The following is a 55,429-nucleotide window of genomic DNA, read 5'->3' on the forward strand; positions in this document are numbered from 1 at the left end:
TTTATTGGCATTTTGATTACCGCCTGCAAGAAGGAGGAAGTAGATGCGCTGCCGGAAGCCACACGTACGGGCCAGAACACAGGCGGCTGCCTCATCGATGGCAAAGCCTTCGTGGCTAAAGGCTGGCCCAGTGGCGGCCTGCTCGGCCCCAGGGCCATTCCGCCATTAACCGGCGGCTTTGCCTTCGACAGCGTGTACTACGTTGAACTGAATGGGCAGCATAACGGTCAGAATGTGAGCATCCTTTTATTTCTTCGCAAGCCCGTTGTGGGAAACCACTTGCTGAACCAAAACACGCAATACTATCCGCAGGGAAGCCCTCGATATATTCTTGACCACGCAACCTATTCTACCAGCAACAATACAGGCGAAGTGTATGTGACGGACGCGCGGCACACCGGGCAGGTGCAATTGACCTACATGAACGAACCTATTTCTGCTGGCACGTTCGAGTTTACGGCAGCCAGCACCTTCGACCGCACCAGGACAGTCACAATCACCAACGGCCGCTTCGACCGTAAGCAGTAACTGCTGTATTGCTGTTTTGCCCCACGCAGTAAGGGCTTTTTCGTGCCCGCCCCGGCTTTGCGTAGCTTTGCACCTACTGGAGTGATTGAAAATGGCTGGTGAAGCTACTTCCACTCATTTTCAATTCTCAATTCTTCATTTTTAATTGACCGCCCCATGCTCGCGCTCGGTGATTACAACGACCTGGAAGTGGCCCGCGCCGTCGACTTCGGCCTCTACCTTTCTTCCGACGACGGCGACCTGCTCATCCCGCGCAAATACGTGCCCGAAGGCACCGAAATTGGCGACGTGCTGCGCGTGTTCGTCTACCGCGACTCCGAGGACCGGCTGATTGCCACCACGCTGGAGCCGCTGGCCACCGTAGGCCAGTTTGCAGCCCTCACCGTGCGCGACGTGACGCCCAACGGCGCTTTCCTGGAATGGGGCCTGGAAAAAGACCTGTTCCTGCCCTACCGCAACCAGCGCCACGACCTGCGCGTCGGCCAGCGCGAAACCGTGTTCGTTTACCTCGACGAAACCACCGACCGGATTGTGGCCTCGGCCAAATGGGAGTGGTTCCTCAGCGACCAGCCCTACCCCGGCAAAGTCGGCGACACGGCCGAGCTGTTTGTGGCCGCCGAAACCGATATGGGCTTCAAGGTGATTGTGGATGGCACCCACCAGGGCCTGCTTTACCACAACGAGGTGTTCAAGCCCCTGCGCCTCGGCGACGTGCACACCGGCTACGTGCGCACCATCCGCCCCGATGGCAAGCTCGACCTCAGCCTGCAGCGCCTCGGCTACGACGAAGCCCTGGCCGCCGCCGACACCCTGCTGGAAGCCCTGCGCAAAGCCCCCGCCGGCCTGCTCCCGCTCGGCGACAAAAGTGAGCCCGACGACATCTACCGCCGCCTGGGCATGAGCAAGAAAGTATTCAAAAAGGCTCTGGGCACGCTCTACAAGCGCGGCCAAGTGCAGCTCCAGCCCGAAAGCACCCAGCTGCGGCCCGGCAAATAGCCCGGGCGTAGCCGCTGACGCTTTTCATCGAAACGGAAATCAGCCCAAGAGGAGGCTGGGAACAGGCAGGCCCCACAGGTACCGCCCGCTCCCGGTCTCCTTTTTTTGTTTTCAGCTGCCGTGCCGCGCATCCTGCGTCATTTCACGCTGATATAACTATACCAATAAACAATACCCTAATAGCAACTTCCCGGCCTGGCAGCGGCGCTCCGGTCGAATAGGAATTGCCTGATAACAACCACCGGCCGACAGCTGGCCGCCACTCCCAGACAACCCCTGGCCGCTGGCCGTCGTCTTACGTACTGGCGCGGCCCCGGAAGCGGGCCGGCCGGTGTTGCCTTTTCCTCTCCTCATGCAGAAAACCGCCCTTATTGCCGGAGCCAGCGGCCTGATCGGCAGCCAGCTGCTGCCGCTGCTGCTAGCCTCCGACCGCTACGCCAAAGTCATTGCGGTGGGGCGGCGGCCGCTGCCCATCGTGCACCCCAAGCTGGAGCAGCGCCTCCTCGATTTCGACCACCTGGAAGAGCACCGCTTCGCGTTGATTGCCGACGACGTGTATTGCTGCCTGGGCACCACCATGCGCCAGGCCGGCTCCAAAAAGGCGTTTTATACCGTCGATTATCTGTATGTGGTGAAGCTGGCGGCCCTCACGGCCGGCAACTTCGCCGCCCAGCTGCTGGTGGTGTCGGCCATGGGCGCCGATGAGAAGTCGCGGGTGTACTACAACCGCGTGAAGGGCGAAATGGAGCAGGCTGTGCGCCAAACGCCGTTTCGGGCAGTGCACCTGTTCCGCCCCTCGCTGCTGCTGGGCGAGCGGAGCGAGCAGCGCACCGGCGAGCGGCTGGGGGCCGTGTTGCTGCGCGTGCTGCGGCCGGTGCTGCGCGGCCCGCTCCGCCGCTACCGGGCCATCGACGCCGCCACCGTGGCCCGCGCCATGCTGCGCGCCGCCGAGCAGAACGGCACCGGCATCCAGGTGCATCCCTCCGACGCCATCGAGGCGCTGGGCCGGGCCGCCGGGTAGCGTTTCGGGCCCGCCGGTCCGCCGCGGGCGTGGGCCGGGTGGGCAGGCGCTGCCTCCTTTATGCCGATTGTCGTGAATGGCGCAGAAATGATTTGTACTTTTGCCGGAAAATCACCTTAGTACATTTTCATTTTTCACGTATGAAGCGTTTGTCTTTTAGTGTGTTGCTGGTGCTGCTGGCCGGGGTTCTGAACCTGGCGGCGGCGCAAAGCAAGAAGGGTAGCAGTGGCGGCAGCGGCTATAAAAACGGCCTGGGGCTGCGCGCCGGCGGCTATTCGTCGGGTGGTACGTTCAAGCATTTCATCAGCGGCAAAAACAACGTGGCGCTGGAAGCGCTGCTCACCACCGAGTACCGTGCCAAAGGCGCCCGCCTCACGGGTGCTCCTGGAAAAGCACCTGCAGGTGGCCGACCTTAAAGGCCTGCAGTTCTACTACGGCGCCGGCGCCCACGCGGGCTCCTACAAAGGCCGTTATTATTACGTGGAGCGCCTTTACTACTACAAGAAAGACAAGTACCGCTCCAACTACGTGGTGTACGTCAACGACGACCGTAACTACGTGGTGTTCGGTGCCGACCTGATTCTGGGCCTGGAATACAAAATGCCCGACCTGCCCTTCGTGGTCGGCGTCGATTACAAGCCCTACTTCGAGGTATTCGACGGCTACACCGGCTTCTACAACGACGCGGCCGTAAGCCTGCGCTTCACGTTCTAGAGAGTTACGCCGATAGCCTGCCCATAAAAAACGCCCGCTCATCATCTGATGAGCGGGCGTTTTTTATGGCTAAGCCGCTAGTAGCGGATATGGCCGCGGTAAGGCCGGGCGTGGTAGTAACGCGGGGCTGGCCGCACTATCACGGGGCGGGGCCGCACAATTACAGGGGCCGGGCGCACCACCACCCGCGCCGGGCGGTAGTAAGGCCGGGGCGCAACCCGGTAATATGAGTCGTAGTAGGGGCGCGGAGGGCCGGCCACCACGGCCGGGGCAGAGGCCACGCAGCTGGTAAGCAGGCTGACAGCCATCAGCAGAATCAACAACGCAGGAATTCTCAGAAGCTTTTTCATAAGAGGTCAATACCAGCCGTTTAGCGGCGTGGCTTCTCTATAGACGCGAAACCTTGTATCAGGTTTAATTCCGGCTGGCGGAAGGGCAGCAGTGCCAGCCTTTGTGGCCCAATGCCAACACCACAAAGGCGTGGGCGTCGGTGGCGGCGTCCCTCAACGTCAGGGTATCAGCGGCCCAGCGCCAGCCCGATGCGCAGGTTGAGCACCAGGCCGATGTTTATTCCCGGCACCACCTCGCGGCCGCGGTCCGGCGTCAGGGCCATCGGGAGGGCCATGTTGAAATCCACGAAGCCATAACGGCCCAGGCGGCGCTGCAGGCCATACACGGCCGCAAGACTCAGGCGCACAGCCTGGCCGGAACGGGCGAAATCGTAGAAAGGCGTTTCGTCGGAGTGCCTGCCGAAGCCGCTGCCCAGAGCCAGCGACAGGTAGTTGGCGGAGAAGTTGCTGGCGCTTTTGCCCTTGCGAATGCGCTTGTTGAGGTTGTAGTAGTAGCGGCCGGCTACCTGCGAGCGAACGGCGAAGCCATGGCGCAGGGCCCTGGTTTCGGCGTCGCGGTACCGCAGAAAATCGGGGCTCACCTCCCCCAGCACCGACCAGGCCGGGCTCAGCTTGTGCTCGTAGGCCAGATGCACACCCACGCGGGAAAACAGCAGCGAATCAGCCTTATCGGCGCGGCCAAGATAAGTCGCGCCGAAGTTGTTGAGGCCCAGCTTCCAGAGGTGCTGCTCCTCAATCTGCAGCCGCGTGAGCTTGCTGTACTGCTGGACGAAGCGGCTGTTTTCGCCGGATGGCAGAGTGGGCAGTGGCGACGGAGCTACTGTTTCCTCGCTGTAGCTGATGCGCGAAGAGTCTGGAGCCGTTTGGGCCAGCACGGCAGCAGGTAGCAACGCCAGCAACAACGTGTGGCGCAAAAACCGGAACATAGAAGTCGGACGCATATCTCGGAAGTAAAAAGCTAGTGCTTGATGATAAGCGGCACCACGTGCAGGGTGATGGGCGCATACGACGTGAGTACCCGGATGAGCGGAGCCCGGCCGGGCGTAATCAGGCGCAACGACTGCTGGCCGGGGGTTTTGCGCACGGCTTCGGCATAGGAGGCGGGCACCACCAGCGTGCTGTGGGCGGTGCTCAGGTTGTAGCTGAATTGCTCGGGCTGCAGCACGTCCAGCTTCACTTCGGTGCGCTGGGCGTCAATGAAGATGCTTTTCACGTCGGAGCCGGGCTGCAGCTGTACGCTGCCGTAGCGGTTGCGGATGGTGTAGCTGCCACTGGCCGCCGTGAGCCGCAGCGCCGATTTATCGGCCTCACAAACGAAGGTTAGGTTGAGGTTGGCGGCGTTCAGGTCGGTGTAGCGGGCGGTGGCCGAAAGGCTGCCGCGCAGGTCCTGCAGCGTAATCTGGCCGAAATCCTGCTCCAGCGTTTGCTTGCCGGTGAGGCCCGTGAACGAAGTCTGGCCGTAGGCATTGACCACCTGTAGCGGATTGCCGGCCGGCATCTGCACCGTATACTCGGCCCGCAGGTCGCTGCGCACGGCCGCCGCCCCCGGTGCCTGGGCAAAGTAGTTGACCAAGTCAATGACGCTGCCGCTCTTTTCAATCAGGTAGCGGGCCACGGGCAGCTCCTGTTCAGCTATTTCCCGTTCGGGGTGCCGTGCTATCAGCCGAAGCACCACCCGCACGGTAGGCTTGTCCCAGCCCTGCACCCTTAGCGTGGCTTTTTCGGCCCGCACCCGCACTAAGGTGCCTTCGGGGCACGGCAGGGTTTGCTCGAGGGTGCGCGTCACCACCTGCACTTTGGTTTGGGCCGGCGCGGCCACTGCCCCCAGCATCAGCAGTAGGCTGGTGGCCAGGGTGGGCCAGATACGGAGGTTTTGAGGGGATATATTCATGAGATAAGCAGTTGAACCAGCTCCCGCGTGACAGTGGCTTTGAGCGTGGTAATCTGAACCTGGTGCTGCAGCAGCTCCGGCGTGGCCCCAAACCGCCGCACGTCGCGCTGGAGGCCCTGTTCCTGGGTTTCCAGCTCCGAGAGCTGCGTACGCAACTGCCGGAACTCGTCGGACTGACACACGGTGGGCAGTGAAGTACAATGCGCATCAATAAAGCTGACGCCCTGCTCGCCCAGCGGATCGAAGGCAGCCGGCGCGGCGGGGCTGGCCGCCGGAGCCGGCACCACTTCCTCGCTATAGGCAATGGTTTCGCGCGGGGCGGAAGTGGCGGCAGGCTGGGTGGCCGTTTGGGCGACACGTGGGGCCAGGGGCTGGGCGGACCGCTGCCACCACACGCCCACCAGTACCAGCACGGCGGCAGCTACTCCGGCCACCAGCCGCCACGTAGCGGCCGGCCAGAGGCGGCGCACTGGCACAGCCTGCGGTACGGGTTGCAAAACGGCGTCAGAGGAATTGGTTTCGACAGGTTCATCCAGGCGGCTGGCAATGGCCTGCCACAGGTCGTCGTCGGGCTCGTGGGTGGGGAGCCGGGGCAGGGCGCGGGCCACAGCGTCGGCGGCGGTTAGCTGGGCTCGCAGGCGGGCCCAGGTGTCGGGCGCGGGCTCGTGGGTGGGCAACTGGTGCAGGGCCCGCCGCAGATGCTGCCGCCCGGGTTCGGGGTTTCGGGGGTCTGGCTCATGCGTGGTATAAATGATGCAGTTTCACTTGCAGCAGCTTCTTGGCGTGGTAGAGCTGCGACTTGCTGGTTCCTTCCGTGACGCCCAGTAACTCGGCAACTTCGCGGTGCTGGTAGCCTTCCACTTCCACCAAGCAAAACACAGCCCGGTAGCCGGCCGGCAGCTCGCTAATGGCCTTGTCCAAGGCCTCGCCGGTGAGGCCGTCGTGCCAGCCCACCATCGGCTCGGGGTGGCGCTGGTCGTCGTAGATTTCCATGCGCTGCTCCCGGCGCAGCACTCGCAGCGCCCGGCGCACCATGATGGCCTTGATCCAGGCGCCCAGCGTCGACTGCTGCCGGAAGGTGCCCAGGTGCCGGAACACGTCCACGAAGCCTTCCTGCAACGCGTCCTGGGCCATTTCCCGGTCGTTGCCGAGGATGCGCATCGCGCACGAGAACATAGCCGACTTGTAGCGCTGGTAGAGCTGGTGCTGGGCCGTGCGGTCCTGGGCCAGGCAGCCGGCCAGCAGCAAGGTTTCGTCAGAAGGGTCGGGAGAGAGAGGCAGCGCAGTCACTGTCGTCGCAGAAGGTGGAGTTGGCAGAAAGGGCCGGCTGCCTCCGCAATAGTTGGTTGATGGCTAAAAGAATTATGCGGCAGCGGCATACCAGGTGCTGCGGCATACAAAAGCGCCTGCCCTTCCAATGGAAAGGCAGGCGCAGACCGGCAGCCGGGAGGGCAGGCTATTTCTTAGCCGTATACTCCTGGTTGAGGTATTTGAGCACCGGCTGGGTGATGTCGAGGTCTTTGCGGCCGTAGGCCAGCGAGCCGCTCAGGATCAGGCGGTAGCCGTTGGCTTTGCCGTATTTTTCAATCTGCTTATTGACGCGCTCCAGCACGGCCTGGGTCATCTTGGCTTCTTCTTCCTGCGCCTGCTGCTGCAGCTTCTGCTGGCTAAGGCCAACCTGCTGCTGCTGGGCGCCCAGCTTCTGCTCGGTGGCGGCGCGCTGCTCCGGGGTCATGCTCTCGCCCTGCTTCTGGTATTGCTGCACCGCCGCCTGAAAGCTCTGCACCATGGTCTGGTTCTGAGCTTCCCAGCGCTTGGCTTTGGCCTCGAAGGCTTTGCGGGCATCCTGCATGCCTTTGTAGCCGTCGAGCAGCTTGCCCGATTCTACGTAGGCCACTTTGTTGGTGTCGGCGAGGGCCACGGCGGGGTCCTCGGCAGCCACGGTGGTTTCGGTGGTTGCGCCCGTCGAATCGGTCGTCTGCACCACTACGGGCGCTTTGCGGACTGCCGTGGCAGACGGCTTATCGGAGAAATGCAGGTAGAACAGCACCGCCACTGCAATAACCAGGACGGCATTGATGGCTAGTTGAAGAGAGTTTTTCATTCGAACAATAAGGAGGGAAGTCGACAGCCGCCCGGCACGGGCAATCTGCGTCCCAAAGAAACGAAGGTCTGCCGATACTATTGATGCCCGGCCCTTCCGGCGGCCCGCACTTCCGCCCGCAGGCAGCCGGCAGAGCGGTTGGCGCACCTAACGCACCGCCTTTACACCACTAAAAATCAGCAGCTCGCATAGCTAACCGAGGCCGTACAGGGTGACGAACCGAAGTCCGGGCCACGACTTTACGGGGCTTCGGGCTCGTCGTCATCGTGGTCTTCGGGCTCGTGTTCGAGGGGCTTCATGGGCTTTTCCTCGTAGGGCGGGGCCAGGTCGATGCGGCTGGGGGCGGCATCGAGGCGGCCGACGTGCACCAGCGCATCACCCTGGTTGACAACGGGCATGTGGTTGAGGCCGATGATGTAGCCCGCCACCGGCGCCTCCAGGCGCACGGCATGCTCGCCGTAGGGGTCGGCCACGGAGCCGTAAATCTGGCCTTTCTCGATGTAGTCGCCATTGCGGACGTGGCTGCGGAACAGGCCCGCGAACTTGGCCCGCAGCCACGTATGGCGCAAGCACACGATGGCCGGGTGCTCGGGCCGCGAGGCATCAGCCACCATGCCCAGATAGTGCAGCACCCGAAACGTGCCCGCAATGGCCAAGTCAATGCCCGGCTCGTCGAGGCGCAAGGATTCGCCGGTTTCGTACACAATGATGCGCTTGCCCAACTGCATGGCCGTTTCGCGCAGCGAGCCGGCCCGCAGCGCCGAGTGCAGCGTGAAGGGCGCGGCAAAGGCGGCGGCAATGGCGTCTGTTTCGGGGTCTTCGTGCAGCAGGCACCGGATCTGGGGCATGTTGGAGCGCGCCGCACCGCCCGTGTGAAAATCGATGCCGTAATCAATCAGAGGCATGATTTCGCGCATGAAGCGGTGCGCCACGCGGCTGGCCAGCGAGCCGCGCGGGTTGCCAGGGAAACTGCGGTTCACGTCCTTGCCATCAGGCACATCGCGCGAGAAATTTAGAAACCCGTAGATGTTGAGGATGGGAATGGCAATGATGGTACCCCGCAACGGCCGCAGCAAGTCGCGCCGGATCAGGCGTCGGATGATTTCAATGCCGTTCACCTCGTCGCCGTGCATGCCAGCCATCAGCAGCACCGTGGGGCCGGGCACCGTCGAGCGAAACACGTGCACCGGAATGTCGATGACCGTGCCCGAGGGCAGCCGCGAAATCACCAGCCGTGTCAGGACCCGCTCACCGGGCAGAATGGTGAGGCCGTTGAGGCAGATGGCAGCAGGATTGGGGGCTGGGGTCAAGGCAGGTCAGAAACAGAAATACAGGCGCACTGCCTGCGCCAGACGCCACCCCGGCTTCAGCCACAACCCGGCCGGAGCGCCAATCAGGTATGGCGAAGGAAGATAAGAAACTGCCCGCTTATTCCGTCTCAACGTGGGAACAAACCAGCCCAGACAAGCAGCGGCTACAGCATTGGCTGGCGAGCTACTGCGGCATATCGGGCTGGGTATCGGGCTGGGCTACGGCCGCTTTGGGAGCAGCTTTGGCTTTCTTCTTCTGCGCTATTTCCGCGGTGTATTCAATGATTTTGCCGGCAATATCGAGGCCAGTGGCTTTCTCAATGCCCTCCAGGCCCGGCGACGAATTCACTTCCAGCACCAAAGGACCACGCTTGCTTTGCAGCATGTCTACGCCCGCAATGCCCAGGCCCAGCGACTTGGCCGCCAGCAGGGCGGCGGCTTTTTCGGCGCGGCTCAGCTTCACGAGCGTGCCCGAGCCGCCCCGGTGCAGGTTGGAACGGAACTCGCCGTCTTTGCCCTGGCGCTTCATGGCGCCCACCACCTCGCCGTTCACCACAAAGGCCCGCAGGTCGGCGCCCTTGCTTTCGGCAATGAACTCCTGCACGATGATGCGGGCCTTGAGGTTGTGGAAGGCCTCAATCACCGACTGCGCGGCCTTAGCCGACTCGGCCAGCACCACGCCCAGGCCCTGGGTGCCTTCCAGCAGCTTGATGATGACCGGCGCGCCGCCTACCTGCTCAATCATGGCCGGCACCTCGTCGGAATAGTTGGTGAAGGCGGTTTTGGGCATGCCCACGCCGGCGCGGGCCAGAATCTGCATAGAGCGGAGCTTGTCGCGGCTGCGCACAATGGCCTGGCTTTCCACGGCCGTGCGCACTTTCATCATCTCAAACTGCCGCACCACGGCGCAGCCATAAAACGTGACCGAAGCCCCAATGCGCGGAATGATGGCGTCGATGCCTTCCAGCTTCTGGCCATGATAGATGATACCAGGCTTGCCCTTTTCAAGTACCAGGTTGCAGTGCAGATGGTCGAGCACCACAGCTTCGTGGCCCCGCGCAACGGCGGCCTCCACGAGACGTGTGGTAGAATATAGCTTCGGCTCACGCGACAGAATCGCCAGTTTCATCAGTCAAAAATATAGGGTGGATTGAGCAGAAGCTTCAGGAGAGGAGGCGCCGCACAGCTCAGGACGGCGACGATTGCGCGGCCTGCTGGGCGCGGTAGGATACATTGCGCCGCGTCACATCGACCACAAAGCGGCCGTGGCGTAGCAGCAAACGGCCCAACAGCACGGGATACTTCATATCGGACCGGTCGGACAACGAGAATTCGGTGTCGAAATCCTCGCCAAATATCCGCATAACTGCCCGGATAACGTAGCGTTCCTGCACGTCGCCGTTGGAGCTTTTGATGTCGCGCAGACTGAAGTCGGTGAATTCCATGGGCGTACCGTCGAAATTCGGGTGCGACGGATCCAGCAATTGCACGTGCAGGCACTGGCGGCCGTCGGGCCGGGTAGCCAGATGAATGTTGGAACAGTGGATGGCGCTGGTGTAGGCGCCGGTGTCCACCTTGGCCTCCACGCCCCACAACTGAAACTGCGGAAAATCCACCAGCTCGCGCCGGCCCACTACCCGCTTTGGTACACGCAGCTTTTTCATGGCTTTAAATGTACTACCAACATTCAATAGCCCGTCATGCAGAGCGGAGCGAAGCATCTCGCCAGCGCAGTAATTCTACCACACTGGCGAGATGCTTCGCTCCGCTCTGCATGACGGACGGGCTATTATAATCACCCTTTGTAGCTGATGCGGTACACGGCGTCGTTCTGGTCGTCGCTGACGAGCAGGGAGCCGTCGGGCAGCACCAGCAAACACACGGGGCGGCCCCAGGCTTTCTGGCCCTGCAGCCAGCCTTCGGCGAAGGTTTCGTAGCCGGTGGCCTGCTTGCCGCTGGCGTCCAGCTTCACCATCGTGATGCGGTAGCCGAGCTTGCTGGTGCGGTTCCAGGAGCCGTGCTCCGGAATCAGAATCTGGTTGCGGTACTGTGTCGGGAACTGCTTGCCGGTGTAGAACTTCATGCCCAGCGCCGCCACGTGCGGCCCCAGCTTGCGGGCCGGCTTCTGGTAGGTGTCGGCGGAGCGGCCTTTGCTGAGCTGCGGGTCGGGCACGTCGCCGGCGAAGAAGTAGGGGAAGCCGAAGTGCAGGCCGGCGCTGGCGGCGCGGTTCAGCTCGTCGGCGGGCAGGTTGTCGCCGAGCATGTCGCGGCCGTTATCTGTAAACCAGAGGGCTTTGTCCTGGGGGCTCCAGTCGAACCCGACCGTGTTGCGCACGCCCTGGGCAAACACTTCCAAGCCGCTGCCGTCGGGGTTGAGGCGGTTGATGGTGCCGTAGATGGGCTCCTCGGGCAGGCAGGAATTGCAGGGCGCGCCCACCGGCACGTACAGCTTGCCATCGGGACCGAAGGCAATGTAGCGGTAGCCGTGCCAGTCTTTGTTGGGCAGCTGGCCATACACCACGGCTGGCTTGGGCTTCTGCCGGAGCGTGCCCGCAATGTTGTCGTAGCGCAGAATCCGGTTGATTTCGGCCACGTAGAGGGCGCCGTTGCGCACGGCCACGCCGTTGGGGGCGTTCAGGCCGGTGGCAATGGTCACTACCTCATCGGCGCGGCCGTCTTTGTTGCGGTCGGGCAGTGCGTACACCTTGTCGTCCTTGGTGCCCACGTACACGGTGCCATCGGGGCCCACGGCCAGCTCCCGGGCGCTTTTCACGCCCTGGGCAAAATAGCTGATGGTGAAGCCGGCCGGGAGCTTGATCTTGTTCAGGTTGGCATCGGCGGCGGCCGGGGCTACGGGGCGGCCGGGCGCGGAAGCCGCCAGCACCAGCGGGGCGAGCAGCAGCAAAGAAAGGAAGGGGCGCGTTGTCATATACTGCCTACAACCCCCAGGCCGCCGCGAAGGTTGCCTAGCAGAGTAGCTGAGTAGCTGAGTAATTGAGCAACTGAGTATGTGTGCACTCAGCGTGTCTACTCAGTTACTCAGCTACTCTACAACCGTCCTTCCTGCTGCCGGCGCACCAGCTTCTGGTACTCGCGTTCCGAGAGCTGCGACTTGCCGAAGCCGCCGTACACGCCCAGGCCGTTCATGAACACGCCAAACCCCCAGAACACGGTGGGCCACACCGGCCATGGAATCCCGCGGTGGTCGTGGTGCTCGGTTACGGCCCAGATAACCCAGAGCAGCAGGTTCACCACCACGTAAGTGAGTAGGTGCGACTTGAATTTGGCGCGGTCTTTTGCAATGCGCCACAGTTGGGGGTCACGGTCGGTGGTTTCCATGGGGAAAGTATTTTTTTGGCTGGATGATGCTCAAACGTACCGGTTCCCTTCAATATACTAAATCGAATATTGCCCAGACGGTATAAGCGGCAGCTGAAGCGTCGGAAACCGGCCCTGAGTTGTAGCTTGCCACGCAGCCATACCGGCCGCACCTGCCTACCATACCATGCCCGCCTCCTCCCCTGCCGCCGACTGGCGCGCCACCGCCCACCGCTTCGGCCGCCTCCTGCTCTACCGCGGCGACATCACCCGGCTCGACACCGCGGCCATCGTGAATGCCGCCAACTCCAGCCTGCTTGGCGGCGGCGGTGTCGATGGGGCTATTCATCGTGCCGCCGGCCGCGCCCTGCTGGACGCTTGCCGGCAGCTGCGGGCCGGCCATTACGGCAAAGGCCTAGCCACCGGCGAGGCGGTAATCACCACGGGTGGCCGGCTGCCGGCGCCGTATGTCATCCACACGGTGGGGCCTGTCTGGAACGGTGGCCACAAGCAGCAGCCACAGCTGCTGGCCAACTGCTACCGCAACAGCCTGCAACTGGCCGCTGACCGGCAGCTGGCCAGCGTGGCGTTTCCGGGTATCAGCACGGGCATCTACGCCTACCCCAAGCCGGCAGCGGCGGCCATTGCCGTGCGGGAAGCGCGGGAGTTTCTGGCGCAGCACGCGTGGCCGCGGGAAGTGGTGTTCGTGGTGTTCGACCAGGAAAGCGAGCAGCTCTATCAGCAGGCGCTTCAACTACCTGCCAGCTAGGCGCTAACCGGTGTTTTTGCTGGCTGGAATTGTGTATCTTGAAAGCAGGCACACGCCATGCCGTGCGCCGGTTCTGCGCCACTTTCTGCCCCATCCCGCCATGCAACTCAGCCCCCAATATCCCGCCGCTCCACGCCCGGCCCGCACCAGTGCCGGCAACCCCGTCTGGCTGGATGCGCTCCGCGTGCTACTGGGCGTGTTCCTGCTCATCAAAGGGCTATCGTTTCTGGACCACAGCACCGATGTGTACTACCTGCTCAGCCAGCAGCAGCCCTGGGCCGGCCTCAAGAAGGCTTCGCTGTTCGTGAGCTTTTTCCACATCGTGGGCGGGCTGATGATTGCCACCGGCACCCTCACCCGCCTCGCCCTCATGTGCCAGCTCCCGATTCTGCTGGGCGCCGTACTGCTGGTGAACTCCCAGAACGGCTTCAATCTGGCCAACACCGAGCTGTGGACTTCATTGCTGGTGCTGCTGCTGTGCCTCATGTTCATGATTGTGGGCCCAGGCCGGTACTCCGTCGACAACAAAGTATTCCGCCAGGCCAAGTAGCAACCTGCTGCTGCTTTAAAGCCGCACATCAGGGTGCTGGTGCAGATAGGTGGCTAAGTACGCCAGCAGCCCGCCGTGGCCGGCCTCCAGCACTACCGTGCGCGCCGACTGCAACGAGCCGATAAACCGCGCCAGGCCCGCCTGCGGAATCACCAGGTCGTGGCGGCCCAGGAAGAACGTAACGGGCGTCGGGCGCCGGTTCAGCACCTGCGCCAGCTGGCGCAGGTTGAACGTGAGGCGCCGGAAACCCACCCAACTCCGGTACACCCGCAGCCGCTTTTCGCGGCTGTCAAGCTGCCACTTAGCGAAGTGCACCAGGTTGGGCGGCACCACCCGGCGCTGCCCCAGCGCCCCCAGAAAGCGCAGCAGCCGCTCCGGCTTCAGTACGGCCCGCCCCAGCACCCCGCGCATCCACGGCGGATAGGTGGCCAGCGCGTACCAGAACTGCCGCTGCAGGCCGTCGGGCGCTACCAGCCAGATGCTTTCCACCCGCTGCGGCAGCCGTTCGGCCAGGGTTAGGGCAAACTTGGCGCCCATGCTGAATGCCAGCAGCTGAAAGGTGTCGATACCGTTTTCCTGCAGAAACTCTTCCAGCAGTTCGCCGAGGCGCTGCTTGCTCAGGGGTGCATCGTCCTTCAACAGCTGGCTGCGGCCGTGGTAGAACAGGTCGAAGGCATACACCGTCAAATCTGGGCCCAGCACTGGGGCCAGCGTGCGCCAGTGCCCACTGCTTTGCCCGTAGCCATGAAACGCCAGCACCACCCGCGGGCCGGAGCCGAATTTTTGAAAGTGCAGGCGGGTGGGCATAGGCAGTAGCTAGATGGCGCTAGGCTGTACGGCATCCGGACAAGCCCCGTTCCCCAAGCCTCTTGTCTACCCCAGCCGCGACACGCCGCCGGACACGATGAACTTCATGGCGTCGGAGCTGGGCAGGTCCAGGTGCGTGACGCTGGCCTGCGGCACCAGCACCAGCTCGCCGGAGAAGTTGTAGGAGTGCGGAAAGTACACGGCCACCAGATCGGGGCGGTGCAGCGCGGCCAGGTCGTCCTGGGTGACGAAGCCCATCTTGAACACGTTGTCCTGGGCGTTGAGGCGCACCAGCACGGGGCAGTTGAACTTCTGGTTGTCGCCGACGAAGGCGTCGAACAGGTCTTTGAGGCTGGAGTAGATAATGCTCACCAACGGCGTGCGGTGCAGAATTCGCTCGGCAATCACCAGAAACGGCCGCACCATAAACGACTTCGCCACGAAGCCCACGGCCGTTATCAGCAGCACCGCCACCACCAGTCCCAGCCCCGGCACGTCGAAGCTCAGCCCCGCAAACAGGTCATTGAGCCAGCGCAGCAGCGAGTAGAGAATGTACATCGTGAGGCCGATGGGCGCCACGATGAGAAAGCCGTTGAGGAAGTAGTTGATCAGTCTGCGCATGCCGCAAATGTAGCATAGGCTTCATCCTGTGCCGTCAGACGCTTGCCGTTGCGAGTAATGCAGCTTATTCCTCCTCCCGATGCTGAAAACGCCAAGCCCTCCGGCAGCAGGTTTGGAACCTGACGCCGGAGGGCTTTTCTGGTAGGGTGGGTGTTTCGCCTACGAACAAGGAGTAGCGGCGCGCAACGGCCACTGCCGCGAGACGGCACAGGCTGAAGCCTATGCTACATGGGCCTACGCTACGCTGGCGGCCACTTCCTCAATCCGGTCTTTCACGCGCTCCATCAGCCACATGGGCGTGCTGGTGGCGCCGCAGATGCCTACGGATTCGGCATCCTGGAACCACTCGTCGAGCAGCTCCTGCTCGTTTTCCACGAAGTAGCTGCGCGGGTTGGTTTTGTTGACCACCGAAAACAGGGCCTTGCCGTTGGAGCTTTTGCGGCCGCTCACGAAGATGATGACGTCGTGCAGCACCGCAAACTTGGCCAGGGCCGGCTCGCGGTTGCTTACCTGCCGGCAGATGCTGTCGTTGGCATCAAACGACTCCAGCGAGCCGCCGGCCGCCCGGATGCGCTCTTCCATCACGGCTTTCATGTGGTAGAAGCCGGCGGTGCTTTTGGTGGTCTGGCTGAAGAGCGTGACGGGGCGCGAAAAGTCCACCTGATCGAGGTCGGCTTCGGTCATGACGATGATGGCGCGGTTGCCGGTCTGGCCGGTTAGGCCGGCCACTTCGGCGTGGCCGGGCTGGCCATAGATGACAATCTGGCCATTCTGGCGCTGGCTGGCGTCGAAGGCGTGCTTCACGCGGTTCTGCAGCTTCAGCACCACCGGGCAGGAGGCGTCAATCAGTTCGATGTTGTTGCGCAGGGCCAGCTGGTAGGTTTCCGGCGGCTCGCCGTGGGCCCGGATCAGCACCTTGCAGTCGTGCAGCTGCTCCAGCTGCTCCCGGTCGATGATGCGCAGGCCCTTCTCGTGCAGGCGCTCCACCTCCATGCGGTTGTGCACGATGTCGCCCAGGCAATACAGGGTTTCGTCGTGGGCCAGCTCATCCTCCGCCATCTGAATGGCGAATTCGACGCCAAAGCAATAGCCGGAATTTTTATCTATGGTGACGTTCATGTTTTTAGGGCTTAGGGCCTGGGGCTCAGGAAGTGGGTTTCAGAAGCTGGGAAGCACGATGTGCAGAAGCTGCTCTGGCAGGAACTACCACCCGGCTCTGCAATTCCAGTGCCTAAGCACTATTTCCTGATTCCCAGGCCCTATTCACTATACAACCACTTCATTGCCATTCCGTTCGGGGCCGGCCCCGACAGCCAGCGCAAACAGTGTAGCCGACACCCGCTCCAGCACGAAATCCACCTGCTCGTCGATCATCATGTGGGTGGTATCGAGCAGCACGGCGTCGGGGGCGCGGCGCAGGGGGCTTTCGGTGCGGGTGGAGTCGAGGTGGTCGCGCTTGCGCAGGTTTTCCACGATTTCCTCCACCGCCACCTGCTCGCCCTTGGCGGCCAGCTCTTCCTGGCGGCGCTCGGCGCGGGTCAGCACCTCGGCGGTCATAAACACCTTCACCTCGGCATCCGGAAACACGGTAGTGCCGATGTCGCGGCCGTCCATCACCACGCCGCGCTTGCGGGCCATGCGCTGCTGCTGGGCCACCATGGCGTGGCGCACCGCCGGAATGCCCGACACCTCGCTCACGAGGTTGGAAATGCGCATCTGCCGGATTTCATCCTCGCGGATGGCGCCATCGAGGCACAGCTCGTTACGGCCGGTTTTGCGGTTGCGCTTGAAGGTGATGTGCAGCTCGTGCAGGGCCTGCTCCACGCGCGGCAGGTCGTCGAAGGCAATGCCCTGCTCCAGCAGGTAGAGCGTAACGGCCCGGTACATGGCGCCGGTATCGATGTAGGCGTAGCCCAGCTCGGCGGCCACGGCTTTGGCCGTCGTGCTTTTGCCGCACGAAGAGTAGCCGTCGATGGCAATGACGATTTTTCTCATGGCTGATTCTCTCGGCACGGGTTGGGGGCTGGCTGCACTCACGAAATCCAGTTTTTACGACGGGGCGCGGAGGCCAGCCGTTCGGGTATGCCCGCAAAAAACGCCGCCACCGACTCGGGCAGGCCCTTGTCTAGTTGCTGCGAAATGCGGTAGAAGGGGTTGAAAAAGCTGTGTTGCCGGATGCCGATGCCGGTGGTGCCATCGGGGCCCATGGCCCAGGTGCCGCCAAACGTCTCCACCAAGCATTGCCCCAGAAAGCAGCCCAGCGCCGTTACCACGCCCTCGCGGGTGGCAGCCGTGAGGCTGGGGCGCTGCTGCTCGATGAACTCGGCCAGGCGCTGCACGGCGTCGGCGTCGTAGGCAGGCGCCTGCAGCTGGCGGCGCACGGCCTCGGCGGCAGCGGTGAGGGAAGCAAGTGGGTTAGGCGTAGGTTCGGGCATAAAGGTGAGTAACCGTGGACAGAAGCAAAGGACACGCGAATACCTGCTATCCGCTCAGCAGCAGACAGCAGGCGTAGGTACCGTTGGGTTAGTGGCTGTCACAGGGGCAAGGCACTTTGCCAAACTTGGCTTTGCGCTTGAAGGCGGAGGTCTTTTTTTGCTGCGGGGTGCGGCTCGCGCAGCCCGTGGCAGCAAGGCCCGAACCCAGCACGAGGGTGGCCATCAGCAAAGTCACAATCTTTCTCACCGGCGCAGATTTTGGGCAAATATACGGTTCTTTACCCGTTCGCCTTGGCTTACCTGCAACTTTCCCCACGTTTCGATTCTGCCCCATGCCCGCCGATTTTCAGCTCACGGCCAACGTCATCGACCTGTTTGCCAACACCATAGCCCCGGCCACCCTGCACATTGCCGACGGCCGCATCCGGTCCATCATCCCCACCGGCGCCCCGGCCCCCGACCCTACCCTGCCCTACGCCCTGCCCGGCTTCGTGGATGCCCACGTGCACGTAGAAAGCTCCCTGCTGATTCCGGCCGAGTTTGCCCGGCTGGCCGTGGTGCACGGTACCGTGGCCACCGTCTCCGACCCGCACGAAATCGGGAACGTGCTGGGCGTGGCGGGCGTGGAGTTTATGCTGGAAAGCGGCCGGCAGGTGCCGTTCAAGTTCTGCTTCGGGGCGCCTTCGTGCGTGCCGGCCACGCCGTTTGAAACGGCCGGCGCCGAAATCACGGCCCAGGATATCGAGCAGCTGTTTCAGAACCCCGAAATCGGCTACCTGGCCGAAATGATGAACTGGCCCGGCGTGCTCAACCGCGACGCCGGCGTGATGGAGAAAATCCAGCTGGCCCAGCGCTACAACCGCCCCGTGGATGGGCACGCGCCCGGTTTGCGCGGCGCCGACGCCGCCCAGTACGCCTCGGCCGGCATCAGCACCGACCACGAGTGCTTCACGGCCGCAGAAGCGCTGGACAAGCTGGCCGTGGGCATGAAGATTCTGATTCGGGAAGGCTCGGCGGCCCGCAACTTCGACGCCCTGATTGAGCTGCTGCCCGAGCACTACGAGCACCTGATGTTCTGCTCCGACGACAAGCACCCCGACACGCTGGTGCTGGGCCACATCAACCAGCTGGTGCAGCGGTCCGTGGCCCTGGGCCACGACGTGCTGAAGGTGCTGCGCGTGGCCTGCCGGAATCCCGTGGAGCACTACCGCCTGCCCGTGGGCTTGCTGCGCGAAGGCGACCCCGCCGACTTCATCGTGGTGGACGACCTGACGGACTTTCAGGTGCGCCAGACCTACCTCAACGGCGAGCTGGTGGCCGAAAACGGCCAGACCCGCATTGCCTCGGTGCCCGGCCGCGAAGTCAACAACTTCCACGCCCGCGAGGTATCGGCCGCCGAGTTCCAGCTCCCCGCCCCGAACCACGAACAACCAGAAACGAAAAACGAAATAAGAGTTATCGAGTGCTTCGACGGCCAGCTCATCACGGCCCGCCACGACGTGCCCGCCCGCGTGGAAAACGGCCTGGTAGTGCCCGACGTGGCGCATGATATCCTGAAGCTGACTGTGGTGAACCGCTACCACGCCGCGCCGCCGGCCGTGGCCTTCATCCAGGGCTTCGGGCTGAGGCGCGGCGCCCTGGCCAGCAGCGTCGGCCACGACTCGCACAACATCACGGCCGTGGGCTGCGACGACGAGAGCATTGCCCGGGCCGTGAACCTGGTGATGGAAGCCAAAGGCGGCTTGGCCGCCGTGGGCGCCAACGGCGAGGAATTGCTGCTGCCGCTGCCCGTGGCCGGCCTCATGTCCAGCCAGGACGGCTACCGCGTGGCCGCCGACTATGCCGCCATCGACGCGCTGTCGCGGGAGCTGGGCTCGCCGTTGGGGGCGCCGTTCATGACGCTGTCGTTTATGGCGCTGCTGGTGATTCCCAGCCTCAAGCTCTCCGACAAAGGCCTGTTCGACGGCGAGGCGTTCCGGTTTGTGGAAGCCGTGGTGTGACCTCACCCCCTAGCCCCCTCTCCAAAAGAGAGGGGGAACCAACTCTAAAAATCTAGCCTAAAAAAAGTCCACCGGACATTCCGGTGGGCTTTTCTGTTTTTTACTAAGTCTAGTTCCCCCTCTCTTTTGGAGAGGGGGCTAGGGGGTGAGGTCAAAACCGCTTTTTTAGCAGCTTTTCCATCTTTTCTTCCGTCAGGGGCTTCGAGAGGTACTCGATGTTGGGGTACTGGGCCACACGGGCGGTGTCGGCGGCGTGCATGGAGGTGGTCAGCACGGTGAGGACGGTTTGCTGGCGCACAGGTTCGGGCAGCTCGTTGAAGCGCTGCAGAAACTCGAAGCCGTCCATGCCGGGCATCTTCAGATCCACAAACACCAGATCAGGGGCGCCGTGGGCAGGAGCACCGGCCGTTTCCGTCCCCCAGAGGGCATCAAACGCCTGTTCGGCGCGGGAAAACGTCAGGACGTTGTCGGCCACTTCCAGCCGGGTCAGCAGGCGGTTGTTCAGGAAAATGGTGGTTTCGTTGTCGTCAATCAACACCACACTACGCAGCTTCTTTGGCATGGCCGGAAATCAGGAAAGTGAACTAACAAAACAGGCCACGCAGCCTTACAGCCAGCCTTGGGCACGCATCCAGTCGTCGTTGTAGATTTTGCCGAGGTAGCGCGTGCCGTGGTCGGGCAACACAATCACCATCGTGTCGCCTTCCTGCAGATGCTCGCGGGCGTATTCGAGAGCACCGTGCACAGCCGAGCCGCAGCTCCAGCCCACAAACAGGCCTTCTTCCTTGGCCAGGCGGCGCGTCATGAGGGCAGCATCCTGGTCGGTAACCTTGATGAAGAGGTCAATCAGGTCGAAGTCTACGTTTTTCGGCAGGATGTCCTCGCCGATACCTTCCGTCTTGTACGGGTAGATTTCGTTTTCGTCGAAGATGCCGGTTTCCTTGTATTTCTTGAACACCGAGCCGTAGGTATCCAAGCCGATGGTCACTACGGCCGGGTTCTGCTCCTTCAGGTACTTGGCCGTGCCGCAGATGGTGCCGCCCGTGCCCACGCCGCAGGCCAGGTGCGTGATGGTGCCTTCGGTCTGCTTCCACAGCTCCGGGCCGGTGCTCTCGTAGTGCGCCGCCGAGTTCGACATGTTGTCGTACTGATTGGGGTAGAACGAGTTGGGCGTTTCTTCGCTCAGGCGCTTGGCCACCGAGTAGTAGGAGCGCGGATCTTCGGGGGCCACGTCTACGGGGCACACCACCACCTGCGCGCCCACGGCCCGCAGAATGTCCTGCTTCTCCTTGCTTTGCTTGTCGCTCATCACGAAGATGCAGCTGTAGCCTTTGGCAATGGCGGCCAGGGCCAAACCCATGCCGGTGTTGCCGCTGGTGCCTTCGATGATGGTGCCGCCGGGCTTCAGCAGGCCAGCTTTTTCGGCGTCTTCCACCATTTTCACGGCCATGCGGTCTTTCACCGAGTTGCCGGGGTTGAAATATTCCACCTTGGCCAGGACAGTGCCTTTGATGCCGTCGGCGACGCGGTTGAGCTTCACCAGCGGCGTGTTGCCGATGGCCTCAACGATGTTATTCAGGTACATGGGTGAGCGTGAGAGGTGAGAGGGGAATTTTGGAGAGAGCGGAGGGCAAAGGTACGGATTTCGGGCGGGGCAAGATGGTGGAGTAGTAGAGCAGTGGGTTGGTGGGTTGGCAAGGACTGGAGTGGTGCCACGTTTTTTTTGTCGTAGTGTCTCTATGGTTGTTGCTGCTAGTGCGTCCCGTTCCACGATAATGGTGCCACGAGGCCTTCGGCAACTCGTAGCACCACTCCAGCGCCCGCCACTCCACCAAAACACCCGTCCACCACCTTGCCCCGGCCTTAAAAAAGGCTACTTTTGCACACCGGTTGCCTTATGGGCCACCCAATACCCCACCCTCAACCGAATAGCTCCTCTAACTCCCTCTACTAATGAGTGTTCTGGTAAACAAGGATTCTAAAGTGATTGTGCAGGGCTTTACCGGCTCTGAAGGCTCGTTCCACGCGCAGCAGATGATTGAGTACGGCACCAATGTGGTAGGCGGCGTAACGCCCGGCAAAGGCGGCACCATGCACCTCGATCGTCCCGTGTTCAACACCGTGGCCGAAGCCGTAGAGCAGGCCGGCGCCGACACCAGCATCATCTTCGTGCCCCCGGCTTTCGCCGCCGACGCTATTATGGAAGCGGCCGACGCGGGCATTAAAGTGATTGTCACCATCACCGAAGGCATTCCGACCAAGGACATGATTGCGGTGAAGGAGTACCTGAAAGGCCGCGAAGGTCTGCGCATGATCGGGCCGAACTGCCCCGGCGTCATGACCGCCGGTGAGTGCAAAGTGGGCATCATGCCCGGCTTCATCTTCACGAAAGGCAAAATCGGCATCGTTTCCAAGTCGGGTACCCTGACCTACGAAGCCGTTGACCAGCTCACCAAAGCCGGCCTGGGCCAGACCACGGCCATCGGTATCGGCGGCGACCCAATCATCGGCACCACCACCAAAGAAGCGGTGGAAATGCTGATGAACGACCCCGAAACCGAAGGCATCGTGATGATCGGTGAAATCGGCGGCGGCATGGAAGCCGAAGCTGCTCGCTGGATCAAGGAAACCGGCAACAAGAAGCCCGTTGTAGGCTTCATTGCCGGCCAGACTGCGCCTCCCGGCCGCCGCATGGGCCACGCCGGTGCCATCGTAGGCGGTGCCGACGACACGGCGGCTGCTAAAATGGCCATCATGCGCGAGTGCGGCATCCACGTAGTGGATTCGCCCGCCGAAATCGGCGACACCATGCTGCGCGTACTGGGCGGCAAGTAGTCGATTACCAACACCTGATTTTATAAAAAAGAGCCTTGGCACAAGCCAGGGCTCTTTTTTTGATGGTTTATTTCTTTAATTTGGCAGATTGTATACCCCTTAAACTTCACTATGCGCATCACTATTGAGAAAGTCTTGTCAGCTATCAGCCTGCTGACAACCGTTGCCTGCACCAAAGAAGTCGAGAGGGTTGTCGTGCAGGAAAAAGCATACAGCTGGGCGGAGGTGAAGCAGCTTGCCGGTAGTCAGAAGAACATCGTTCAGATAACTCAGGATGAAGCCTCGCTGTATCTGCAGCAGTTAGGGTACCTGGGGCGGCTCATGCCCCTACCCGGCGCAACGCAGCCCAACCGGCCGGGCTATTACTCGGCGGTCAGGCAGCCCCTCCAGCCGCTACCGTACGACCTCACTAACCGCATTCCAATGAATGGGCGGTTCTACCTGAAGCCGGTTGGCGAGGACAACATGACTCTGCGGGCCTTCCCGACTACCCACATCCCACCCGACAACCTGCCCGCCGACATCAGCCTGCGCCGCCTCGATCCGACGGCAGTAAGGTTCGTCAACAATCGGGCGAGCCCCTATTTTGCGCTGGGCGCAATTACCACGAACAACATTTCGCTGGTCGGCTACTCGGTAGCGCCCAGCGACCAGGCCCTGCACTTTGTGCTGAGCCGCCTAAGCCTGGAGTCGGGCGTACCAACGGGCCCCGTGACCGTCAGCTCACGCACTCTGACCATACCTCTCCCGCAGGCCCTGCCTTATACCATCGTGGCCGTTGACGACTACTTTCTGGTCAACGTCATTTCGTATGGCTTGTATAAAATCAGCGAAAGCGGCCAGGTCCAGCAGGTTCTGACGTTGCCAAACACGGCCATTACTTCCTTCTACAAGCACAAAGGCGTGCTATACGCCATCAACAATTCCGGACAGAGAGGGGTGTTCACCTCGTCGGATGACGCACAAACCTGGCAGCTACGCACTGGTATCCCCGATTACTTCGTGCTCAGCACCTTTCACGCAGTCGGCGACAGTATCGTGGGTATCACGCACGGCATTGATAACAACAGCTTGTACACGCTTCGCTGGCAGGGCAACACGCCGCGCGTACGGGAGCTGAAGAACGACGGCCTGAACCAGGCGGATTTCACGGACCTGGCTCAACTCGGCGACACTGTGTACCTGAGTACAACGAGCGGCTTGTTCAAGCGGCCTCTGAGTGCATTCTTCGAAAACCGCTAGCCAGCCGTTTGAGTCTTTGCGGCCCACTCATTTCCCCCCTTTTTGCCCGCCCACGTTCACCACAATGCCTAGCTGGAACACGGAGTTGGCGGCCTTCACGTATTTGCGGGGGATGAGGCCGAAGTTGCTGCCGCTGATGAGCTGCAGCTGCAGCGGGCCCAGCACCTCGATGCGGGTGTAGGTGATGGGCTCGAAGAAGATGTTGTACTCGGGGGCCCGGGCCACGCCGTTGAGGCGGAAATCGGTGATTTGCACGTAGCTGGCGCGCATAGCCGTGCCGTAGTTGAAGGGCCAGTCGCGGCCGAGGGCGCGGAAGCTTTTCTTTTCCTTGGACGTGTAGTTGGCCTGCAGGAAGTACTTGTGGAGCGTGCCCTCGCGGCGCTCGGTGGGCTGGTTGGTTTCGCGGCTGTACTCGGTGTACTTGGTAGCCCCGATGCCCACGCCGCCGTAGATTTCCAGCACCCGGCGGTCCTGGCGCAGACGGGTGTAGTAGCCCAGGCCGGCTTCCACGAAGTCGTGGTCTTCGGTCTGGCGGTTGTTTTTGCTGCCGAAGAAGCTCTGCTTCTTATCAGCGTGCAGGAAGGACGCGGAGGCCATCACGCCCAGGTGGTCCGTGACGGCGTAGGCGCCCTGCACGGCCGTGTTCTGGCTGAAGTTGGTGTGCAGGCCGGCGCTCCACTCGCCCTTCTGGGTGAGTAGCGGCACCTGCGGCGGCGGCGGAAAATACAGCGATGAGCAGCCGGCCAGAAATGGCAGCAGCAGAATCAAAAACGCGCGAAGCAAAGCAGGCATAAAACCGAAGGCAGTGAAAAAACCGGTGACAAAACGCCCGGAGCAGAGTTTCGTTGTGTAGCCGCAAGCAGGTCAGTTGCGTAGAGCGTACACCGCTTTCCTCATCTCCGGGGTTGCCCCTCCTTCAAACTTCGTGCTTTATGCCCAATACTTCCTACGATGCACTCATAATTGGCTCCGGACAGGCCGGTAATCCACTGGCTACGGCTCTGGCTAATGCCGGCCAGAAGGTGGTGCTGGTAGAGGAAAACAAGCTCGGTGGCTCCTGCATCAACTACGGCTGCTCGCCGGTGAAGGCCATGCTGGCCTCGGCCGAGCGCGCCCACCAGCTGCGCACCGCCGACAACTACGGCCTGGGCAGCCAAGAGCCCGCCGTGGATATGGCCGCCGTCATTGCCCGCAAAGACGCCATCATTGGCGAGATGCGCGAAGGCGTGCGCAGCAACCTTACCAAGGAAACGGCCGGCATTACGGTGCTGCACGGCCACGCCGCCTTCAGCGGCCCGCGCACGGTGCAGGTGGAGCTGGAAAACGGCAAAATCCAGGAACTGAAGGCTAAAAAGGTGTTCATCAACACCGGCACGCGGGCGGCCATTCCCGACATCGAAGGGCTGGATGGCCTGCCCTACCTTTCCACCACCCAGCTACTCGACCTGAAAGAATTGCCTGAGCACCTCGTGATTCTGGGCGGCGGCTACATCGGGCTGGAGTTCAGCCAGCTCTACCGCCGCCTGGGCAGCAAGGTCACCATCGTGGAGGCGGCCGCGCAGCTGCTGGAGCGCGAAGACGACGACGTATGCCAGGCTCTAACTAAGGTGCTGAGCCAGGAAGGCGTGGACGTGGTGCTGGGCGCCAAAGTGCGCAAAGTCAGCCACCACGACGGCACCTTCACCCTCACCGCCGACACCCGCTCCGGCGAGCGGCGCCTGCGTGGCTCGCACCTGCTGGTAGCCACCGGCCGCACGCCCAACACCGATACGCTGGGCCTGCAAGCTGCCGGCATCCAGCTTGATGAGAAAGGCTACATCCAGGTGAATGAGCGGCTGGAAACCGACGTGCGCGGCGTCTACGCCCTCGGCGACGTGCACGGCGGCCCCCAGTTCACCCACATCAGCTACGACGACTACCGCGTGGTGCGCGACGGCCTGCTGCACCGCAAATGGCGCTCGGCCAAGCAGCGGCCCCTGCCCTACTGCGTGTTCACCGAGCCTCAGCTGGGCCGCATCGGCCTGAATGAGGAGCAGGCCAAGGAGGAAGGCATAGCCTACCGCGTAGCCACCATGCCCGTCAGCACGATAGGCCGCGCCCGCGAAACCGGCCGCACCGCCGGCTTCTGGAAGGTGCTCGTGGGGCCCGATGACCGGCTGCTGGGCGCCACGGTGCTGTGTGCCGAGGGCGGCGAAATCATGAGCATGTTTCAGCTGATGATGGCCGGCAAGCTCAAGTACCAGCAGCTGCAGAACATGGTGCTGGCCCACCCCTGCTGGGCCGAAGGGCTGAACAACGTGTTTGCCAAGCTGGACAAGCCGAAGTAGCGGGTGTGGCGCGGACTTCAATCATCTGCCCTTGTGAATCGGTGGCATTGCCCGATTTTCACGGGCGGCGGACTGAAGTCCGCGCCACACGCAAACAGCCTTTCTACTACATGACCACCTTCGCCGAAACGCCCCGCCTGCTGCTGCGCGAGCTACAGCCCACCGACGCGCCTGGCATGTTTGCGTTGGACTCAGACCCAGAAGTGCAACGCTACGTCGGCAACCGGCCCGTGCTGACGCTGGCCGAAAGCCAGCAGGCCATAGCCTTTGTGCGGCGGCAGTACCAGGAAAACGGCATTGGCCGCTGGGCCGTGGAGCTCAAGGAAACCGGCGAATTCCTGGGCTGGGCCGGCCTGAAACTGATTCGCGAGCCACTCAACGGCCACGTCGATTTCTACGAGGTTGGGTACCGACTTATCCGGCGGTACTGGGGCCACGGCTATGCCACGGAAGCAGCCCGCGCCTCAGTGGCGTATGGCTTCCAGGAGCTGCGGCAGCCGGTACTCTACGCCATTGCCGACATGCAGAATCTGGCCTCCCGCGCCGTACTAGCGAAAGTCGGATTTCAGCACTTAGGCGAATTCGAGCACGAGGGCGTGCCCACGGCGTGGCTGGAGGCGCGGGCCACGGCTATTTAGCCTCACGACGATGAGCGCTAAATCGGTGCGGGTAAAAGACCACTCCGATACCGGCCGTGAAGGCGCTGTTACGAACTCGTCGGTCGTTGAATCCCTCATTCAAAGGTTTCTGGCCTAGTGGAGTTGAAAGCCCGATATTCACTTGCAACTGTGCCCAGGCTGGCTGCTGGTCGCTGAGGCCATTTCCGCGCAGAAAAAGCATTGGCTCTCCACGCAGCATATTCTTGATGGGCAGCGCTTGGGTGTTGTAAGTGATGGTTGTGAAGTCCACACTTGTGAGCCGGTAGGTGGCGCCTAGCGTCACCCGCTCCCATTCATATGCCACCCCAAGCTGCCCAAACAGCTTACGGTAGCGAGCCTGATAGACAGCCAACTCATCTGTCGAACCGAAAAAGATGTTAGGCTCTTTAAAACTACGCTCACTAACAGCATGCCCGCCTCCAAGCAGTCCGCTCACCAATAGCCGGTTAGTGGCCGGCCAGTAGCTGCCCACACCTATTTCATACTGCCGACTGTTGAAGTAAGTGGTATCATAGCCACCGCGGGGGCGGAAGCTGCCGGCGGCCGTCAGCACCATATAGCGCAATGGGGAGTAAGCTGCGCTGGCATCGAAACGGCTTGTGGGCAGCCAGTTTACTTGGGCTTCGGCCTGGCCTGCGGCCCGGAGCATAGGCATGTGCGGCTGCATCGGCGCATAGACGGAGCAGGCATTCAGCAACACGCTTGCCCCTACGGCACCAACCCCCAAAACCCACCCAGAATACTTGAAATCAATACTATCGGGCATATCAATCGTAGAATTATATGTTAATTCCGAAACAGCCCCGCCACGCGGTGCGGCAGTAGCCCGATGCCCAGCGCCACGTAGGAGCGCGCCTGCCGCAGCTGCCGGCGCGAGTAGTCCGGGTCTGGCTGGCGCCCATCGTAGCCCATAGCCACCGACCCGCCCAATGACAGCTGCAACTGCACGGGCCGCCCGCCCTGGTACGGGTCGCCGAGGCCGAAGCGCATGAGCAGCATGGGCTCGGCGCGCGTGAGCTGGCGCAGGTCGATGGGCTGGCCAACGTCGGTGAGCCGGGTAAAATAGAGACGAGTGCTGCGGCAGGATACACCCAGCGAAAACCGGTTACTGACCTCGTACAGGGCATAGGCTTCACCGAACAGCTTGTTGCAGCGCACGTCAAACTCATGCTGTACCGGCTCGCCCAGAAAGATGATCTGCCCGTCGTTGCGGTAGCGAGTCTGGTTGCGGATCTGGCCAAAGCCGCCCAGCACGCCCAGTGTCCAGCTGCGCGGCACCCAGTAGGTGCCGGCCGCCAGCTCGTACTGCCGGCCGCGCCAGAAAGTACTATCGCCGTGGTCGGAACGGCTGCCGAACGCGCCGCGCACCAGCACGTGCTTCAGTGGCGAATACGCTCCAGAAACTTCGCCCCGGCTCAGAAACGTGCTGGCCCGCACCTCCGACTCATGCTGCGCCCGGATATCAGGCGCTGCGTTCTGCATCGGCATGTACACGGCGCAGCCACTCAGGCCCCAGATTCCGGCAAGCAGCAGTAACGGCTTCATATAGTAACACATAGACAGATTCAGCGAGTAAGATACGCGGATTGAAAGTGTATAAAAAAGCCCGCCGCAACAGATGTTGCGGCGGGCTTTTCTTTTTCTGATCAATACAGGCGGAAGCCGGTGCTACACGTTTACTTGGCGTAGGCCACGGCGCGCATTTCGCGGATAACCGTGATTTTGATCTGGCCGGGGTACTGCATTTCCTTCTCGATCTTCTGGGAAATTTCGTAGCTCAGCTCCGAGGCGCGCTCGTCGGTCACGTTCTCGGCGTCCACCATCACGCGCAGCTCGCGGCCGGCCTGGATGGCGAAGCACTGATTCACGCCTTTGAAGCCGTTGGCAGTTTCTTCCAGCTGCTTGAGGCGCTTGATGTAGCTCTCCATCATCTCGCGGCGGGCACCGGGGCGCGAGCCCGAAATGGCGTCGCAGGCCTGCACGAGCGGCGAAATCATGGCCGTCATCTCAATTTCGTCGTGGTGGGCGCCAATGGCGTTTACCACGTCGGGATGCTCTTTGTACTTCTTGGCCATCTCCATGCCCAGGATGGCGTGGGGCAGCTCGGGCTCCTCGGTGCTTACTTTGCCGATGTCGTGGAGCAGGCCGGCACGCTTGGCTTTCTTCACGTCGAGGCCCATTTCGGCGGCCATGGTGGCGCAGAGGTTGGCTACTTCGCGCGAGTGCTGGAGCAGGTTCTGACCATACGAAGAGCGGAAGCGCATGCGGCCCACCATCTTGATCAGCTCGGGGTGCAGGCCGTGAATGCCGAGGTCGATGATGGTTTTTTCGCCGATTTCCACGATTTCCTCGTCGATGTTCTTGCGGGTTTTGGCCACAATCTCCTCGATGCGGGCCGGGTGAATCCGGCCGTCCTTCACCAGCAGGTGCAAGCTCAGGCGGGCCACCTCGCGGCGCACCGGGTCAAAGCCCGAGATGATGATGGCCTCGGGCGTGTCGTCCACAATGATTTCGACGCCGGTAGCGGCCTCCAGGGCCCGGATGTTGCGGCCCTCACGGCCGATAATCTTGCCCTTGACGTCGTCACTTTCGATGTTGAACACCGACACGCAGTTCTCAATGGCGTGCTCGGCGGCGGTGCGCTGGATGGTTTCCAGCACCACTTTCTTGGCGTCTTTGGTGGCCGACAGCTTGGCCTGGGCCACCACGTCCTTGATGTAGGAGCTGGCCTGAATCTGAGCTTCGTTCTTCAAAGACTCTACCAGCTGCTCGCGGGCTTCGGCGGCCGTCAGGCCCGAAATGGCTTCCAGTTGCTGCAGAATGTGCTGCTGCTTTTCGTTGAGTTCCTGGGTGCGCTGTTCCAGCTCGGTTTCCACTTCCTGCTCGCGCTGCTCCAGCTTGGCCAGCTGGTTTTCCAGCACGGTCTTACGCTTTTCTTCCTGCGCCTCCAGCTTCTCGCGCTGGGCCTGGGCCTGCGTCTCGATTCGCTCGCGGGTGGCGTCCAGCTCGGTTTCCTTGCGCTGGATTTGCTCCAGCTGGCGCTGGGTGGTGTCGGTGAGCTTCTTAATGGCCTGCTCCTGCTCCACTACGGTGGCGCGGCGCTCGGTCAGTTCCTGGTCTAGGGCCTGCTTCTGGCGGCGACTTTCCTGCTCCCACTCCTGCTTGAGGGTGCGGAATTTGTCTTTCGACTGCTGAATCCGCTCGTCGCGGGTGCGGGTGGCCTGCTGCTCCGCTTCAGCCAGCAGCTGCTGGGCGCGGGTTTTGGCTTCGGCTTCGTGGTCCTGGTTGGTTTTGCCAGCCAGCAGGCGCCCCACCACGATGCCGACCACAAGGGCCAGCACGGCGGCAAGAACAATATAAAGAGTGGTGGACATGGGCTAAGGTATTAAGAGAGGGAAGGAAGACCCACACCCCGCAAAACGGCCACATGCCAAACAACCCCGTTGCGCCGTTTGCGCCACCGGGGTTTCAAGCTGCACTACTACGCAGGTGCGGGCGTCTGGATCTTCAGACGAGCACCACTCCCGACAGCAGCTCATCGAGACGCGCGAGGCGCTCGGTCAGAACCGTGTCGGTACCATCTTTCTCCTTACTGACTTTCAGGCGGTCAGCCATCGTGGACAAGGCAATCATGGCCAGCAGATCCTGCTTGTCCTGAATGCCGTATTGCTCGCGAAATTCCTTGATCCGCTCGCCTAGCAGGCGGCCGGCCATACGGAGCCGCTCCTCATCCTGAGGCTCGACGCGCATCGGGTAGTCCCGTTCGGCAATGCGGATTTTGATGGATAGTTCGCTCATGGGAGCAGTCGTGGGTGGGGTTCGGTGATGGTTAGGTTACTCCCTCAAATAGGCAAGGCACTTATCTATTTCGCGGATGTATTCGTTGAGGCGCAGTTTCAGCTCGTTGACATTGGCCGGTTCGCCGGCTATGGTATTGACAAGTTTAGTGATATTCTCCTGATTGTGGAAATCCTTGAGCTGCCGCTCCCGGTCGCGCACGTCGGCCCGGAGCTGCTCCACAGTCGTCTGGGCATCGGCCAGCTCCTCGCGCAACTGCTGATAGGCAGTCACTAAGGTGTTCACCTGCCGCTCCAGGCGGTCTAGTTGAGCAAGCTGCTGGGAGGAAGCCATTTTTTTGGTTTTGTTTGGGTTGAAGTTAGGCAGCTTGAGTAAATCTTCCGCACCAAACCATTTGTCATTCCGACGAAGGAGGAATCTGAGTAGAACCGCTTTACCAATTCCACTCAGATTCCTCCTTCGTCGGAATGACAGGCGTTTACTTCCTGATCAGGGCCCCGGCCTGCTGCTCGAACTGCTGGATGAGGCGGTTCATCACCGAGTCGATAGCCTGGTCGGTGAGGGTCTGGGTGCTGTCCTGGAGCAGGAAGCTGACCGAGTAGCTCTTCTTGCCTTCACCCAGGTTGGGGCCTTCGTACACGTCGAACACGTTCACCTGCTGCAGGAGTTTCTTCTCGGTGCGGCGGGCAATCTGCTGGAGCTGGTCGAAGGTGACGGTTTTATCGACCACCACGCTCAGGTCGCGGCGCACTTCCGGGAACTTGGGCAGCTCGCGGGCCACGAGGCTGTTCTTGTACTTGCGCATCAGCCAGTCCCAGTCCAGCTCGGCGCACCATACAGGCTGGCTCACGTCGAGCTTCTTCAGCCACACACCCGACACGGCGCCGAGCTGCGCGATGGGCTGGTTCTGGGCCAGCAGCGTGAGGCCGCCGGCCAGCTGCGGGTGCTGCACCGGCTGCGAGGTAGGCGCCGGGAAACCCAGCGCCGCCAGCACCTGCTGCACGGCCCCGGCCAGCTGGTGGAAGCTGCTTTTCTCGGATTTCTGCTGCCAGGTTTCGGCCGCGGTGTTGCCGGTCAGGTAGAGCACCAGCTTGTTGCGCTCGTCGTAGCTGCCGTCGGGCTTGAGGTGGTAGGTTTTGCCGAACTCGTAGAGCTTCAGGTCGCGCTGGCGGCGGTTGACGTTGTGGCGCACCACTTCCAGGCCGCTGGGCAGCAGGCTGGGGCGCAGCACGTTCAGGTCGGCCGAGTTGAAGTTGAGCAGGCGCACCAGCGTCTCATCGGTTTCACCTTCCTTCTCGAAGTACAGCGAGTTGGTGATGGAATTGGTGATGATTTCGGAGAAGCCCTGGCCGCTGAGCAGCCGCGCCGTGTTCTGGCGGATGATTTCGGGGTCGGGGTTGGGGAAGCTGGCCAAGTAAGTGGCCGAGTTGTGCGGCCGCAAAGCCACGTGGTTGTAGCCGTAGATGCGTAGGATTTCCTCGATGATATCAGCCTCGCGGGTCACGTCCACCTTGTGGGGCGGCACGCTCAGAATCCACTCCGTGTGGCCGGCTTCGTTGGTTAGCTCCTCGCTGATGAGGATGTCGAGGTCGGTGAGGATCTGACGGATGCGCTCCGGCGCGATGAACTGGCCCACCAGCTTCTCCACGCGCGGCAGCCGCAGCCGCACCAGCGTGTGCCCGATGGCCGTCGGGTACTCATCCACGATGGGCGCCACGATGGTAGCGCCGGCCACTTCCTGCAGCAGCAGGGCCGCCCGTTTCAGGGCAATCAGCACCATGTTGGGGTCGGTGCCGCGCTCGAAGCGGAAGGAGGCGTCGGTTTTGAGCTGGTGCACCTGGCCGGTTTTGCGCACGGCTGCCGGCTGGAAGTAGGCGCTTTCCAGGAACACGCGGGTGGTGGCGTCGCTCACGCCCGAAGTTTTGCCGCCGAACACGCCGGCCAGCGCCATCGGCGCGCCATTCGCGTCGGCAATCACCAGGTCTTCGGCGCGCAGGGTGCGCTCGGTGCCGTCGAGGGTGGTGAACTTCTCGCCGGCTTCGGCGCGCTTCACCCGGATGTGGCTGCCGGTAATCTGGTCGGCGTCGAAGGCGTGCAGGGGCTGGCCCAGCTCGTGGAGCACGAAGTTGGTCACGTCCACCACGTTGTTGATGGGCGAGAGGCCGATGCTGCGCAATCGGCGCTGCAGCCACTCCGGCGAGGGGCCTACCTGCACGCCTTCCAGCAGCAGACCGGCGTAGCGCGGGCTGGCTTCGATATCTTCAATCGTCACCTGGATGTTCTGCGTGGCCTCGGCGGGGGCTTTGAACTGGCTGAGGTCGGGCAGCTGGCAGGGCTGGCGCAGCAAAGCGCGCAGCTCGCGGGCCACGCCGTAGTGCGAGGCCGCGTCGGCGCGGTTCGGAGTCAGCCCGATTTCGAACACCGAGTCGGAGCCCAGGCCGAAATAGTCGGCGGCGGGCGTGCCGTTGGGCAGGTCGGTGTCCAGCTCCATGATGCCAGCGTGCGAAGTGCCCAGCCCGATTTCGTCCTCGGCGCAGATCATGCCTTCGGAAGCCGCGCCGCGGATTTTGCTTTTCTTGATTTTGAACGGCTCGCCCTGGGCCGGGTAGAGCGTAGCGCCATCGAGGGCGACCACCACTTTGAGGCCGGCGCGCACGTTGGCGGCGCCGCACACAATCTGGCGGGGCTGGCCGTCGCCCACGTCCACGGTGGTGAGACTGAGCTTATCGGCGTCGGGGTGCTTTTCGCAGGTGAGCACCGTGCCCAGCACCACGCCGCGCAGACCGCCCGGAATGCTTTCCAGCTCCTCAATGCCTTCCACTTCCAGCCCGGAGCCCGTCAGGAGCTGGCCGATTTCCTCGGCGGGTTTATCGGTCGGAATCAGGGTGCGGAGCCAGTCGTAGGATATTTTCATGTGGGGTCAATGATTAGGTATTCGCTGATGGCGCAAGCGGCCCGGAGTTTCCAGGGCTAAAGCCCTGGGCTAGTCAGCGGCCAGCGTCAAACGATACATAGCCCAGGGCTTCAGCCCGGGGGCATTGGCACCGTTGCGGGTGCGTCAGTTCAGCAAAGGTACGGATTTGACGTAGCGGCCGAAAAGTGTAGCACGGACTTCAACCTGTAGCTCCTCCACATCGCGCAACATGGCTTGCAATGCGGGGCGAGCTACGGACTAAAGTCCGTGCTACCTTACTCTTTGTAGGCCTTCTCGCCGGCCGGAATGTCTATGGCCAGGCGGTTGTCCTGGGGCGGGACGGGGCAGGCAAAACCGTCGTTGTAGGCGCAGAATGGGTTGTAGGCGGCGTTGAAGTCGAGCACGATTTCGGTGTCGCCGGCGGCGGGCTTGGTGGCGTCGAGGTAGCGGCCGCCGCCGTAGCTGCCGCGGCCGTTGGTGCGGTCGGTAAACGGAATGAACAGGGTGGAATCCTTGCCGTCGGCCTTCAGAAACAAGGTCAGCTTGTATTCCTGCTTGCTCAAAATGAAGCTGGCCCGGCCCCAGCGCAGATATTTGTCGGCCTTGCCGGTGGTGAGGGGCAGCTCCACGGTGTCGCGCTGCGGAAACTGCTCCAGCTGCGCCTCGAAGCGGTAGGCCGGGTCGGCGGCGTAGTAGTTCAGGCTGTCGAAGGTGTTGCGCTGCTCCTCGCTGAGCGGCGAGCCTTTCACGCGGCGGAAACTGTCGTCCTTTTCCTTGCGGGCTTTGCGCAGGCGGGCGGCGTACTGGCCGTCGTTGAAGACAAGGTCCTGCAGGAAATAGCCGATTACGAGCAGCAGGCCGAGGCCGACGAGCAGTTTGGGGTTGATACGCATGGCGGCAAAGGTACTGGCTGCGGGGTGTTTCGTCTTGGCGGGAGGTGCTGCGCTGCAGGCGAAAGGTGTTTTTGATTGGCCAAGACCTGTTTTGCCTTGGGCGAAGGGTATTTTTGTTCGGGCAAGACGTGTTTCGGGTTGCTCGAAGGGTATTTTGCCTCAGACAAAGGGAGTTTGCTTTAGTCGGATGGTATTTCGTGTTGGTCGGGGGGTATTTTGTGTTGGTCGGGAGGTATTTTGCCTCGGCCAAAGGGTGTAGAGACGCCTGCCTGCGTTTCATCGGTGAACGGCCGGAGCCGCGCCGGTTAAATAACATCAGCAACGACGAGACGCAAAATATTGCGTCTCTACATCGGGCTAGCTGGTTTTACAGCATGCCTTCGTCGGCGAAGCTATAATAGCTGGCGTCGGTGTAGATCAAATGGTCGAGGATAGGCAGGTCGAGGAACTGGCCGGCTTCCTTGAGCTTGCGGGTGAGGGCAATGTCGGCGGCGCTGGGGTTGCGGTTGCCGCTGGGGTGGTTGTGCACCAGAATCACGCTACTGGCCAGCTGCTCCAGCGCCTCCTTGAAAATCAGCTTCGGGTCGGCGACGGTGCCGGCTACCCCGCCGCGGCTGATGCTGACGGTGCGCATCACCACGTTGGCCCGGTTCAGGAGCACCACCCAGAACTCTTCGTGCGGCAGATCCTGCAGGTGGGGCTGCACCACACGGTAGATGTCGCGGGAGCAGGTGATGGTGGTGCGGGCCGGGGCGTCGGCCTCCTTGCGGCGGCGGCCTAGCTCCAGCGCCGCTATAATGGTAATGGCCTTGGCCTCGCCAATGCCTTTTTGGCGCATCAGCTCCTTCAGCGAGAAGCGGGCCAGGGCGTTGAGGTCGTTCTGAGCGGCGCTGAGCACCAGCTTGGCCACGTCTACGGCCGAGAGCTTGGCGGTGCCCGAGCCCAGCAGAATGGCCAGCAGCTCGGCGTCGGAAAGGGCCGCGCGGCCCTTCTGCATCAGCTTTTCGCGGGGCCGGTCTTCCTCAGCCCAGCTCTTGATACCGAAAGAGGCCGGGGTTTCGTACGGCATAGCGGCGGCTTCCGGCGCCGGCTTATTTTCAGACAGATTGTCAACGGCTTGCATACGGCACTGAGGTTGCAGGGAGCCGGCAAGTAAAGTAAAAACCCTGTTCTTTCGTCTGCCCTGGCAGACTGGCCGACTGAACCAATTCCGGCCGGCCGAGTTTCTACCCCCGATATGCTTCGTTCCCTTTCTGGTATTCTGTTTCTGCTGCTGTTTCTGGCCGCCGAGTGGTATGGCTTCCAGGCCGTCCGCACGGCGCTGCACAGCGCCTCTCCCGTCACGCGCAAAACCGCCAATTTTCTCTACTGGCTCCTGACGGTGCTGCTCTGGGGCATTGCCATCTGGGCCATGGCCACCCGGGCTCAGGGCCACGCGCCCTACAAGGCCTACCTCACCAGCTTGCTGCTGGGGCTGCTGATTGCCAAGGTGGTTGTGCTGCTGTTTTTGTTTCCCGAAGATCTGGTGCGCGGCATCCGCAGCCTGGCCCAGCGCTTTTCGGGCCAGCCGGCCGGCGCGGCCGGCACGGGCATTTCGCGCAGTGAGTTTCTGAGCAAAATTGCCCTCGTGACGGCCGCCGTGCCGTTTGTGGCGCTGGCCTGGGGTATGCTGAAAGGCGCCACCGACTACCGCGTAAAGCGTGTGACGCTGCGCTTCCCCAACCTGCCGGCCTCGTTCGACGGGTTTAAGCTGCTGCAGATTTCCGACCTGCACACCGGCAGCTTCGCCTCCACCGAGCCGCTGCAGCGCGCCGTGGCCCTCATCAACCAGCAAAACGCCGACCTGGTGGTGATGACCGGCGACCTGGTAAACAACGTGGCCACTGAGGTGGAAGACCACATCGATACGCTGGCCCAGATCCAGAGCAAGCTGCAGAAGCTCTCCATCCTCGGCAACCACGACTACGCTGACTACGTGGACTGGACCGAGCAGGGCGGCGCCGCGGCCAAGGCCGCCAACCTCGACCGGCTCAAGGGCAACCACGCCAAAATCGGCTGGAAGCTGCTGCTCGATGAAGCCCACCACATCGAGCGCAACGGCGAGAAAATCGCCATTCTGGGCATTCAGAACTGGGGCGCGGCCATGCGCTTCCCCAAATACGGCGACCTAGCCAAGGCCCACGCCGCCGCCGACCCCGGCGCCCCGTTCAAGATTCTGCTCTCCCACGACCCTTCGCACTGGGACGCGCAGGTGCGGCCCGAGTTTCCGGATGTGGACCTGACGCTTTCGGGCCACACCCATGGCATGCAGTTCGGCGTGAATCTGCCCTTCTTCAAGTGGAGCCCGGTGCAGTACGTGTACAAGCAGTGGGCTGGCCTCTATCAGCAGGGCAAGCAGTATCTGTACGTGAACACCGGGTTGGGCTACATCGGCTACCCGGGCCGGGTAGGTTTCCTGCCGGAAATCACTGTGTTTGAGCTGCGCCGGGCGTAAGCCAAACAAAGCTGACCATCAGACACTTTCCTACGCAGCAGACGGCCGGCAACCGACAGCATGTCGGAAGGACGCGTCTGCCGTCACCTTTTTTAATTCTTATATGAAGCCTGTTCATTGGCGCCCATTGTGGCTGAGTGCAGCCATCGGGCTGGCCGGCTGCTACGGCAACACGGTGCCCGGCTCTACCTCCTCCATCGGCAGCTCGGCGCCCATCGATACTACGCTGTACGCGCCTCCTCCCAAAGGGCCGCTTACCTACCGTAGCCAGCAGCCCCGGCTCGACCAGCCGCTCCCGCCTAAGGTTTCGACCGACACGAACGTGGCCGCCCGCATTCGGACGCCCCGTGTGGCAACGTATGTACCCGCCGCCCGGCCCCGCCCGGCAGCCTCCACCCTGCCCGACACCCGCCGCGTGCAGGAAGATACCGAGCGGGAGCTTCAGGCCCTGTCGCCGGTGGGCCAGCTGCCGGCATCACCGGTGCCTCAGACGGATGTAACCTCCCGCCCGCCCGCATCAACTGCTACCCCGCCTGCGCTATCCACTACCGACTAGCGGCTTACTGCCGGCCCGTTCTGTCCCGCCACAAACCTATGGCAAGGCAAAACGGGCCGGCGAGCCGGTGGTTGCGCATTAAAAAGAGCTGAATCAGCAGAGAAATCAGGCTAGACCGGGGAAAGACTTCCGGGGAAGAGGACGTATGCATTGCCGATGGCAACTGAATTTCAGGGGCAACCGTATACGCGCCATTGGATTTTTCCTACCCAATTCTCTCCCTTTTCCACAACCCCTCTCTGTCATGAAAAAGACTCTGTTCCTGCTTTCGGCTGCGGCTGCCTTCACAATGGCTTCGTGCTCCGACAACAAAACCACCGACACTGCCACCACCACTGATGGCATGACGACCACGACCACGACAACCACCACCACGGCCTATTCCGACGACGCCATCCAGCAGCGCGCCGACCGGATTGCCGCCGCCATGGCCGCCAAGATGAAGTTCGACGATGCCACACGCGAGAAGGTGCGCACTGTGTACCTCAACCGGGGCAAGCGCCTGGGCGAGCTGCAGACCCAGTATGCCACCGACACCACCGGTATGGCCGCCGCTATGCGCACCGCCTACATGGATGCCGATACGGAAATGAAGTCTGTTTTCACCGACCCCACCCAATATTCGGCCTACGAAACCAGCCGCATGGACTACCGCGACGACCTGTACATGGATGACATGAGCAGCACACCGGAAGTAAGCACCACCGATGCATCGGCCTCGAACAGTTCGATGAGCATGGAAGAAGGCAAAACCAAAGGTGCCGACGGCAGCAAAGTGAAAGTTTCGGCTGATGGCGACGTGAAAGTGAAAGACGCCGAAGGCAACAAAATGAAAGTGGATGGCGACGATGGCACCATGAAGGCCAAAACCGAAGACGGCAAAACCAAAGTAGAGTAGTCGTTTTCCGGCCCGCTTTGGCAGGCTGCCCGCCTTGTTAAGAATTTGCGCTGCTCGTCGGTGCGGATCTTCATTTGGCCGATTACAGTTTCCTGACCATCGCAAAAGCCCGAACCTGCAACGGTTCGGGCTTTTTTTGGCTCTGTTGTTGGCTACCTTGCCGGTTGCTGGCCTTATTTCTGGTTGATGAGCATTTTGATGAAGTATTTGCGCAGCTGGCTGCGGTTGTTTTTGCTGCCTACGTCCTGGAACCGCCTGCTAGCAGGTTGTTCCGGAGTAGTGCTGCTGGTAGTGCTCTTTTCCGGCACTGCTACCGCGCAGGTTCGCATATCGGGCTCGGTGCTGGAAGCCGGCACGGGCCGCAGCATTCCCGGCGCGGCCGTTATCGTGCAGGGCACCGGCCGCGGCACCATCGCCGACCAGGAAGGTGACTTCCGGCTGGATGCCGGCAACCGCGACACGCTGGTATTCCGGGCGTTGGGCTTCCGGACGCGCCGCGTACCGCTGGGCGGCACCGGCCTTTCGCAACTGGTGATGCAGGTGATGATGGTGCGCGACAGTGTGCTGCTAGGCGAAGTGCGCGTGACGGAAGGCCGCCCCGACCGCGCCGCTATCAACCGGGCTCTGCGCAATATCAAGCGCCCCAGCACCGCCCCGGCCAGCGCCGTGAAGCGCCCACCAGCGCCGCGCCCCCTGTTCCCAGTTGATACCATTGCCCCGCGGGCTGTGGCCCCTACCCTAGCCAGTCCGGTTAGCCTGATCTACGAACAGTTTTCGCGTGCTGGCCAGGAGCGCCGCAAGATGGAGGAAATCCGCGCCAAGGAAGCCGCCGAGCAGGCCCGCAAAGAGCGTCTGAAGTACAACAAGAATTTCAAGGACAACCGCGGCTACGAAGTGCGGTAAAACCGCGTGTGGCATGTCAAAAGACCGTTCTGCTTTGCTCCGCTCTGCAGGGCGGTAATTGCACTTCACTATTCCGCTACCAACCCGCCCGCCGGCCCTACCGTAAGCCCGAAGATGAAAATCGGGTATCCCTGCATGAATAATTCGTTGGACTGCACTTCGGCGTCCACGTTCCGGCTGGCATCTTATTCAGATGAGCGGCTGGTGGAAACCGTAGCGTCCAATCTGGCGTGTCTGCGCCGCATCCTGGAGTACAACGTGGCCCACGGCTTGCTGTTCTTCCGCATCGGCTCCGACATTGTGCCGTTTGCCTCACACGCCATCAACACATTTCCCTGGCAGACGCACTTTGCGGCTGAGTTTCGCGCCATCGGTGACTACATCAAAGCCCACAGCATGCGGATTTCGCTGCATCCCGACCAGTTTGTGGTGCTCAACTCGCCCAACCCCGACATCGTGCAGCGCAGCATTGCCGAGTTGGTTTACCAGGGCTCGATGCTGGATCTGATGGAGCTCGACAGCACGGCCAAGCTCCAGATCCATCTGGGCGGCCTCTACGGCGACCGGGAAGCCGCCATTGCCCGCTTTATTGCGGTGTGGCACACGCTGCCGCCAGCCGTGCAGGTGCGCGTGGTGGTTGAAAACGACGACCGGCTTTTCAGCCTGCAGGACTGCCTGCAGCTACATGCGGCCACCGGCCTGCCTATTCTGTTCGACAATTTCCACCACGAGTGCCTCAACCATGGCGAGCCGATGGCGGAAGCCCTGCGCTTGGCCGCCGCCACCTGGCACCCCACCCGCGACGGAGTAATGATGATGGACTACAGCTCCCAATCAAGAGGCGAGCGGAAGGGCAAGCACGTTGCCGCCATTGAGGAAGACCTGTTCCGCGACTTTGTGCAGCAGCTTGAGGGCCTTGATGTAGATATTATGCTGGAAATCAAGGACAAGGAAGCCAGTGCCCACCGCGCCTGCACCATCCTGCGCGACCTGTCGATGGTGCCGGCGGCGCCGGCTGGTTATGTGGCACCCATCTTTCCGGCCCCGGGCCAGCCAGTTGCCGCTAAATCCCGTAAACCACGTAAGTCAGCCGCAGCAGAATAGGCCGTAGCCTTCGGCTTGTGCTACTTCAGCTCCTCTTTCCATCGTCTTCGTTATACTCCCTCATGGCCAACGACCTGCTCAACGCCACCATCCATTCCCTGAAAAACGGCCTCACGGGCATCCCCGTCAGCGCCGCCATCGACAACACCGAAACTTGGCAGCAGCAGCTGCTGCAAAGCGGCGAGCCTGCCCTGCAGGACATCGGCCGCGAAATCGGCAACCTGCAGTCACTGCTGAGCAGCGGCTCGCTCGATGCCGCCGCCATTGGCCGCTCGCTCAGCATGCTTGGTGCCCAAACCAACCAGGCCGCCGCCACCGCCGCCGCCGATATGCAGGCCGGCCTGCGCGACCTCGGCGACTTGCTGTTGCAGGCTGGCGGCAAGCTGGAAGGATAGTCTTGGCGCAAGCGTCCATCAAAAAGAAAGGCCGCTCCCAAATAGGAGCGGCCTTTCTTGTATACAGGTAGCGTGGATACTAGCGCTGCGGCGGTACGGTGGTGGTGTTTGTATTAGTGCTGGTACGGCGCGTGCTAGTGCGCTGCCGGCGCGTCGCAGCCGGGTTAGGCACCGTAGTGGTGCGCTGGTTGATGGTACGGTCCTGCATGGTAGCCGGCTGCTGCATGGTCGGCTGGTCCGTGATGATTGTACCAGTACCTGTCTGACCGGGCAGTGTAGTACCCGTGCCCATCTGCGTGGGGTTGGTCGTGGTGGGGGTGCGCTGGTCGAGGGTACCGGGGTTGGAAGGTGTGGTGGCCGGTACAGTGGTTTGATTCATGGTGCCGCCGCGCTGGGGCACCGAGGGAGATACTTGAGCCGTAGCCGCCACAGAGGTAGTGAGCAGCAAGGCAGCGAAAAGCATGGACTTTTTCATATCAGGAAAGACAAGTCAAATGGAAGTAACGGGCGCTGACAGTACGCTGCGCCCTTGTCCTCTTCATACGCAGACTAGGCTTGACCTGACTAGATCCGAAGCACTTATTATCTGTTCATAATTCTGAAATTCAGCATTTTATATATAAAACAGCTCTACTATAACGGCCATTTTCCTCCGCAATCCAAGCCGCCCAGCCCAGCAACTGGGCTTGCCAGAAACAAAAAATTCTGACCGTGAAGCCAGAATCTGATGAGGTAGTAGCGGAAGGGCAGCTGCCTTATACAGCCTGGTTACGCGGTTGCTGCTCGGCCTGAAACTGTGCTAGCAGCGAAGGGCTGGCCAGCAGCAGTGTGGCGTAGCCTTTAGGCATTTCGGAATACTGCAGGCGCAACTGTGGGTTTTGCCAGTACTGTCCGGAAGCCGTAGCGGCCGGCCCGTAGGCTTTGGCCAGTAAATTCTGAATACCCCGGCAGTTGGCTTCGCCTAACACCCGCACTTCAATGCAGCACAGTTGGTCTTTGTAGAAGCCATAGCTGACACCGGTGATGCGGTAGCCGCCCAGGGTCAGTGTTTCGTCGGAGCGGCTGAAATAGCTGATAGCGGATGATGCTCCCAAGCGTTGCTCGGGCACCAGATTGCGAAACTGCTGGCGGGGCATGCCCAACCAGGCAGCATGTAGCGCAGCCGGCAGCTTAGCTACCCGAAACTTGGGTGCATGCTGGTCTGCAACTACAGGGGGCCGACCAGCCTCAGCGGCAAACGAGCACAATAGCAGCAGCAAGTAGGTCAACCCATGTTTCATAGCCTCAGCAAGATAACAAAGACTGCAATATTTCCGGCTATTAGCTCGCCCTTCACGCAACTTTTCGCTGCCGCTGGTGTCCGGGTGCGCCGAAGGAAACCAAGCCCTAGGTGCTATTTGATGAATGGGTCCGAAAATAAAAAACCCGCTCTGCAAGATGCAAAGCGGGTTTTAGTGGAGCCGCAGGGATTCGAACCCTGGTCCAGACAAGGAAGGCGTCGAGCTTTCTACGTGTGTATCTATGCTTGAATTTTCGAAGGAAACCAGGCGCACATCAGGCCCTTGATTTCCCCTTATCTGTTTGAGTTTCGCGCAGGCGTCACAGCGCCACCTACACTATCCTAACTCTTACGACGCCCCGAACTCACCCGTGAGAAGGATTACGGGTGCGGGACGATGACAATGCTTAGTACCTAGACTAGGCAGCCATGGCGTAGCTATACTCGCCAGTTGTGTTTTGGACGGCTTTTTTGCGGGAGATTCATCCAACTCCCGACACGCTTACTCGCGACATGCACAAGCTGTCAATTCCGGTCGGCCCCAGATTAGAAAGAACGATACCCGCCACGAATAGCGGGGTGCGAATGTACGCACATCAGCCGGTAAACGTTGCCTACGACCGAAAATGTTCCGTTTTGTTATGCCGACTGCAGGGAGGAATCTGGAGTGCTCATCCAACGATTCACCCAAATTCCTCCCTGCGGTCGGCATGACAGCTTACTTCACGGCTACCTTATCGGGCTGGAAACCGGGGGCGCCGGTTTGCCACAAACCGAAGGCCATCAGGTCGGCAATGCTTTCGAACTGCTTGAGGCGGGAGTCGCCCATGCCGTGGCCGGCTTCGTAGTCGGTGAAGAACAGGACGGGCCGGCTGCCGGCGTTGCTGGCCTGCAGACGCGCCGCAAACTTGGCCGGCTGCCAGGCAATTACGCGCGGGTCGTTGAAGCCGGCCGTGACCAGGGTGGCCGGGTATTGGGTGCCGGGCTTGAGGTGGTGGTAGGCGTCCATTTCCAGCAGGGCGCGGGCCTCCTCTTCCTTGGTCATGGTGCCGAATTCGGGTACGTTGACGGGGCCGTTGGGCGAGTTTTCCATGCGCACGGGGTTTAGGCAGCCCACTTCCGGAATGGCCACGGCAAACAGGTCGGGCCGTTCGGTCATGGCCCGGCCGATGAGGATGCCGCCGGCGCTGCCGCCGTTGATGGCAATTTTACCGGGCGCGGTGTAGCTGTTCTTGGTCAGGTACTCGGCGCAGGCAATGAGGTCTTTCCAGGTGTTGGGCTTGGTGGCTTTCTGGCCGGCCTTGTGCCAGGCCTCGCCCAGCTCGCCCCCGCCCCGCACGTGCGGGCAGGCCAGAATGCCGCCCTGCTGCGCCCACAGCAAAAACGGTGGCATAAACGTGGGCTCCATGGAAACGGAATAGGCTCCGTAGCCCACCATCAGCACCGGGGCCGAGGCGTCGCGCTTCAGGCCTTTCGGGTAAATCAACGACAGCGGCACCTGTACCCCGTCGTGCGAGGGCACCAGCACTTCCTCCACCACCAGCCCGGCAAACTCCGGGTACTCCGCCTCCGACGACAGCGGCTCGGCCGTGAACTGCCGGCTGGCCGGGCTGTAGCGGTAGCGCTGCCGGTCGGTGGTCCAGCCGCCCAGCGTCACCCACACGTCCGACGACTGCGCGTTCTTATTGGTCAGCTCGATGCGGCCGGCGGCGCGGGGCAGCTTCAGCTCCTGCGCGGCCTTCCCGCCCCGGGGCACGAAGTACAGCCGGGCCTCCACCCCGTTGCGGCTGCGTACGAAGTACACGCCGTCCTTGGTGGTTTTCAGCTGCTCGTCCATGATGGATTCGTCGGCGCTTTCGGGCACCAGCACCTCGGCCGCGGCCACGTTGGGGCGGGCGGCGGGCATGCGCATGAGCTTCTGCCGGGGCGTGTTGCGGGCCGTCACGAAGTAGATGTGCTGCTCGTCGGTGACAAAGTTGGTGACTTCATCGGCGGGCCGGAACAGGGGCTGCCACGGGATATTGGGCTTGGTGAGGGCTGCCGCCGGGGCGTAGAACACGTTCAGGTAGCGGTCCACGGAGTACAGGAAGCCATAGGCCTGCTTGGTGTCCCGGTCGATGCCCGCGTAGGGGTAGTCGGAGGGCTTGATGCCGAGCTTCGGGTAGAGTTTGCTGGAGAAGATAACCTGGTCCTGGGCCACGGGCGTGCCCAGGCGGTGCAGGCGGCACTGGGTGTTCTGGCGGGCGGCCATGTCCTTCAGGTCGCCGTTGTTGTAGGGCAGGTAGGCCAGGGTCTGGTTGTCGGGCAGCCACTCGCCGCCGCCCCGGTTCAGCGGAATCTGCTCGGGGAAGAGCTTGCGGGTTTTCACGTCCATGATCAGCGTGCGGCCCAGCTCACTGCCTTTCTCGCTGATGCCGAACGACACCTTGGAGCCGTCGTGGCTGGGCGCGAAGCCGTTGATGTTATACAACTTACCTTTTTCGTAGGCTTCGGGGTCGAAGAGCAGCACTTCCTGGCCCTTATAGCCGTCGCGGCAGTAGAGCTTGGGCTGCTGGTCCTGGGGGCGGGATTTGTAGTAGAAGTACCGGTCGTTGTCGGCCACGCGCAGGTCGGATACGCGGGCGGCCTTGCGCTTGTCGATTTCCACCATTTTATCAATCAGCCCCTGCCGGCCCGGAATGGCGTTGAGGGTGCGGCGCGCGTACTCGCTCTGAGCTTTCATCCAGGAAGCCACGGCGGGGTCCTGCAGGTTTTCGAGGTTACGGTACGGGTCGTCTACCTTCACCCCAAAATAGGTATCGGAAGCCGGCCCCGTGGGCGCGGCGGGCACGGATGGCTGGGCCAGGGCGGCGGTACTCAGCAGCAGGCCGCCCAACAGCGGCAACAGAACGGGGTGTTTCATGGGGAAAACAAGTAGGGAAAACGAAACAATCAGCAGCACCTTCACCGTGGGGCCGGCTGCATTGCCCCAAATCCAACCGAATCAGCCGGTTACTGCTTTTAAAGAGAAAAAGCAGTGTACCTGACAGGTGCTTCACAACCTGCTGCGGATCGGCGCACAAATAGAAAATAAATTCTATTAAATATAATCATAATCACATCATCGTGTGACTAGCCGGGCGGCTGTAATCCGGCAGTAAATCCGGCAGTCGGTGGCGGCAGTCGGGCGGAATCGGGCGGGCGGTTGCGTATCTTTGCCCCTAGCTCGTATGGAAAATTTCGTTGTTTCGGCCCGTAAGTACCGCCCGGCCACGTTTCGCAGCGTGGTGGGGCAGCAGCACGTAACCACCACGCTGCAGAACGCCATTGCCTCACAGCATTTGGCCCAGGCATTCCTGTTCTGCGGCCCCCGTGGCGTGGGCAAAACCACCTGCGCTCGGATTCTGGCCAAGACCATCAACTGCGAGTTTGTGGAGGAGCACGTGCGCAAAAGCCGGCCGGTTTCAGAGCTGATTCAGGCCCAGCCCGACATCGTGCCCGACGTGCTGCTGAACGCCGCCGACCCCGACAACACGCCCTTCGAGCTGGAAGCTTGCGGCAAGTGCTCGTCGTGCCGCGCCTTCCAGGAAAACGCCTCGTTCAACGTGCACGAGCTGGATGCGGCCTCCAACAACTCGGTGGAGGACATCCGCAGCTTGGTGGAGCAGGTGCGCTACGCCCCGCAGCAGGGCCGCTTCAAGGTGTACATCATCGACGAAGTGCACATGCTCTCGAATGCGGCTTTCAACGCGTTTCTGAAGACGCTGGAAGAGCCGCCGAGCTACGCCATCTTTATCCTGGCCACTACCGAGCGGCACAAGATTATCCCCACCATTTTGTCGCGGTGTCAGATTTTCGACTTCAACCGCATCAAGGTGGACGACATGCGCAACCACCTGCGCTACGTGGCCACCCAGGAGCAGATTCAGGCCGAAGACGATGCCTTGCACCTGCTGGCCCAGAAAGCCGACGGCGGCCTGCGCGACGCCCTGAGCATGTTCGACCAGATGGTGACCTTCTCGGGCCACAACCTGCGCTACCAGGACGTGGTGCAGAACCTGCACATTCTGGACTACGAGTACTATTTCCGGCTGATTGACGCCCTGCTGACCGAGAACCTGTCGGCCACGCTGCTGCTGCTGGATGAGGTGATGCAGCAGGGCTTCGACCTGCACAACTTTGTGGTGGGCGCGGCCGAGCACCTGCGCGGGTTGCTGGTGTGCAAAGACCCCGTAACGGTGCAGCTGCTGGAGGTATCCGACAACATCCGGGCGCGCTACGTGCAGCAGGCCCAGGCCGCTCCCCTGCCCTTCCTGCTCTCGGCCCTGAACCTGGTAAGCCTCTGCGACCGGGAGTTCAAGCAGGCAAAAAACCAGCGCCTGCACGTGGAGCTCACGCTCATGAAGCTGGCCTACCTCAACAGCGCCGTGCAGTTTGCCCGTGACCTGCAGGGCGGCGTGGCCCTGCCAGCCGCCAACGGCGAGGCGAAAAAAAAAGCCCTGATGCAGCCGTAGCTCCCTCCCCGGTAGCAGCACCACCATCGGCCCCGCCGTTGGCCCCAGCCACACCCGCCGCCAACGGCCGCCTCGTAGCCGACGGTACGGCCGAAGCCCCCGCCGCCTACAGCCGAACTACCAACTCGACTCCACCTGACCTAAGCACCAAGCACCAGGCACCAAGCACTAATAACCTGGCCCACGCCCCCGCCGACCCCGAGCCCATTGTGCCGGTGGAAAGCGGCGTCGAGGAACTGCACGACACGCCCAGCATTGAGGACGAAGCGGCCACCCAGGTGCCCACCACCCGGCAGCTGCGCGACACCGTGCCGCACGTGGAAATCGGGGCGCCCAGCATTGCCGGCCACGAGCCGGGCCAGATGGCTGTGACGGCCGCGCCCATGCCCCCACCCCGCCCCGGTATGCCGCCGGCCGGTAAGCCGCTGGGCCTCGGCACCAAGCTGCCCGGTTTGGGTAGCCTGAGCGCCATGAAGGCCCAGCTGGAGCAGAAGGCCGCCGCCGGCAAAGCCGCCACCGAGGCCGAGCCCAGCGGCCCCACCACCGGCCTGCCCGCCATCAACGACGAGGTGTTGCAGCGCGTGTGGAAGGAGCTGACCGAGGAGCGCAAGCCCATCAGCATGATGCATTATAGCCTGCTCAACCGCCCGGTGCAGGCCAACGAGCAGCACATGATTCTGCTCCGTGTGGATAACCCGGTGCAAGAAGACCTGTTCAACGAGCTGCGGGCCGAGTTCCTAGGTGAGCTGCGCCGCCGCACCGGCTACCCGCGCCTGAACGTGACGGTGGAAATCGTGGAGCGGGTGGAAACCGGCCGCAAGCTCTACACCTCCTCCGACAAGATGGACTATCTGATGGAGAAGTACCCGATGCTGAGCGAGATGAAGCAGAAGCTGGGCCTGGACGTGGACTAAATCACGGATTTTAGCGGGTTGCGCCGGGCAGCTGTGGTGCTACGAATTCCCCGAAGGGGTTCGTAGTACCACTATCGTTGAACGACCATCTGTGACCAACCATCGTTGAACGACCCTCACTTACTACCCATCGTGCAGGCATCAGCAACGATAGTGGTACTACGAACCCCTTTGGGGAATTCGTAGCGCCACAGCCGCCCGATGGCACCGCCTCCAAAATCCGACTAATCCGTTTAATCCGGAGAAATCCGTGATTCTCATAAGCATTTTTTCGCACTTCGCGCCGGAAGGGCTGCGGCGAAGCTTTTTATTCCCGGGGGGTCCGCCTATCTTTGGTTCCTTAATTTCCTTCCCGCTCTGCTTTCCGCGCTGGCCTTCCTGTGAAAAAACCGCTTCTGCTTCTACTTCCGGCCCTGGCCACGCTTGGTCTTACGCAATGCCAGACCAGCAGGCCCGCCGCTACGGCAGCAGCCAGCAGCTCAGCCGCCAGCCCGGAAGCTCCCCGGCAGAAAGAGTACAAGTACCAGACTGTGGAAGGCGACCCGCTCAAGGCGCGCATCTACACCCTGGATAACGGCCTGACCGTTTACCTCTCCGACTACGACGACGCCCCGCGCATCCAGACCTACCTGGCTGTGCGCGCCGGCTCCAAAAACGACCCGGCCACCGCTACTGGCCTGGCGCACTACCTGGAGCACATGGTGTTCAAGGGCACCTCGAAGCTGGGCACCCAGAACTGGACCGCTGAGAAAGTGGAGCTGGCCAAGATTGAGGCCCTCTACGAACAGTACCGCGCCCAGCGCAACGACCCCGCTGCCCGCAAGCGCACCTACCACCAGATCGACTCGATTTCCAGCGTGGCGGCCAAGTACGCCGTGGCCAACGAGTACGACAAGGTGATGGGCGCCATCGGGGCCAAGGGCTCTAACGCCTACACGTCCGTCGAGCAGACGGTGTACCAGGAAGATATTCCGAGCAACCAGCTGGAGAAGTGGGCCGCCATCCAGAGCGAGCGGCTGGGCGAGATGGTGCCGCGCCTGTTCCACACCGAGCTGGAGGCCGTGTACGAGGAGAAAAACCGCGGCCTCGACAACGACTTCAGCAAAGAGTACGAGGCCCTGAACCGCAGCCTCTACCAGAAGCACGAGTACGGCACCCAGACCACTATCGGCACCATCGAGCACCTGCAAAACCCGTCCATCACGGAGATTAAGCGGTATTTCGACAAGTACTACGTGCCCAACAACGTGGCCCTGTGCCTGAGCGGTGACCTGGACTACGACCAGACCATCCGCGTCATCGACCAGTACTTCGGCCGGCTGCAGAGCAAGCCGGTGCCGGCCTTCACGCCCGCCCAGGAAGCGCCCATCACGGCGCCCCTCGTGACGGAGATTGTGGGGCCCGACGCCGAAAACGTGATGCTCGGCTTCCGCTTTCCCGGCACGACCACGCGCGAGGCGCTGGTGCTGCGCATGGTGGATAAGCTGCTCAGCAACGGCCAGGCTGGTTTGATTGACCTGAACCTCAACCAGCAGCAGAAGGTGCTGCAGGCGGCCTCGTTCACCGACATCAACAACGACTACTCCTCGCACATCCTCTACGCCACGCCCCGCCAGGGCCAGAAGCTGGAAGAGGTGCGCGACCTGCTGCTCGCCCAGCTCGACAAGGTGAAAAAGGGCGACTTCCCTGACTGGCTGATTCCGGCCATCATCAACAACGAGCAGCTGCAGCGCACCAAAAGCTACGAAAACAACGAGGCCCGCGCTGGTGCCTTTGTGGCCGCCTTCGTGGCCCGCGAGGACTGGAAGGACTACCTCAAGCAGATCAACGACTTCGGCACCATCACCAAGGAAGAGGTGATGCGCGTGGCCAACCAGTACTACGGCCCCGGCTACGCGGCCATCTACAAGCGCACCGGCAAAGACGCCAACGCCGTGAAAGTGGTGAAGCCGGCCATTACGCCGGTGCCTGTGAACCGCGAAGTGGCCTCCGACTTCTACAAGCAGGTAACCGGCCTGAGCAGCCCCGAGCTGCAGCCGGTATTCGTAGATTATCAGAAGGACATTAAGGAAGTGAAGCTGGCCTCGGGCGTGCCGGTGTACTACACCCGCAACACCGAAAACAACCTCTTCAACCTGTTCTACGTGCTCGACCTGGGCACAAACAACGACCCCAAGCTGGGCCTCGCCACCGACTACCTGCAGTACCTGGGCACCGACAAATACACGGCCGCGCAACTGCAGCAGGAGTTCTACAAGCTGGGCTGCTCCTTCGCGGTGCAGAGCGGGCAGGACCGCACCACCGTCAGCCTCTCCGGCCTCGACAGCAACTTCGAGCTGGCTTTGCAGCTGTTTGAAAGCCTGCTGGCCGCGCCCAAGCCTGACGCCGCGGCCCTCAAAAACATGGTAGCTGGTGTGCTGAAGTCGCGCCAGGATGCCAAGCTGAACAAGCAGGTGATTCTGAGCCAGGCCATGGTGAATTTCGCCAAGTACGGCCCCAAAAACCCCTTCACCACGCAGCTGAGCGAGAAAGAGCTGAAGGCCCTGAAACCCGAGCAGCTCACCGCCACTATCAGAACCATCCCGACCTACCAGCACCGCGTGCTGTACTACGGGCCGCGACCTGTTAATACCGAAGACAGTAAGGCGTCTTTAGAAGAGAGTAAGAAATACCCAGACAACCTTATAATAATTCTGCCAGGCATAACAGATGCCTTACAAAAATACCACCGCGGCCCGGCCAAGCTCACGCCCGTACCAGCGGCTAAGGACTTCGCGGAGCAGGCCATGAACCAGCGCAAGGTGTACTGGGTGGACTACAACATGGTGCAGGCTGAAATCCTGTTTCTGACCAAAGGCACCATCTACGACAAGGCCCTGGTGCCGACCACCAGCCTCTACAACGAGTACTTCGGCGGCAGCATGGGCAGCATCGTGTTTCAGGAACTGCGAGAGAGCAAAGCGCTGGCCTACTCGGCCTCGTCGCGCTACGCCAACGCCGACAAGGCCGGCCGCAGCAGCTACAACCTCAGCTACATCGGCACGCAGAGCGACAAGCTGCCCGAGGCCATGGCCGGCATGAACACGTTGCTCAACGACATGCCCGTGGCCGAAGCCAACCTGCAAATCGCCAAAAACGCCATCCGCAACAGCATCGCCACCGAGCGCATCACCAAGGCCGACATCCTGCTCAGCTACGAGCGCGCCCGCCGCCTCGGCCTAGACTATGACCTGCGCCGCGACGTGTACGAGCAGACGCCCAACATGAGCTTCCAGGACCTGCAGAAGTTTCAGCAGGCCCGCGTGAAAGGCCAGAACCAGACCATTCTGGTAATAGGCTCCAAAGACCGCCTCAATTTCAAGGAGCTGGCCAAGTACGGCCAGGTCCAGCAACTTACCCTGAAAGAGATTTTCGGGTATTGACGCCGGCTGACCGTCATGCAGAGCGCAGCGAAGCATCTCGCGTGCTGACGCCGGAGTGGTAATACCATCCTGGCGAGATGCTTCGCTCCGCTCTGCATGACGTTCAGAAAAGCGGCCCCACTCAACTAAAACCCTAAGTCCCAAAGTACCTTCAACAATGGCAGAACAGAAAATCACCATCAAAAACGGCAAGCTCAACGTGCCCGACCAGCCGACCATTCCTTTCATTGAGGGCGACGGTACGGGTCCGGACATTTGGGCGGCTTCCGTCCGCGTATTCGATGCCGCAGTGGAGAAGGCCTACGGCGGGTCGAAGAAGCTGGTGTGGAAAGAGGTGATGGCCGGGGAGAAGTCGTTCAAGCAGTCGGGCAACTGGCTGCCCAATGATACGCTGGAGGCGTTCCGCGAGTACCTGGTGGGCATCAAAGGCCCCCTGACCACGCCCGTGGGTGGCGGCATCCGGAGCCTGAACGTGGCCCTGCGTCAGGAACTGGACCTGTATGCCTGCGTGCGCCCCGTGCGCTGGTTCGACGGCGTGCCTTCGCCCGTGAAGCATCCCGAGCTGACCGACATGGTCATCTTCCGCGAAAACACCGAGGACATCTACGCCGGCATCGAGTACATGAACGGCACGCCGCAGGCCCAGAAAATGCTGGAATTCCTGCAGGATGAAATGGGCGTGAAGAAAATCCGCTTCCCCGAAACCTCCTCGTTCGGCATCAAACCGGTGAGCAAGGAAGGCACCGAGCGCCTCGTGCGCGCCGCCATCAAGTACGCCATCGAGCACAAGAAGCCTTCGGTAACCATCGTGCACAAAGGCAACATCATGAAGTTCACTGAAGGCGCCTTCAAAACCTGGGGCTACGAGCTGGCCGAAAAGGAATTCGGCGACAAGGTGTACACCTGGGCACAGTACGACAAGGTGCTGGCCAAGCAGGGCCAGGAAGTGGCCGATGCCCAGCAGAAAGCAGCCCTCGACGGCGGCAAAATCCTGATCAAGGACAGCATTGCCGATGCCTTCCTGCAGCAGATCCTGCTCCGCCCCTCCGAGTACTCGGTGGTAGCCACCCTGAACCTGAACGGCGACTACATTTCCGACGCGCTGGCCGCCATCGTGGGCGGTATCGGCATTGCGCCGGGCGCCAACATCAACTACCTCACCGGCCACGCCATCTTCGAGGCCACCCACGGCACGGCGCCCAAGTACGCCAACCAGGACAAGGTGAACCCCGGCTCCGTGATTCTGAGCGGCGCCATGATGCTGGAGCACCTGGGCTGGAACGAAGCCGCCGCCCTCATCTACAAAGGCCTCGAAGCCGCCATTGCCGCCAAGCGCGTCACCTACGACTTCGAACGCCTGATGGAAGGCGCCACGCTCCTCAAATGCTCGGAGTTCGGTGACGAGATTATCGCCCGGATGTAGTAGCTTGGCCGTAGCCAATTAACCACTGAAAACCCCGCGTTGGCTGTCAGGCTGGCGCGGGGTTTATTGTTTTTATAACCGTGAAAAATAGCAGGCGCGCTTATTACTTCTTCCTACTAATCTTGCTGCTATCCATTTCAGCATGCAACTACAATCCACATGCTCCTGCTGACTTCTCAGTTCATTTGAATTACGGAAATGACGAAGTGTATCTCAGCGACACTGCTCAGACTTTTACCAGAGAAATCAGTTTTTCAGGTGATACCACGGTCAACATTAGCTTTAGTCGTCTACAAATAGATAGTATTTATAAAGAGTTAGTTGGTGTAAACTACTACGCACTACCCGCGAATATCACAGCTCTATGCACCGAAAGAGTTATTCCAAATGGTAGCCGGACCACATTAACAATATGTGAAAATGGCAGGACGAAGCAAATCATTTATGATGACGGCTGTCACCGCTATGACTCAAATGATATTAAAGCCAAAAATCTGCGGCATATTATAGCTGTGATTATCCATATGACGGAAAGAAAACCGATGGTAAAAAATCTACCGGAATCAGGTTTTATAAACCTCTAAACTCATCTGGCGCGAGTTTAGCGCCGCGTAACTCGTAACTAACTCAAGAATAATTCTCAAATCGTTTTCGCTCTATGCGTACCCTTTTCCAAATAGTAACAGCTGTTGCGGTAGCCTTTGTAGCTACTCCAGCTATAGGCCAGACTACAACGACACCCTGTGATACCGCCAAAGTGTATTCGTATGCCCAGGGCATGGCGACTTTCCCGGGCGGTGAGTAGAAGATGAACAAATACATTGCGCAGGCCATCAAAGCGGCCGGGCCGCTGAATGCGCCCAAAGCAAAGGGCACGGTGGTGGTCGGTTGCGCTTTCGACTGCAATGGCAAGATGCTGAAGTCGATGCTGGAGATTTCCAACGACGCTGCCACGCCTGCCATGCCGGAGGCCTACCAGCAGCAAGCACTGGCCATCGTAAAGTCGTTTCCAACCTTCCTTCCGGGCTACCTCAACGGCCGTACCATCTGCACCTTCATCAAAATACCGGTGCAATTCAGGTAGCGTTGGGCTGCCTCTGCACTCGGCACAGCCGAGCGCGTGCGAAGCGTAAAACCAAAACAGGGCACCCGGTGGGTGCCCTGTTTTGGTTTTGGGAAAGCGGATATTATTCGTCCTCTATCAGGTCGAAAGCCAGTTTTTCGGGGGCTACGACATCAGGATAATTACTGCCGCGCAGCACCAGGGTGTAGGCTTTGCCGGGCACCAGCGTCACGGTCTGGTTGAACAGCGGGTCGTAGTTGCCGTTGGTGCGGGAGGCGTAGAGCGTGTAGGTGCGGGCGTCCACGGCCTGATAGCCGGTGATGGAGCCCCAGGCCACTTCCGGGTAGAGAGCAGCAGGCGCGGCCGCCTCCTCAATGCGCACCGGCGTGGATTCGGCCGCGAGGTTGAGCACCCGCAGCTGGGCCTTGCCGGCCACGGGAGCCGGCAGCGCCGCCTCCTGCACTACCCGCGCCGACGTCTGGCCGCCGTTGCTGTACGTGAACAAAGAGTAGCGCTGGTCTTTGGCAATCGGCAGCCGGCTGAACGACACCCAGCCGGAGCCGGAGCTTACGGGCAGCGCCACCTGCACGGCCCGCTCGCCGGCCGCCAGCGCCTGGTAGGGCGACGCCGTAGCAATGGCGGCAGCGGGCCCCAGCGGCTGAAAATCCACCTGCAGCTGCACGGCGCCCTGCTGCACGTTGCTGCCGGGGCGCACGGCCAGGTTGTTGACCACCCGCACGTAGCCGGCATTTGCAATGGGCGGGGTTACGGGTGCCGCTGGTGCGGGCAGTTCGTCGTCTTTGGCGCAGGCCGAGAACAGTATGGCCGTAGCAGATAGCGCGAGGAGTAGGGCGTGTTTCATCGGGGTAAATGAAAAAGGTAAAATAGTTCCCGTCCGGTGCCAAAATCTGTGCCAACTGTTCCCGGCGCGCTGTCTCTTCCTGGTCATGGGTCAGCATCCAGCAGGTAGCCAAGCCCTGCCGGAGCGCCCCGCCTGAAGCGCGTTTAGCACATTATAACTCATAGCCAGCCCCTTATATGGAGGCGGTGCTTCCACTGCCGCAACGCGGCAATCTGGCCCCGCGGCATCTGGCGGTTCTGGCGGGCGAGTTGAAAACTCGCTTCATGAGCCGGTACACATTAGGCTGCGCTGAACTCATGCAAGCGCAAACACGCCTCGTTGCTGTTCTGTCAAGAGCAACCCAATCACCGCTAGCTACTGGCCCAAGGCTCCGAAGTCTCGCAGCACTGAAGCCACAAACCGCTGCTGCCCCTCACTGAACGGTGTTACCCGGGTCACCAGCGCCTGCCAGCGTTCCAAGGTTTCTGCCTCCGTCAGATCGTAGTTCCAGTGGTAGTGGCCATGCTGCAGCACCAGCTTGCCGCGGCTGTCGCGCCACACGTAGGTCAGCAGGTGCTCGTCGGTGGGCAGGTGCAGCACCTGGGTGCCTTCGTCGCCCACGCTCACGAACAGGAACGCCTGCCGGTAGTAGCACAGCGTGCGGTGGCCTTCCTTATCGGAGGATGACAGCGCGCCGCCGCCTTTCAGCTGTTGCAGTAATTGCTGCTGGCACTGCGCCACGGTAGCCCCTGCCGGCGCGGGCAGCCCCCAATTGCCATAATCTTGTTTAGCCATAGACCCAAGGATACGGAATACCGGCGTCAGTGGCCCCAGACGCTACCAGGGCGAGAGTTGCCGCCCCTCTCCCACCGCGCCGCCAACTAGCGCCACGATAACCGCTGCCCCGGCCCGCTCGTACAGCCCTCATTATCCACCCCCTGACTTTCCAGACCATGAAATCTTCCCTGTTTCTTTCGGCCCTGCTGGTGGCCGGCGTAGCTACTGCTTCGCAGGCCCAAACCACGCCGGCTCCTACCACCACCAACACCCCCGCCACCACTACGTCGCCGTCGGGCGTGCGCCAGGGTGCCACCATCGAGACCCAGCTCGGCACCGGCACCCGTGAGGGCAACTACGGAGCCCCCGCCACTTCCGGCGTACCGGAGCGCACTGCTCCCACCACCACCCAGCCCCAGGGTGCCACCATCGAGACCCAGCTCGGCACCGGCACCCGCGAAGGCAACTACGGCGCCCCCGACCCCGCCACCATGCGCCCATCCGACAAGCGCAAAATGAAGACCAACAAGACGAAGACCAAGATGTAGTTTCCCGCTTCGGGCTAGCCCATCCGGCGCCCCCGCCGCTGAAACTTGCCGCTCATCCGGCAGGCTCGGCGGCGGGGGCGCCGTTTTGCGTGCTGCCGGGCCGTTGGGTTGGTTACGCTGGTTAGGGGGTGCGGTATTATTCCCAGAACGATATTTTTTCGCGGCGTCAGGGGAATATTTCTTTTCCGATGCACGTTATCCGGCCATCCACAACCAAACCTCCTTTACAATGCGCAA

General features: G+C 61.6%; 56 protein-coding genes, 1 other RNA gene and 2 pseudogenes (2 of these 59 only partly in view). 26 read left to right on the plus strand and 33 right to left on the minus strand.

Translation table 11 applies throughout. The annotated features are described in order from the left end of the window. From N008_RS04570 to N008_RS04590, 5 genes are all read left to right on the plus strand, one after another. Positions 1-528: the 3' portion of a DUF6252 family protein gene (locus N008_RS04570; RefSeq protein WP_044014095.1), read on the plus strand. 24 nt of this gene lie to the left of the window's left edge; 528 of the gene's 552 nt are visible here — the last part of the coding sequence; its start codon lies off the left edge, out of view; its stop codon occupies positions 526-528. Between the two features lie 156 nt (positions 529-684). After that, complete coding sequence (locus tag N008_RS04575) at positions 685-1,524, plus strand: S1 RNA-binding domain-containing protein (RefSeq protein WP_044014097.1); 840 nt, start codon at positions 685-687, stop codon at positions 1,522-1,524. 352 nt (positions 1,525-1,876) lie between these two features. Continuing rightward, positions 1,877-2,545: an NAD-dependent epimerase/dehydratase family protein gene (locus N008_RS04580; protein ID WP_044014099.1), complete on the plus strand. Its 669-nt coding sequence runs from the start codon at positions 1,877-1,879 to the stop codon at positions 2,543-2,545. 140 nt (positions 2,546-2,685) lie between these two features. Beyond that, positions 2,686-2,961, plus strand: coding sequence for a hypothetical protein (locus N008_RS04585; RefSeq protein ID WP_156109013.1), 276 nt, complete (start codon positions 2,686-2,688; stop codon positions 2,959-2,961). Further along, a complete protein-coding gene (locus N008_RS04590; protein ID WP_156109014.1) occupies positions 2,900-3,259 on the plus strand; it encodes a hypothetical protein in 360 nt (119 codons plus the stop codon). The genes N008_RS04585 and N008_RS04590 overlap by 62 nt, the downstream gene beginning before the upstream one ends. A 77-nt stretch (positions 3,260-3,336) precedes the next feature. Here the strand turns inward: N008_RS04590 and N008_RS04595 are convergent, their stop codons facing one another. From N008_RS04595 to N008_RS04645, 11 genes are all read right to left on the minus strand, one after another. Continuing rightward, on the minus strand, positions 3,337-3,609 hold the full coding sequence (locus N008_RS04595) for a hypothetical protein (protein ID WP_156109015.1): 273 nt from the start codon (positions 3,607-3,609) through the stop codon (positions 3,337-3,339). Between the two features lie 167 nt (positions 3,610-3,776). Then, the gene (locus N008_RS04600) at positions 3,777-4,550 is read right to left on the minus strand and encodes a hypothetical protein (protein WP_156109016.1); all 774 of its coding nucleotides are present in this window, start codon (positions 4,548-4,550) and stop codon (positions 3,777-3,779) included. Between the two features lie 17 nt (positions 4,551-4,567). Then, positions 4,568-5,500, minus strand: a complete 933-nt coding sequence (locus N008_RS04605; RefSeq protein ID WP_044014110.1) for a hypothetical protein — start codon at positions 5,498-5,500, stop codon at positions 4,568-4,570. Further along, on the minus strand, positions 5,497-6,177 hold the full coding sequence (locus tag N008_RS04610; RefSeq protein ID WP_044014111.1) for a hypothetical protein: 681 nt from the start codon (positions 6,175-6,177) through the stop codon (positions 5,497-5,499). The genes N008_RS04605 and N008_RS04610 overlap by 4 nt, the downstream gene beginning before the upstream one ends. Positions 6,178-6,235: 58 nt before the next feature. Then, a complete protein-coding gene (locus N008_RS04615) occupies positions 6,236-6,790 on the minus strand; it encodes an RNA polymerase sigma factor (RefSeq protein WP_231569780.1) in 555 nt (184 codons plus the stop codon). Between the two features lie 166 nt (positions 6,791-6,956). Then, positions 6,957-7,604, minus strand: coding sequence for an OmpH family outer membrane protein (locus N008_RS04620; RefSeq protein ID WP_052381193.1), 648 nt, complete (start codon positions 7,602-7,604; stop codon positions 6,957-6,959). Positions 7,605-7,843: 239 nt separating this feature from the next. Beyond that, positions 7,844-8,914 (minus strand): succinylglutamate desuccinylase/aspartoacylase family protein, encoded by a 1,071-nt coding sequence (locus tag N008_RS04625; protein ID WP_071884486.1) that lies wholly within the window; start codon positions 8,912-8,914, stop codon positions 7,844-7,846. Between the two features lie 184 nt (positions 8,915-9,098). Then, on the minus strand, positions 9,099-10,043 hold the full coding sequence (gene rimK, locus N008_RS04630; protein ID WP_052381194.1) for a 30S ribosomal protein S6--L-glutamate ligase: 945 nt from the start codon (positions 10,041-10,043) through the stop codon (positions 9,099-9,101). 58 nt (positions 10,044-10,101) lie between these two features. Next, positions 10,102-10,578, minus strand: coding sequence for an ATP-dependent zinc protease (locus N008_RS04635; protein WP_044014113.1), 477 nt, complete (start codon positions 10,576-10,578; stop codon positions 10,102-10,104). Positions 10,579-10,709: 131 nt separating this feature from the next. After that, entirely contained in the window at positions 10,710-11,819 is a 1,110-nt protein-coding gene (locus N008_RS04640; protein ID WP_316963304.1) for a PQQ-dependent sugar dehydrogenase, read from the minus strand. Between the two features lie 143 nt (positions 11,820-11,962). Further along, the gene (locus tag N008_RS04645; protein WP_044014117.1) at positions 11,963-12,253 is read right to left on the minus strand and encodes a 2TM domain-containing protein; all 291 of its coding nucleotides are present in this window, start codon (positions 12,251-12,253) and stop codon (positions 11,963-11,965) included. Positions 12,254-12,419: 166 nt separating this feature from the next. Between N008_RS04645 and N008_RS04650 the strand changes: the two genes are divergently transcribed. Continuing rightward, positions 12,420-13,001, plus strand: a complete 582-nt coding sequence (locus tag N008_RS04650; protein WP_052381195.1) for an O-acetyl-ADP-ribose deacetylase — start codon at positions 12,420-12,422, stop codon at positions 12,999-13,001. A gap of 100 nt (positions 13,002-13,101) precedes the next feature. Beyond that, positions 13,102-13,551, plus strand: coding sequence for a DoxX family protein (locus N008_RS04655; protein WP_044014118.1), 450 nt, complete (start codon positions 13,102-13,104; stop codon positions 13,549-13,551). 15 nt (positions 13,552-13,566) lie between these two features. Here the strand turns inward: N008_RS04655 and N008_RS04660 are convergent, their stop codons facing one another. The 5 genes from N008_RS04660 to N008_RS04680 all read right to left on the minus strand — a co-directional run bounded on the left by N008_RS04660 (position 13,567) and on the right by N008_RS04680 (position 17,414). After that, on the minus strand, positions 13,567-14,358 hold the full coding sequence (locus N008_RS04660; protein WP_044014120.1) for an alpha/beta fold hydrolase: 792 nt from the start codon (positions 14,356-14,358) through the stop codon (positions 13,567-13,569). A 66-nt stretch (positions 14,359-14,424) separates the two neighbouring features. Then, positions 14,425-14,979: a DUF502 domain-containing protein gene (locus N008_RS04665; protein WP_044014122.1), complete on the minus strand. Its 555-nt coding sequence runs from the start codon at positions 14,977-14,979 to the stop codon at positions 14,425-14,427. A gap of 234 nt (positions 14,980-15,213) precedes the next feature. Next, positions 15,214-16,098 carry a 4-hydroxy-3-methylbut-2-enyl diphosphate reductase gene (locus N008_RS04670; RefSeq protein WP_044014124.1) on the minus strand — a complete coding sequence of 295 codons (885 nt, stop codon included), beginning with the start codon at positions 16,096-16,098 and terminating at the stop codon, positions 15,214-15,216. Positions 16,099-16,245: 147 nt separating this feature from the next. Further along, complete coding sequence (gene cmk, locus N008_RS04675) at positions 16,246-16,974, minus strand: (d)CMP kinase (RefSeq protein WP_052381196.1); 729 nt, start codon at positions 16,972-16,974, stop codon at positions 16,246-16,248. 38 nt (positions 16,975-17,012) lie between these two features. Then, the gene (locus N008_RS04680) at positions 17,013-17,414 is read right to left on the minus strand and encodes a hypothetical protein (protein ID WP_044014126.1); all 402 of its coding nucleotides are present in this window, start codon (positions 17,412-17,414) and stop codon (positions 17,013-17,015) included. Between the two features lie 332 nt (positions 17,415-17,746). Here N008_RS04680 and ade point away from each other — a divergent pair, with 332 nt between their 5' ends. After that, positions 17,747-19,414: an adenine deaminase gene (gene ade / locus N008_RS04685; protein ID WP_044014128.1), complete on the plus strand. Its 1,668-nt coding sequence runs from the start codon at positions 17,747-17,749 to the stop codon at positions 19,412-19,414. Positions 19,415-19,565: 151 nt separating this feature from the next. Here ade and N008_RS04690 read toward each other — a convergent pair whose 3' ends face one another. Both N008_RS04690 and N008_RS04695 read right to left on the minus strand, forming a co-directional pair. Beyond that, positions 19,566-19,976 carry a response regulator gene (locus tag N008_RS04690; protein ID WP_044014130.1) on the minus strand — a complete coding sequence of 137 codons (411 nt, stop codon included), beginning with the start codon at positions 19,974-19,976 and terminating at the stop codon, positions 19,566-19,568. A gap of 48 nt (positions 19,977-20,024) precedes the next feature. Continuing rightward, positions 20,025-20,999: pseudogene (locus tag N008_RS04695) on the minus strand (PLP-dependent cysteine synthase family protein); the annotation flags it as partial. A 368-nt stretch (positions 21,000-21,367) separates the two neighbouring features. On the opposite strand from N008_RS04695, the gene sucD reads away from it, so the two are divergent. Both sucD and N008_RS04705 read left to right on the plus strand, forming a co-directional pair. Continuing rightward, a complete protein-coding gene (gene sucD / locus N008_RS04700) occupies positions 21,368-22,249 on the plus strand; it encodes a succinate--CoA ligase subunit alpha (RefSeq protein WP_044014134.1) in 882 nt (293 codons plus the stop codon). 111 nt (positions 22,250-22,360) lie between these two features. Beyond that, positions 22,361-23,491 carry a hypothetical protein gene (locus N008_RS04705; protein WP_044014136.1) on the plus strand — a complete coding sequence of 377 codons (1,131 nt, stop codon included), beginning with the start codon at positions 22,361-22,363 and terminating at the stop codon, positions 23,489-23,491. A gap of 27 nt (positions 23,492-23,518) precedes the next feature. On the opposite strand, the gene N008_RS04710 is transcribed toward N008_RS04705, so the two are convergent. Then, positions 23,519-24,283: an outer membrane beta-barrel protein gene (locus N008_RS04710; protein ID WP_044014138.1), complete on the minus strand. Its 765-nt coding sequence runs from the start codon at positions 24,281-24,283 to the stop codon at positions 23,519-23,521. Between the two features lie 140 nt (positions 24,284-24,423). Between N008_RS04710 and N008_RS04715 the strand changes: the two genes are divergently transcribed. Next, positions 24,424-25,818, plus strand: coding sequence for a mercuric reductase (locus N008_RS04715; protein WP_044014140.1), 1,395 nt, complete (start codon positions 24,424-24,426; stop codon positions 25,816-25,818). 110 nt (positions 25,819-25,928) lie between these two features. Further along, a complete protein-coding gene (locus tag N008_RS04720) occupies positions 25,929-26,456 on the plus strand; it encodes a GNAT family N-acetyltransferase (protein WP_044014142.1) in 528 nt (175 codons plus the stop codon). Here the strand turns inward: N008_RS04720 and N008_RS04725 are convergent. The 8 genes from N008_RS04725 to radC all read right to left on the minus strand — a co-directional run bounded on the left by N008_RS04725 (position 26,449) and on the right by radC (position 35,151). Continuing rightward, entirely contained in the window at positions 26,449-27,243 is a 795-nt protein-coding gene (locus N008_RS04725) for a hypothetical protein (protein WP_044014144.1), read from the minus strand. The genes N008_RS04720 and N008_RS04725 overlap by 8 nt on opposite strands. Positions 27,244-27,263: 20 nt before the next feature. Continuing rightward, positions 27,264-28,022: a hypothetical protein gene (locus N008_RS04730; RefSeq protein WP_044014146.1), complete on the minus strand. Its 759-nt coding sequence runs from the start codon at positions 28,020-28,022 to the stop codon at positions 27,264-27,266. Between the two features lie 131 nt (positions 28,023-28,153). Then, entirely contained in the window at positions 28,154-29,851 is a 1,698-nt protein-coding gene (gene rny, locus N008_RS04735; protein WP_044014148.1) for a ribonuclease Y, read from the minus strand. Between the two features lie 133 nt (positions 29,852-29,984). Next, positions 29,985-30,275 (minus strand): cell division protein ZapA, encoded by a 291-nt coding sequence (locus N008_RS04740; RefSeq protein ID WP_044014150.1) that lies wholly within the window; start codon positions 30,273-30,275, stop codon positions 29,985-29,987. A 36-nt stretch (positions 30,276-30,311) separates the two neighbouring features. Beyond that, positions 30,312-30,608 (minus strand): hypothetical protein, encoded by a 297-nt coding sequence (locus N008_RS04745; protein WP_044014152.1) that lies wholly within the window; start codon positions 30,606-30,608, stop codon positions 30,312-30,314. Between the two features lie 145 nt (positions 30,609-30,753). Continuing rightward, a complete protein-coding gene (pheT, locus tag N008_RS04750; protein ID WP_044014154.1) occupies positions 30,754-33,189 on the minus strand; it encodes a phenylalanine--tRNA ligase subunit beta in 2,436 nt (811 codons plus the stop codon). Positions 33,190-33,464: 275 nt separating this feature from the next. Beyond that, the gene (locus tag N008_RS04755; protein WP_052381198.1) at positions 33,465-34,082 is read right to left on the minus strand and encodes a DUF1684 domain-containing protein; all 618 of its coding nucleotides are present in this window, start codon (positions 34,080-34,082) and stop codon (positions 33,465-33,467) included. 367 nt (positions 34,083-34,449) lie between these two features. Then, entirely contained in the window at positions 34,450-35,151 is a 702-nt protein-coding gene (gene radC, locus N008_RS04760; RefSeq protein ID WP_044018319.1) for a RadC family protein, read from the minus strand. Between the two features lie 168 nt (positions 35,152-35,319). On the opposite strand from radC, the gene N008_RS04765 reads away from it, so the two are divergent. From N008_RS04765 to N008_RS04790, 6 genes are all read left to right on the plus strand, one after another. Then, positions 35,320-36,576: a metallophosphoesterase gene (locus tag N008_RS04765; RefSeq protein ID WP_044014156.1), complete on the plus strand. Its 1,257-nt coding sequence runs from the start codon at positions 35,320-35,322 to the stop codon at positions 36,574-36,576. A gap of 103 nt (positions 36,577-36,679) precedes the next feature. Beyond that, positions 36,680-37,132, plus strand: a complete 453-nt coding sequence (locus tag N008_RS04770; RefSeq protein ID WP_156109018.1) for a hypothetical protein — start codon at positions 36,680-36,682, stop codon at positions 37,130-37,132. A 244-nt stretch (positions 37,133-37,376) separates the two neighbouring features. Further along, positions 37,377-38,030 (plus strand): hypothetical protein, encoded by a 654-nt coding sequence (locus tag N008_RS04775; RefSeq protein WP_044014158.1) that lies wholly within the window; start codon positions 37,377-37,379, stop codon positions 38,028-38,030. Between the two features lie 186 nt (positions 38,031-38,216). Then, the gene (locus tag N008_RS04780) at positions 38,217-38,933 is read left to right on the plus strand and encodes a carboxypeptidase-like regulatory domain-containing protein (protein WP_052381199.1); all 717 of its coding nucleotides are present in this window, start codon (positions 38,217-38,219) and stop codon (positions 38,931-38,933) included. Positions 38,934-39,047: 114 nt separating this feature from the next. Beyond that, positions 39,048-40,037: a UV DNA damage repair endonuclease UvsE gene (gene uvsE / locus N008_RS04785; RefSeq protein WP_081910613.1), complete on the plus strand. Its 990-nt coding sequence runs from the start codon at positions 39,048-39,050 to the stop codon at positions 40,035-40,037. Positions 40,038-40,099: 62 nt separating this feature from the next. Then, on the plus strand, positions 40,100-40,432 hold the full coding sequence (locus tag N008_RS04790) for a hypothetical protein (RefSeq protein WP_044014159.1): 333 nt from the start codon (positions 40,100-40,102) through the stop codon (positions 40,430-40,432). 79 nt (positions 40,433-40,511) lie between these two features. On the opposite strand, the gene N008_RS04795 is transcribed toward N008_RS04790, so the two are convergent. From N008_RS04795 to N008_RS04805, 4 genes are all read right to left on the minus strand, one after another. After that, complete coding sequence (locus N008_RS04795; protein WP_044014160.1) at positions 40,512-40,907, minus strand: hypothetical protein; 396 nt, start codon at positions 40,905-40,907, stop codon at positions 40,512-40,514. A gap of 280 nt (positions 40,908-41,187) precedes the next feature. Then, complete coding sequence (locus N008_RS04800; protein WP_156109019.1) at positions 41,188-41,712, minus strand: hypothetical protein; 525 nt, start codon at positions 41,710-41,712, stop codon at positions 41,188-41,190. 172 nt (positions 41,713-41,884) lie between these two features. Next, positions 41,885-42,254, minus strand: a transfer-messenger RNA (tmRNA) gene (gene ssrA / locus N008_RS22270). Between the two features lie 175 nt (positions 42,255-42,429). After that, positions 42,430-44,613 (minus strand): prolyl oligopeptidase family serine peptidase, encoded by a 2,184-nt coding sequence (locus N008_RS04805; protein WP_044014162.1) that lies wholly within the window; start codon positions 44,611-44,613, stop codon positions 42,430-42,432. A gap of 307 nt (positions 44,614-44,920) precedes the next feature. Between N008_RS04805 and dnaX the strand changes: the two genes are divergently transcribed. The 6 genes and pseudogenes from dnaX (at position 44,921) to N008_RS04830 (ending at position 53,047) form a co-directional block, all read left to right on the plus strand. Next, entirely contained in the window at positions 44,921-46,204 is a 1,284-nt protein-coding gene (gene dnaX, locus N008_RS22980; RefSeq protein ID WP_052381200.1) for a DNA polymerase III subunit gamma/tau, read from the plus strand. Between the two features lie 38 nt (positions 46,205-46,242). Beyond that, positions 46,243-47,118, plus strand: coding sequence for a hypothetical protein (locus N008_RS22985; protein WP_044014163.1), 876 nt, complete (start codon positions 46,243-46,245; stop codon positions 47,116-47,118). Between the two features lie 380 nt (positions 47,119-47,498). After that, positions 47,499-50,540 (plus strand): M16 family metallopeptidase, encoded by a 3,042-nt coding sequence (locus N008_RS04820; protein ID WP_231569782.1) that lies wholly within the window; start codon positions 47,499-47,501, stop codon positions 50,538-50,540. A gap of 133 nt (positions 50,541-50,673) precedes the next feature. Beyond that, positions 50,674-51,963 (plus strand): annotated as a pseudogene (gene icd, locus N008_RS04825) (NADP-dependent isocitrate dehydrogenase); the annotation flags it as partial. A 122-nt stretch (positions 51,964-52,085) separates the two neighbouring features. Continuing rightward, positions 52,086-52,547, plus strand: a complete 462-nt coding sequence (locus N008_RS22990; RefSeq protein WP_156109020.1) for a hypothetical protein — start codon at positions 52,086-52,088, stop codon at positions 52,545-52,547. A 224-nt stretch (positions 52,548-52,771) separates the two neighbouring features. Beyond that, positions 52,772-53,047, plus strand: a complete 276-nt coding sequence (locus tag N008_RS04830; RefSeq protein WP_044014167.1) for a hypothetical protein — start codon at positions 52,772-52,774, stop codon at positions 53,045-53,047. Positions 53,048-53,150: 103 nt separating this feature from the next. On the opposite strand, the gene N008_RS04835 is transcribed toward N008_RS04830, so the two are convergent. Together N008_RS04835 and N008_RS04840 are read right to left on the minus strand one after the other, a co-directional pair. Then, the gene (locus tag N008_RS04835; protein WP_044014169.1) at positions 53,151-53,888 is read right to left on the minus strand and encodes a DUF4397 domain-containing protein; all 738 of its coding nucleotides are present in this window, start codon (positions 53,886-53,888) and stop codon (positions 53,151-53,153) included. A 354-nt stretch (positions 53,889-54,242) separates the two neighbouring features. After that, the gene (locus N008_RS04840) at positions 54,243-54,662 is read right to left on the minus strand and encodes a hypothetical protein (RefSeq protein WP_044014171.1); all 420 of its coding nucleotides are present in this window, start codon (positions 54,660-54,662) and stop codon (positions 54,243-54,245) included. A gap of 158 nt (positions 54,663-54,820) precedes the next feature. Between N008_RS04840 and N008_RS24000 the strand changes: the two genes are divergently transcribed. Together N008_RS24000 and N008_RS04850 are read left to right on the plus strand one after the other, a co-directional pair. After that, positions 54,821-55,192 (plus strand): hypothetical protein, encoded by a 372-nt coding sequence (locus tag N008_RS24000; protein WP_044014172.1) that lies wholly within the window; start codon positions 54,821-54,823, stop codon positions 55,190-55,192. 229 nt (positions 55,193-55,421) lie between these two features. Beyond that, positions 55,422-55,429, plus strand: the 5' portion of a protein-coding gene (locus N008_RS04850) for a M12 family metallopeptidase (protein ID WP_081910615.1). 853 nt of this gene lie beyond the right edge of the window; 8 of the gene's 861 nt are visible here — the first part of the coding sequence; it begins with the start codon at positions 55,422-55,424; the stop codon falls past the right edge of the window.

Origin of the sequence: Hymenobacter sp. APR13 (assembly GCF_000737515.1) — a bacterium.
GTDB lineage: Bacteria > Bacteroidota > Bacteroidia > Cytophagales > Hymenobacteraceae > Hymenobacter.

Excerpts from the sequence above, each read along its gene's own strand:
- N008_RS04575 (WP_044014097.1), top strand. The coding sequence starts at position 685 with ATGCTCGCGCTCGGTGATTACAACGACCTGGAAGTGGCCCGCGCCGTC.
- N008_RS04580 (WP_044014099.1), top strand. The coding sequence starts at position 1,877 with ATGCAGAAAACCGCCCTTATTGCCGGAGCCAGCGGCCTGATCGGCAGC.
- N008_RS04585 (WP_156109013.1), top strand. The coding sequence starts at position 2,686 with ATGAAGCGTTTGTCTTTTAGTGTGTTGCTGGTGCTGCTGGCCGGGGTT.
- N008_RS04595 (WP_156109015.1), bottom strand. The coding sequence starts at position 3,609 with ATGAAAAAGCTTCTGAGAATTCCTGCGTTGTTGATTCTGCTGATGGCT.
- N008_RS04600 (WP_156109016.1), bottom strand. The coding sequence starts at position 4,550 with ATGCGTCCGACTTCTATGTTCCGGTTTTTGCGCCACACGTTGTTGCTG.
- N008_RS04605 (WP_044014110.1), bottom strand. The coding sequence starts at position 5,500 with ATGAATATATCCCCTCAAAACCTCCGTATCTGGCCCACCCTGGCCACC.
- N008_RS04620 (WP_052381193.1), bottom strand. The coding sequence starts at position 7,604 with ATGAAAAACTCTCTTCAACTAGCCATCAATGCCGTCCTGGTTATTGCA.
- rimK (WP_052381194.1), bottom strand. The coding sequence starts at position 10,043 with ATGAAACTGGCGATTCTGTCGCGTGAGCCGAAGCTATATTCTACCACA.
- N008_RS04635 (WP_044014113.1), bottom strand. The coding sequence starts at position 10,578 with ATGAAAAAGCTGCGTGTACCAAAGCGGGTAGTGGGCCGGCGCGAGCTG.
- N008_RS04645 (WP_044014117.1), bottom strand. The coding sequence starts at position 12,253 with ATGGAAACCACCGACCGTGACCCCCAACTGTGGCGCATTGCAAAAGAC.
- N008_RS04650 (WP_052381195.1), top strand. The coding sequence starts at position 12,420 with ATGCCCGCCTCCTCCCCTGCCGCCGACTGGCGCGCCACCGCCCACCGC.
- N008_RS04655 (WP_044014118.1), top strand. The coding sequence starts at position 13,102 with ATGCAACTCAGCCCCCAATATCCCGCCGCTCCACGCCCGGCCCGCACC.
- N008_RS04660 (WP_044014120.1), bottom strand. The coding sequence starts at position 14,358 with ATGCCCACCCGCCTGCACTTTCAAAAATTCGGCTCCGGCCCGCGGGTG.
- N008_RS04665 (WP_044014122.1), bottom strand. The coding sequence starts at position 14,979 with ATGCGCAGACTGATCAACTACTTCCTCAACGGCTTTCTCATCGTGGCG.
- N008_RS04670 (WP_044014124.1), bottom strand. The coding sequence starts at position 16,098 with ATGAACGTCACCATAGATAAAAATTCCGGCTATTGCTTTGGCGTCGAA.
- cmk (WP_052381196.1), bottom strand. The coding sequence starts at position 16,974 with ATGAGAAAAATCGTCATTGCCATCGACGGCTACTCTTCGTGCGGCAAA.
- N008_RS04680 (WP_044014126.1), bottom strand. The coding sequence starts at position 17,414 with ATGCCCGAACCTACGCCTAACCCACTTGCTTCCCTCACCGCTGCCGCC.
- ade (WP_044014128.1), top strand. The coding sequence starts at position 17,747 with ATGCCCGCCGATTTTCAGCTCACGGCCAACGTCATCGACCTGTTTGCC.
- N008_RS04690 (WP_044014130.1), bottom strand. The coding sequence starts at position 19,976 with ATGCCAAAGAAGCTGCGTAGTGTGGTGTTGATTGACGACAACGAAACC.
- sucD (WP_044014134.1), top strand. The coding sequence starts at position 21,368 with ATGAGTGTTCTGGTAAACAAGGATTCTAAAGTGATTGTGCAGGGCTTT.
- N008_RS04705 (WP_044014136.1), top strand. The coding sequence starts at position 22,361 with ATGCGCATCACTATTGAGAAAGTCTTGTCAGCTATCAGCCTGCTGACA.
- N008_RS04710 (WP_044014138.1), bottom strand. The coding sequence starts at position 24,283 with ATGCCTGCTTTGCTTCGCGCGTTTTTGATTCTGCTGCTGCCATTTCTG.
- N008_RS04715 (WP_044014140.1), top strand. The coding sequence starts at position 24,424 with ATGCCCAATACTTCCTACGATGCACTCATAATTGGCTCCGGACAGGCC.
- N008_RS04720 (WP_044014142.1), top strand. The coding sequence starts at position 25,929 with ATGACCACCTTCGCCGAAACGCCCCGCCTGCTGCTGCGCGAGCTACAG.
- N008_RS04725 (WP_044014144.1), bottom strand. The coding sequence starts at position 27,243 with ATGCCCGATAGTATTGATTTCAAGTATTCTGGGTGGGTTTTGGGGGTT.
- N008_RS04730 (WP_044014146.1), bottom strand. The coding sequence starts at position 28,022 with ATGAAGCCGTTACTGCTGCTTGCCGGAATCTGGGGCCTGAGTGGCTGC.
- rny (WP_044014148.1), bottom strand. The coding sequence starts at position 29,851 with ATGTCCACCACTCTTTATATTGTTCTTGCCGCCGTGCTGGCCCTTGTG.
- N008_RS04740 (WP_044014150.1), bottom strand. The coding sequence starts at position 30,275 with ATGAGCGAACTATCCATCAAAATCCGCATTGCCGAACGGGACTACCCG.
- N008_RS04745 (WP_044014152.1), bottom strand. The coding sequence starts at position 30,608 with ATGGCTTCCTCCCAGCAGCTTGCTCAACTAGACCGCCTGGAGCGGCAG.
- pheT (WP_044014154.1), bottom strand. The coding sequence starts at position 33,189 with ATGAAAATATCCTACGACTGGCTCCGCACCCTGATTCCGACCGATAAA.
- N008_RS04755 (WP_052381198.1), bottom strand. The coding sequence starts at position 34,082 with ATGCGTATCAACCCCAAACTGCTCGTCGGCCTCGGCCTGCTGCTCGTA.
- radC (WP_044018319.1), bottom strand. The coding sequence starts at position 35,151 with ATGCCGTACGAAACCCCGGCCTCTTTCGGTATCAAGAGCTGGGCTGAG.
- N008_RS04765 (WP_044014156.1), top strand. The coding sequence starts at position 35,320 with ATGCTTCGTTCCCTTTCTGGTATTCTGTTTCTGCTGCTGTTTCTGGCC.
- N008_RS04770 (WP_156109018.1), top strand. The coding sequence starts at position 36,680 with ATGAAGCCTGTTCATTGGCGCCCATTGTGGCTGAGTGCAGCCATCGGG.
- N008_RS04775 (WP_044014158.1), top strand. The coding sequence starts at position 37,377 with ATGAAAAAGACTCTGTTCCTGCTTTCGGCTGCGGCTGCCTTCACAATG.
- N008_RS04780 (WP_052381199.1), top strand. The coding sequence starts at position 38,217 with ATGAGCATTTTGATGAAGTATTTGCGCAGCTGGCTGCGGTTGTTTTTG.
- uvsE (WP_081910613.1), top strand. The coding sequence starts at position 39,048 with ATGAAAATCGGGTATCCCTGCATGAATAATTCGTTGGACTGCACTTCG.
- N008_RS04790 (WP_044014159.1), top strand. The coding sequence starts at position 40,100 with ATGGCCAACGACCTGCTCAACGCCACCATCCATTCCCTGAAAAACGGC.
- N008_RS04795 (WP_044014160.1), bottom strand. The coding sequence starts at position 40,907 with ATGAAAAAGTCCATGCTTTTCGCTGCCTTGCTGCTCACTACCTCTGTG.
- N008_RS04800 (WP_156109019.1), bottom strand. The coding sequence starts at position 41,712 with ATGAAACATGGGTTGACCTACTTGCTGCTGCTATTGTGCTCGTTTGCC.
- N008_RS04805 (WP_044014162.1), bottom strand. The coding sequence starts at position 44,613 with ATGAAACACCCCGTTCTGTTGCCGCTGTTGGGCGGCCTGCTGCTGAGT.
- dnaX (WP_052381200.1), top strand. The coding sequence starts at position 44,921 with ATGGAAAATTTCGTTGTTTCGGCCCGTAAGTACCGCCCGGCCACGTTT.
- N008_RS04830 (WP_044014167.1), top strand. The coding sequence starts at position 52,772 with ATGAACAAATACATTGCGCAGGCCATCAAAGCGGCCGGGCCGCTGAAT.
- N008_RS04835 (WP_044014169.1), bottom strand. The coding sequence starts at position 53,888 with ATGAAACACGCCCTACTCCTCGCGCTATCTGCTACGGCCATACTGTTC.
- N008_RS04840 (WP_044014171.1), bottom strand. The coding sequence starts at position 54,662 with ATGGCTAAACAAGATTATGGCAATTGGGGGCTGCCCGCGCCGGCAGGG.
- N008_RS24000 (WP_044014172.1), top strand. The coding sequence starts at position 54,821 with ATGAAATCTTCCCTGTTTCTTTCGGCCCTGCTGGTGGCCGGCGTAGCT.